At 69.7% G+C, this 55633-nt stretch carries 50 protein-coding genes and 1 pseudogene (1 of these 51 cut by a window edge); 25 read left to right on the forward strand and 26 right to left on the reverse strand.

The window, feature by feature from the left end:
- A pseudogene (locus GTZ93_RS43110) lies at positions 1 to 657 on the forward strand (FadR/GntR family transcriptional regulator); the annotation flags it as partial.
- A 69-nt stretch (positions 658 to 726) separates the two neighbouring features.
- Here GTZ93_RS43110 and GTZ93_RS38085 read toward each other — a convergent pair.
- From GTZ93_RS38085 to GTZ93_RS38110, 6 genes are all read right to left on the reverse strand, one after another.
- Positions 727 to 1887 (reverse strand): spore photoproduct lyase family protein, encoded by a 1161-nt coding sequence (locus tag GTZ93_RS38085; RefSeq protein ID WP_161663306.1) that lies wholly within the window; start codon positions 1885 to 1887, stop codon positions 727 to 729.
- 55 nt (positions 1888 to 1942) lie between these two features.
- Positions 1943 to 3709: a glycoside hydrolase family 88 protein gene (locus GTZ93_RS38090; protein ID WP_139923352.1), complete on the reverse strand. Its 1767-nt coding sequence runs from the start codon at positions 3707 to 3709 to the stop codon at positions 1943 to 1945.
- A gap of 115 nt (positions 3710 to 3824) precedes the next feature.
- Positions 3825 to 4943 carry an aldo/keto reductase gene (locus GTZ93_RS38095; protein WP_139923350.1) on the reverse strand — a complete coding sequence of 373 codons (1119 nt, stop codon included), beginning with the start codon at positions 4941 to 4943 and terminating at the stop codon, positions 3825 to 3827.
- Positions 4944 to 5045: 102 nt separating this feature from the next.
- Positions 5046 to 5630: a TetR/AcrR family transcriptional regulator gene (locus GTZ93_RS38100; protein ID WP_120578810.1), complete on the reverse strand. Its 585-nt coding sequence runs from the start codon at positions 5628 to 5630 to the stop codon at positions 5046 to 5048.
- A gap of 62 nt (positions 5631 to 5692) precedes the next feature.
- A complete protein-coding gene (locus GTZ93_RS38105) occupies positions 5693 to 7489 on the reverse strand; it encodes an amidase (RefSeq protein WP_139923348.1) in 1797 nt (598 codons plus the stop codon).
- Between the two features lie 47 nt (positions 7490 to 7536).
- Entirely contained in the window at positions 7537 to 8256 is a 720-nt protein-coding gene (locus GTZ93_RS38110) for a sterol desaturase family protein (protein WP_121755484.1), read from the reverse strand.
- A 130-nt stretch (positions 8257 to 8386) separates the two neighbouring features.
- Between GTZ93_RS38110 and GTZ93_RS38115 the strand changes: the two genes are divergently transcribed.
- On the forward strand, positions 8387 to 9238 hold the full coding sequence (locus GTZ93_RS38115; RefSeq protein ID WP_120578807.1) for a hypothetical protein: 852 nt from the start codon (positions 8387 to 8389) through the stop codon (positions 9236 to 9238).
- Between the two features lie 15 nt (positions 9239 to 9253).
- Here the strand turns inward: GTZ93_RS38115 and GTZ93_RS38120 are convergent, their stop codons facing one another.
- The 5 genes from GTZ93_RS38120 to GTZ93_RS38140 all read right to left on the reverse strand — a co-directional run bounded on the left by GTZ93_RS38120 (position 9254) and on the right by GTZ93_RS38140 (position 12405).
- Positions 9254 to 9733 (reverse strand): DUF4126 family protein, encoded by a 480-nt coding sequence (locus tag GTZ93_RS38120; RefSeq protein ID WP_139915846.1) that lies wholly within the window; start codon positions 9731 to 9733, stop codon positions 9254 to 9256.
- Positions 9734 to 9816: 83 nt separating this feature from the next.
- Positions 9817 to 10614: a hypothetical protein gene (locus GTZ93_RS38125; protein WP_139915845.1), complete on the reverse strand. Its 798-nt coding sequence runs from the start codon at positions 10612 to 10614 to the stop codon at positions 9817 to 9819.
- Positions 10615 to 10623: 9 nt separating this feature from the next.
- Positions 10624 to 11076 (reverse strand): type II toxin-antitoxin system RatA family toxin, encoded by a 453-nt coding sequence (locus tag GTZ93_RS38130; RefSeq protein ID WP_139915844.1) that lies wholly within the window; start codon positions 11074 to 11076, stop codon positions 10624 to 10626.
- Positions 11073 to 11513 (reverse strand): group II truncated hemoglobin, encoded by a 441-nt coding sequence (locus tag GTZ93_RS38135; RefSeq protein WP_120578803.1) that lies wholly within the window; start codon positions 11511 to 11513, stop codon positions 11073 to 11075. Before GTZ93_RS38135 ends, GTZ93_RS38130 begins: the two co-directional genes overlap by 4 nt.
- Positions 11514 to 11520: 7 nt before the next feature.
- Positions 11521 to 12405 (reverse strand): 5'-3' exonuclease, encoded by an 885-nt coding sequence (locus GTZ93_RS38140; protein ID WP_120595459.1) that lies wholly within the window; start codon positions 12403 to 12405, stop codon positions 11521 to 11523.
- Between the two features lie 221 nt (positions 12406 to 12626).
- Here GTZ93_RS38140 and GTZ93_RS38145 point away from each other — a divergent pair, with 221 nt between their 5' ends.
- From GTZ93_RS38145 to GTZ93_RS38165, 5 genes are all read left to right on the forward strand, one after another.
- Positions 12627 to 12989: a DUF4398 domain-containing protein gene (locus tag GTZ93_RS38145; RefSeq protein WP_120578801.1), complete on the forward strand. Its 363-nt coding sequence runs from the start codon at positions 12627 to 12629 to the stop codon at positions 12987 to 12989.
- A 33-nt stretch (positions 12990 to 13022) separates the two neighbouring features.
- Positions 13023 to 14252, forward strand: a complete 1230-nt coding sequence (locus GTZ93_RS38150; RefSeq protein WP_139915843.1) for an OmpA family protein — start codon at positions 13023 to 13025, stop codon at positions 14250 to 14252.
- A gap of 124 nt (positions 14253 to 14376) precedes the next feature.
- The gene (locus GTZ93_RS38155) at positions 14377 to 14970 is read left to right on the forward strand and encodes a GNAT family N-acetyltransferase (RefSeq protein WP_139915848.1); all 594 of its coding nucleotides are present in this window, start codon (positions 14377 to 14379) and stop codon (positions 14968 to 14970) included.
- Positions 14971 to 15131: 161 nt separating this feature from the next.
- On the forward strand, positions 15132 to 16214 hold the full coding sequence (locus GTZ93_RS38160) for a hypothetical protein (RefSeq protein ID WP_257978994.1): 1083 nt from the start codon (positions 15132 to 15134) through the stop codon (positions 16212 to 16214).
- Entirely contained in the window at positions 16177 to 16944 is a 768-nt protein-coding gene (locus tag GTZ93_RS38165; protein ID WP_139915841.1) for a hypothetical protein, read from the forward strand. The genes GTZ93_RS38160 and GTZ93_RS38165 overlap by 38 nt, the downstream gene beginning before the upstream one ends.
- Positions 16945 to 16958: 14 nt before the next feature.
- Here the strand turns inward: GTZ93_RS38165 and GTZ93_RS38170 are convergent, their stop codons facing one another.
- Together GTZ93_RS38170 and GTZ93_RS38175 are read right to left on the reverse strand one after the other, a co-directional pair.
- Positions 16959 to 19025, reverse strand: a complete 2067-nt coding sequence (locus GTZ93_RS38170; protein ID WP_139915840.1) for a S9 family peptidase — start codon at positions 19023 to 19025, stop codon at positions 16959 to 16961.
- Positions 19026 to 19075: 50 nt separating this feature from the next.
- Positions 19076 to 19597, reverse strand: a complete 522-nt coding sequence (locus tag GTZ93_RS38175; RefSeq protein WP_120578796.1) for a hypothetical protein — start codon at positions 19595 to 19597, stop codon at positions 19076 to 19078.
- 356 nt (positions 19598 to 19953) lie between these two features.
- Between GTZ93_RS38175 and GTZ93_RS38180 the strand changes: the two genes are divergently transcribed.
- The 3 genes from GTZ93_RS38180 to GTZ93_RS38190 all read left to right on the forward strand — a co-directional run bounded on the left by GTZ93_RS38180 (position 19954) and on the right by GTZ93_RS38190 (position 25288).
- Positions 19954 to 21096: an AI-2E family transporter gene (locus tag GTZ93_RS38180; protein WP_257978992.1), complete on the forward strand. Its 1143-nt coding sequence runs from the start codon at positions 19954 to 19956 to the stop codon at positions 21094 to 21096.
- A gap of 14 nt (positions 21097 to 21110) precedes the next feature.
- Positions 21111 to 21707 (forward strand): DedA family protein, encoded by a 597-nt coding sequence (locus GTZ93_RS38185; protein ID WP_139915839.1) that lies wholly within the window; start codon positions 21111 to 21113, stop codon positions 21705 to 21707.
- Positions 21708 to 21922: 215 nt separating this feature from the next.
- Positions 21923 to 25288 carry an ATP-binding response regulator gene (locus GTZ93_RS38190; protein WP_257978991.1) on the forward strand — a complete coding sequence of 1122 codons (3366 nt, stop codon included), beginning with the start codon at positions 21923 to 21925 and terminating at the stop codon, positions 25286 to 25288.
- Positions 25289 to 25297: 9 nt separating this feature from the next.
- Here GTZ93_RS38190 and GTZ93_RS38195 read toward each other — a convergent pair whose 3' ends face one another.
- Both GTZ93_RS38195 and bioA read right to left on the reverse strand, forming a co-directional pair.
- A complete protein-coding gene (locus GTZ93_RS38195; RefSeq protein WP_139915837.1) occupies positions 25298 to 26746 on the reverse strand; it encodes an FAD-binding oxidoreductase in 1449 nt (482 codons plus the stop codon).
- Between the two features lie 126 nt (positions 26747 to 26872).
- Positions 26873 to 28204, reverse strand: a complete 1332-nt coding sequence (gene bioA / locus GTZ93_RS38200; protein WP_139915836.1) for an adenosylmethionine--8-amino-7-oxononanoate transaminase — start codon at positions 28202 to 28204, stop codon at positions 26873 to 26875.
- A gap of 289 nt (positions 28205 to 28493) precedes the next feature.
- Here bioA and GTZ93_RS38205 point away from each other — a divergent pair, with 289 nt between their 5' ends.
- Entirely contained in the window at positions 28494 to 29291 is a 798-nt protein-coding gene (locus GTZ93_RS38205; RefSeq protein WP_139915835.1) for an acyl-CoA desaturase, read from the forward strand.
- A gap of 67 nt (positions 29292 to 29358) precedes the next feature.
- On the opposite strand, the gene GTZ93_RS38210 is transcribed toward GTZ93_RS38205, so the two are convergent.
- From GTZ93_RS38210 to GTZ93_RS38220, 3 genes are all read right to left on the reverse strand, one after another.
- Positions 29359 to 30204, reverse strand: a complete 846-nt coding sequence (locus GTZ93_RS38210; protein WP_139915834.1) for an SDR family oxidoreductase — start codon at positions 30202 to 30204, stop codon at positions 29359 to 29361.
- A gap of 78 nt (positions 30205 to 30282) precedes the next feature.
- Entirely contained in the window at positions 30283 to 30783 is a 501-nt protein-coding gene (locus tag GTZ93_RS38215) for a serine/threonine protein kinase (protein ID WP_139915833.1), read from the reverse strand.
- Positions 30784 to 30793: 10 nt separating this feature from the next.
- Entirely contained in the window at positions 30794 to 31717 is a 924-nt protein-coding gene (locus GTZ93_RS38220) for a DUF2381 family protein (protein ID WP_139915832.1), read from the reverse strand.
- Between the two features lie 248 nt (positions 31718 to 31965).
- Between GTZ93_RS38220 and GTZ93_RS38230 the strand changes: the two genes are divergently transcribed.
- Both GTZ93_RS38230 and GTZ93_RS38235 read left to right on the forward strand, forming a co-directional pair.
- Positions 31966 to 33405, forward strand: a complete 1440-nt coding sequence (locus tag GTZ93_RS38230; RefSeq protein ID WP_139915831.1) for a DUF2380 domain-containing protein — start codon at positions 31966 to 31968, stop codon at positions 33403 to 33405.
- Positions 33402 to 33872 (forward strand): NUDIX hydrolase, encoded by a 471-nt coding sequence (locus GTZ93_RS38235; RefSeq protein WP_139915830.1) that lies wholly within the window; start codon positions 33402 to 33404, stop codon positions 33870 to 33872. Before GTZ93_RS38230 ends, GTZ93_RS38235 begins: the two co-directional genes overlap by 4 nt.
- Before the next feature lie 46 nt (positions 33873 to 33918).
- On the opposite strand, the gene GTZ93_RS38240 is transcribed toward GTZ93_RS38235, so the two are convergent.
- Positions 33919 to 34776 carry an SDR family oxidoreductase gene (locus GTZ93_RS38240; RefSeq protein ID WP_139915829.1) on the reverse strand — a complete coding sequence of 286 codons (858 nt, stop codon included), beginning with the start codon at positions 34774 to 34776 and terminating at the stop codon, positions 33919 to 33921.
- Positions 34777 to 34884: 108 nt separating this feature from the next.
- On the opposite strand from GTZ93_RS38240, the gene GTZ93_RS38245 reads away from it, so the two are divergent.
- The 3 genes from GTZ93_RS38245 to GTZ93_RS38255 all read left to right on the forward strand — a co-directional run bounded on the left by GTZ93_RS38245 (position 34885) and on the right by GTZ93_RS38255 (position 37369).
- Complete coding sequence (locus GTZ93_RS38245) at positions 34885 to 35295, forward strand: winged helix-turn-helix transcriptional regulator (RefSeq protein WP_139915828.1); 411 nt, start codon at positions 34885 to 34887, stop codon at positions 35293 to 35295.
- An 83-nt stretch (positions 35296 to 35378) separates the two neighbouring features.
- Positions 35379 to 36578, forward strand: a complete 1200-nt coding sequence (locus GTZ93_RS38250; protein ID WP_139915827.1) for a GNAT family N-acetyltransferase — start codon at positions 35379 to 35381, stop codon at positions 36576 to 36578.
- A gap of 95 nt (positions 36579 to 36673) precedes the next feature.
- The gene (locus tag GTZ93_RS38255; protein ID WP_120579164.1) at positions 36674 to 37369 is read left to right on the forward strand and encodes a suppressor of fused domain protein; all 696 of its coding nucleotides are present in this window, start codon (positions 36674 to 36676) and stop codon (positions 37367 to 37369) included.
- Here GTZ93_RS38255 and GTZ93_RS38260 read toward each other — a convergent pair.
- Entirely contained in the window at positions 37335 to 39380 is a 2046-nt protein-coding gene (locus GTZ93_RS38260) for a PAS domain-containing protein (RefSeq protein WP_257978990.1), read from the reverse strand. The two genes, GTZ93_RS38255 and GTZ93_RS38260, sit on opposite strands and share 35 nt — an antisense overlap.
- A 197-nt stretch (positions 39381 to 39577) precedes the next feature.
- Here GTZ93_RS38260 and GTZ93_RS38265 point away from each other — a divergent pair, with 197 nt between their 5' ends.
- Positions 39578 to 40648 (forward strand): dipeptide epimerase, encoded by a 1071-nt coding sequence (locus tag GTZ93_RS38265; RefSeq protein ID WP_139915826.1) that lies wholly within the window; start codon positions 39578 to 39580, stop codon positions 40646 to 40648.
- A 4-nt stretch (positions 40649 to 40652) separates the two neighbouring features.
- Here GTZ93_RS38265 and GTZ93_RS38270 read toward each other — a convergent pair whose 3' ends face one another.
- Positions 40653 to 41837 (reverse strand): S41 family peptidase, encoded by a 1185-nt coding sequence (locus tag GTZ93_RS38270; RefSeq protein WP_139915825.1) that lies wholly within the window; start codon positions 41835 to 41837, stop codon positions 40653 to 40655.
- 122 nt (positions 41838 to 41959) lie between these two features.
- Between GTZ93_RS38270 and GTZ93_RS38275 the strand changes: the two genes are divergently transcribed.
- Positions 41960 to 42589 (forward strand): response regulator transcription factor, encoded by a 630-nt coding sequence (locus GTZ93_RS38275; protein WP_139915824.1) that lies wholly within the window; start codon positions 41960 to 41962, stop codon positions 42587 to 42589.
- 4 nt (positions 42590 to 42593) lie between these two features.
- On the opposite strand, the gene GTZ93_RS38280 is transcribed toward GTZ93_RS38275, so the two are convergent.
- The 5 genes from GTZ93_RS38280 to GTZ93_RS38300 all read right to left on the reverse strand — a co-directional run bounded on the left by GTZ93_RS38280 (position 42594) and on the right by GTZ93_RS38300 (position 47264).
- A complete protein-coding gene (locus GTZ93_RS38280; protein ID WP_139915823.1) occupies positions 42594 to 43880 on the reverse strand; it encodes a tetratricopeptide repeat protein in 1287 nt (428 codons plus the stop codon).
- A 71-nt stretch (positions 43881 to 43951) separates the two neighbouring features.
- Positions 43952 to 45226 carry a tetratricopeptide repeat protein gene (locus tag GTZ93_RS38285; protein ID WP_139915822.1) on the reverse strand — a complete coding sequence of 425 codons (1275 nt, stop codon included), beginning with the start codon at positions 45224 to 45226 and terminating at the stop codon, positions 43952 to 43954.
- A gap of 11 nt (positions 45227 to 45237) precedes the next feature.
- Positions 45238 to 46515: a hypothetical protein gene (locus tag GTZ93_RS38290; RefSeq protein ID WP_139915821.1), complete on the reverse strand. Its 1278-nt coding sequence runs from the start codon at positions 46513 to 46515 to the stop codon at positions 45238 to 45240.
- A gap of 21 nt (positions 46516 to 46536) precedes the next feature.
- Positions 46537 to 46962: a type II toxin-antitoxin system death-on-curing family toxin gene (locus tag GTZ93_RS38295; RefSeq protein WP_139915820.1), complete on the reverse strand. Its 426-nt coding sequence runs from the start codon at positions 46960 to 46962 to the stop codon at positions 46537 to 46539.
- Positions 46959 to 47264, reverse strand: a complete 306-nt coding sequence (locus GTZ93_RS38300; protein ID WP_139915819.1) for a hypothetical protein — start codon at positions 47262 to 47264, stop codon at positions 46959 to 46961. The genes GTZ93_RS38295 and GTZ93_RS38300 overlap by 4 nt, the downstream gene beginning before the upstream one ends.
- 137 nt (positions 47265 to 47401) lie before the next feature.
- Between GTZ93_RS38300 and GTZ93_RS38305 the strand changes: the two genes are divergently transcribed.
- The 7 genes from GTZ93_RS38305 to GTZ93_RS38335 form a co-directional block, all read left to right on the forward strand.
- Positions 47402 to 48946, forward strand: coding sequence for a MoxR family ATPase (locus GTZ93_RS38305; RefSeq protein WP_120579157.1), 1545 nt, complete (start codon positions 47402 to 47404; stop codon positions 48944 to 48946).
- Positions 48943 to 49770 (forward strand): hypothetical protein, encoded by an 828-nt coding sequence (locus GTZ93_RS38310; protein WP_121755128.1) that lies wholly within the window; start codon positions 48943 to 48945, stop codon positions 49768 to 49770. The genes GTZ93_RS38305 and GTZ93_RS38310 overlap by 4 nt, the downstream gene beginning before the upstream one ends.
- Complete coding sequence (locus tag GTZ93_RS38315; protein ID WP_139915818.1) at positions 49767 to 51470, forward strand: M48 family metalloprotease; 1704 nt, start codon at positions 49767 to 49769, stop codon at positions 51468 to 51470. Before GTZ93_RS38310 ends, GTZ93_RS38315 begins: the two co-directional genes overlap by 4 nt.
- Positions 51467 to 52033 (forward strand): hypothetical protein, encoded by a 567-nt coding sequence (locus tag GTZ93_RS38320; protein WP_233597252.1) that lies wholly within the window; start codon positions 51467 to 51469, stop codon positions 52031 to 52033. Before GTZ93_RS38315 ends, GTZ93_RS38320 begins: the two co-directional genes overlap by 4 nt.
- On the forward strand, positions 52030 to 53328 hold the full coding sequence (locus GTZ93_RS38325) for an AMP-binding protein (protein ID WP_139915817.1): 1299 nt from the start codon (positions 52030 to 52032) through the stop codon (positions 53326 to 53328). Before GTZ93_RS38320 ends, GTZ93_RS38325 begins: the two co-directional genes overlap by 4 nt.
- Positions 53329 to 53415: 87 nt before the next feature.
- Positions 53416 to 54426, forward strand: a complete 1011-nt coding sequence (locus GTZ93_RS38330; RefSeq protein WP_139915816.1) for an aldo/keto reductase — start codon at positions 53416 to 53418, stop codon at positions 54424 to 54426.
- A gap of 34 nt (positions 54427 to 54460) precedes the next feature.
- On the forward strand, positions 54461 to 55633 hold the 5' portion of the coding sequence (locus GTZ93_RS38335; protein WP_161663308.1) for a sensor histidine kinase. The gene runs 984 nt beyond the window's last position; only the first 1173 of its 2157 coding nucleotides appear in the window; its start codon is at positions 54461 to 54463; the stop codon falls past the right edge of the window.

Consider the following 55633-nt stretch of genomic DNA (forward strand, 5'->3'; position numbering starts at 1 on the left):
GCGCTGCGCGAGTGGGCCTTCCGCGCGATGGCAATCCTGCACGAGCGCGACGTGCAGGCACTTCAGCATGAGCTGCCAGCGCTGCTAAAGGCGCGCGATGAGCGCGTGCTGAATGCCTTCGCTCCGGTCCCCATGACGCCTGCGTCCCCCGAGGCCCCGCGCGCCCAGGAGGAGCCCCTCGGCGCCACCGTGCAGGACAAGGCACCCGCGGCGCATCCCTGCGTGGAGGAGCATGGCATTGGCCGCAGCGAATCAGCCGCCGAGCAGGATGAGTCGCTGGAGGTCCCCCCGCCCTACTTGGGCGCCCCTGAGCACCTTGAACAAGACGGCAAGGACACCGAGGCGCTCGCGGTTCCAGCCGGCCCCCAGGTGGCGGCTCTTGCCGTGAAGCCGGACAACAGGTCGCCGCCGTCTCCTACCCCCTTGATGTTCGCCCCGTGCGAGCTCGACTTGGCGTGCGCCGACGAGGACATGACGGACGCTTCGTCACCGGAAGAGGGCATCCAGTCCGAGCCTCCACACTCCGACCGTTGTGAGCAGACACGCGTGACGGCGCATACGGTGAGCGGACCACTTCATGCCATCCAGGGTCTCCTGATCCGGTGGGCTGCGCGCCTCTGGCGCTTGCCCATTCCAGGATCTTCACCTGGTTCGTGACTGGCGACAGCCCGGCGTGTCCGCACACCCTCCGCTGACGGGTAGCGACCGCGCTTCTGGGCAACCTGCCTAGAAGGCGTACCGCACGCGGCAGTACGGCAGGTGCTTCGCGAGCAGCGCTTCGAACTCCGCCACGTGGCGCCCCTTGAAGCCGGTGCGATAGCGCACGTTGACGCCGCCGCCCTGGGACACCTTCGTCTCCTGGATTTCGGGCCGCCACAGCAGCTCCTCCGCCTTCGGGTGCCAGCGCAGGTTCACCTCGTGCAGGCCCGCGTTGTGCGTGAGGAAGATGATTTCACACGCGAGCTGCTGCTTCGCCCGTTCCCCAATGCCGGCGTCCACCTGCTGGAACAGCTCCACGTATGCGTCCTGCCAACCCTCGTGGAGGACGACGGGGGAGAAGTTGAGGTGCACCTCGTAGCCAGCGGCCACGAAGTCGTCGATGGCGGCGATGCGCTCCGCGATGGGACTGGTGCGCACGTCCAACAGCTTCGCCGGCGCGTGCGGCATCAGGCTGAAGCGGATGCGCGTCCTGCCCTTCGGCGCGTAGGTGAGCAGCTCGCGGTTGACCAGCTTGGTGGCGAAGCTGGCCTTGGCGTTGGGCAGCGTGGTGAACAGCCGCACCAGGTCCCGCACATTGTCGCTGATGGCAGCGTCCGCAGAGCAGTCGCTGTTGCACCCGATGTCGTAGACCCACGCGTGCGGATCCACCGGGTTGGGCTCCAGCTTGGGCCCGCGCTTGTGCGCGTGCTTGCGGATGGCCTCCTGGATGCGGTCGATGTTCACGAACACCGTCACCGGGTTCGCGTAGCCCTTGTTGCGCGGCACGTAGCAGTACGCGCACGCCATCACGCAGCCGTTCGCAGTGGAGGGCGCGATGAAGTCCGAGCTGCGGTCGTTGGCGATGAAGGACAGCGTCTTCTTCACGCCCAGCACCAGGGTGCTGCCCTTGATGCGATTCCAGGCCTCCACGTTGCCTTCGTTGCCGAAGAGGCCGGGGATGTGCTGGTGCGAGGCCACCTCCACCCGCTCCGCGTCCGGGTAGTGCTCGAGAATCTCCCGGCCGCGCGCATGCTCCCGCACAGCGGGTTCCAGGTAGATGCGCGACACCTTCAGCAGCCGGTCGAGCGGGCCGGGGCCCTTCAGGACGGCGGCCGGGCGCGGGGCGGGTTCGGGAGGAAGAGGTCCAGGTTCGTCACCCGGCGGATGTAACCGTGTTTCGTCTCCCATGCACCCGCGGTGGCCCACCCTGACGTCGGGCGGGCCACCAAGCAGGGGCCTGCTGTCAGCGCTCGGACGGAACCGCGCGGCCCGTGGAGGCGGGGGCCGGCGCGTCCAGTTGCTTCCATAGGGCTTCAGGCAGCGGGGGCCGTTTCTCCATCGCCGCCGCGACGCTCGCGGTGGGCGCGTAGACGCGGTGGTTGTTCACGCGGAAGTCGCTGTCTGTCACGGTCGAGATGACCGCGACGCGGCCCAAGTCGTCGATGGGCGGCCCGTCCGCCCGGAACGCGGCCCGGTCCACGAGCAGCACCTCCGCGGCACCGGGCGGCGTCACCCAGACGGTGTAGCGCTTCGCGAGCAGGTCCACGTTCATGCGGAAGTGGTACGTCTGGTTGCGCACGTACGGCACCCGGCGGATCCACGAGTAGCCCGCGCCGTTGCGCACCTGGAAGATGCCGTCCTCACTCATGCGCAGCGCCATGTTCAGCCGGCTGAAGGCTGTCACCTCCGTGGAGCTGTCCGTCCAGCCCACCACGCCGCCGCCCAGATTGTCCGCCAGCGGGGTGAGGTCGAACTCCACGATGCGCGTGCCCGTGTTGGTGGTGCCCAGCAGGTGCTGGCTCCGCGGCAGGTCCAGCTTCGAGTACCAGGGGTAGTTGGGGCGCGGGTTGAAGCGCAGCAGCGCCTCCAGGAAGTAGTAGTCGCCGTAGATGAGGCTGACGTTGATCTCCTGCCCCGCCGGGTAGTTACCCACGCCGTGCAGCAGCAGGCCCGGGCTGTTGGTGCCCTGCGCCAGGTACGCGGGCGACGCCAGCGAGTCGAGCATGGCCAGCGCGGCGTTGCGGTAGGTGGTGCGCCGCGTGGCGTCCGTCTCCAGGGTGCTCAGCTCCAGCAGGGCGGACGCGACGGCGGCCGCGGCGGAGGAGTCCTTGGACTGGCTGGGCGCGTTGAAGTCCCAGTTGGGCACGCGGTCCGCGGGCAGGTTCGCCAGGTAGTAGTCCGTCACCCTGCGGGCCGCCGTGAGGAAGCGAGCGTCCTGCGTGTAGCGGTACACCATCGTGTAGCCGTAGATGAGCCACGCCTGCCCGCGCGCCCAGGTGGAGCTGGCGGAGTAGCCCTGGAAGGTGCCTCGCGAACGGATGGTGCCGTTGTTGTTGTAGTCCACGTAGTGGAACGAGCTGCCATTGGGGCGCACCGCGTCCTGGAGCGTCCGGAGCGCGTGGTTCACCGCCATGGTGCGCCAGATGGCGGGACCGCCGTTCTGGGCGCCCCAGAGCAGCAGCTCGATGTCCATCATCGTGTCGGTGACGAGCGGGATGTTCCAGGCCGAGTTCCAATCACAACAATCGATGATGCCGACGGTGCTGTTGTAGCGCGTGGCCAGCGACGCGGCGGAGGTAAGCAGCACGTCGCGATAGTAGGGATTGCCAGTGAGCCGCCACGCATTGCCATAGCTGTTGTACATCTTGAAGCCCAGGTCGTGCGTCTCCGTGTTGGTCTTCTGGACCTCCAGGGGGCGCGTCCACATGTCCGCGCGGTCACGCCAGTAGGGCTCGTTGGCGACCTGGAACATGAACCACATGCTCCCGGGGAAGAAGCCCTGCGTCCACGCGACCTTGTCCGTGTTGGCCACCGTGGTCCACGTCCCGTTGGACAGGGATGCCTTGGGTGAGCGGTTCACGCTGGGCATCTCCAGCACGGTGTCCGCGAGCTGCGAGCGGGCGAACGTGAACACGCGCACCGCGTCCGCGTCCGTGAAGGCATTCGCCACCGGCGCCACCAGCAACGCCAACATCCACCACGGCTTCACTCCCGGCTTTGGCAATCCCATACACCCTCCCCTGTCTGACCGGCGCGGAAGGTGTCGGTGTGCCACCCCGGGGACCAGCGGCCCCGGGGTCTCAAGCGGCCGCTCCCCCCGCCCTGACGGAGGGATGGGGTGTGCCCTACCCGACCCGGGGCGCGGCTCCGGTGAACACGGGCGGCGAGTAGCCCGCGGGCTTGTCCCCTACCGCGGCGTTGCCGTGCAGGTTCAGCTGGTAGGGATTGGAGAACATGCCGTGGGGGAACGGCACGGGCGGCGCGCTGGCCTCGTCCAGCTGGCGGCGCAGCTCGGCGGGGATGCTGAAGTCGAGCGCGGCGAGGTTGCCGTCCAGCTGCTTCGGGTTCGTGGCGCCGATGATGACCGAGCCCACCCCGGGCTGCGTGGCCACCCAGTTCAGCGCCACCTGGGACATGTCCCGGCCCAGCGCCTTGGACACCTGCTCCAGCGCGGAGACGATGCGCCAGTTGCGTTCCGTGAACAGGCCCAGCTGGTTGCCGCCCACCGCGGAGTTGAGGCGGCCCTCGCCATGGGCGCCGGCCTCGCTCGGCCGGTATTTGCCGGAGAGCAGGCCCGCACCCAGCGGGCTCCAGGTGGTGATGCCCATGCCCAGCGTCTGGGCCAGCGGCACGTATTCGTGCTCCAGGCTGCGCTCCACCAGCGAGTACTGGAGTTGCAGGTTGATGAGCGGCGTGAGCGCGTGCGCCTCCGCCCAGGTCTGCGCGCGCGCCGCGTACCAGGACGGCACGTCGGACAGGCCCGCGTAGCGGATCTTCCCCGCGCGCACGAGGTCATCGAACGTGCGGACCACCTCCTCCGCCGGGGTGAGGCGGTCCCAGGTGTGCAGCAGGAACAGGTCGATGTAGTCCGTGCGCAGCCGCTTCAGTGAAGCCTCCACCGCGCGCAGCATGTTCTTGCGGCTGTTACCGCCCGCGTTCGGGTCGCCCGGGCGGGTGGCGTTGTACGTGTACTTGGTGGCGACGACGACGCGGTCCCGGTCGCCACGCTCCTCCAGGAACTTCCCGATGAGCGTCTCACTGCTGCCGTGCGTGTAGAGGTCGGCGGTGTCCACGAAGTTGCCGCCCGCATCCAGGTAGCGGTTGAACAGCGTCCGGGACACGTCCTCCGTGGAGCCCCAGGGACCGCCATAGGTCCCCTCCTTCCCGAACGTCATCGTGCCCAGCGACAGCGGGCTGACGCGCAGCCCCGAACGGCCCAGCAGGTAGTAGCGATCCATCGACATGGTGTGACTCCCTTCCAGCGGCTTATTTGGACTGATCAATCCAGATACAGACATGCGAAGACGGCGCGGGGGCTTCCCGCGACGGAAGAACAGCGGGGTGGGCTACTGGGCCCTGAGGCCCGCCATCGCGAAGTCCACGACGTCGCGCAGGGCGTCTGGCGGGGTGCCAGCCTTGGCGCTCAGGCGCAGACCGCCGATGGTGGCCAGGAGGAAGCTGGCGGCGACGCCCGGGTCCACCCTGGGATTGAGCTCCCCCTTGCGCTGGGCATCCTTCACGACGCGCTCCAGCGCGCCCTGGCCCAGGGCTCCGCCAGTCTTCAGCAGCGTGGCGACCTCCGCGTCCACGTGCGCGAGCTCCGCGGTGGCGTTCACGAAGAGGCAGCCCCGGGCGCGCACCTTCTGGGTGCCATTGGGGATGGAGAGGAGGTACTCGCGGATGGCGCCCAGGGGCGACGGATGGGAGCGCAGGCACTCCACCAGGTTGGCGCTGTACTCCGCCTGGTAGGCGCGCAGGGCCTCCAGGTAGAGGCCGTGCTTGTCCCCGAAGGTGTCGTACATGCTCTGCCGGCCAATGCCCATGGCGCGCAGCAGGTCGTCCGTGGAGGTGGCCTCATAGCCCTGCTCCCAGAAGACCTGCATCGCCCGGCGCACCGCCTCGTCCCGGTCGAACTCCTTCGTGCGTGCCATGCCCCCTACGTAATGATTCTGGACTGACCTGTCAAAAGAATCGGACCGGGGCTTTCTGCTGGCTAGAAGCCGGGCGGGCGCTCGGCGGCGACGCCGGAGGCCCGCTCCAAGGCGATGCCCACGCGGCCCAGGGTGCCCTCGTCGAAGAGCTGACCGATGAGCGTCACGCCGTGGGGGACGCGGCGCGGGGTGGCGAAGGTGGGCATGGGGCGCTTGGGGTCCGGTGCCCAGTCGCTGCGGGCCTTGGACACCTCCACGAAGCCGGTGCGCAGCGTGAGGGATGGGTGGCCCGTATGGTTGGTGATGGTGAGGGCTTCGTCGCGCAGCGAAGGCACGAGCAGCACGTCCACCTGAGACATGATGCGCGCCATCTCCTGGGCCACCTTGCGGCGCAGCCGGTCCGCCTGGACGAAGTCCACCGCGGACAGGAAGCGGGACTGGCGGAAGAGGTTGGGCCACGCGTCGGGCGTCTGCATCTTCAGCGCGTCCACGCCGTGGGTGAGCGTGAGCTCTTCGAAGGCGGCGGCGGCCTCCGCGAAGAGGATGACGTTGAGCGAGGAGTACGGCCAGTCGGGGAACTGCACCTCCACCGGCGTCAGGCCCAGCCCCTTGAGCGTCTCCAGCGCCGCGCGGTCCACGTCCGTGGCGGGGTTCTCCTTCATCCACGCGGGCACGTAGCCCACGCGCAGGCCCTTCACGGGCGCGTTCGCGTCGAAGTCCAGCTTCGCGGATACGCTCGCCACGTCGCCCGCGTCCGCGCCGTTGAGCGCGGCGAGCACCAGCAGCGAGTCCTCCACCCCGCGCGTCATGGGCCCCAGCTTGTCCAGCGACCAGCACAGCGTCATCGCGCCCGTGCGCGGCACGCGGCCGTAGGTGGGACGCAGACCGGTGATGCCGCAGCGCATGGACGGCGACACGATGCTGCCGCCCGTCTCACTGCCCAGGGAGAAGCCCACGAGCCCGGCCGCCGTCGCCGCGCCCGGCCCCGCGCTGCTTCCCGAGGAGCCCTCTTCCGGCAGCCACGGGTTCTTCGTCTCGCCGCCGAACCAGATGTCATTGAGCGCGAGCGCGCCCAGGCTGAGCTTCGCCACCAGCACGGCGCCCGCGCGGTGCAGCCGCTCCACCGCTGCGGCATCCGTGGTGGGGACGCGGTCTCGGAACGGCTCGGCGCCGTAGGTGGTGCGGATGCCCGCGGTGTCCACCAGGTCCTTCGCTCCCCAGGGGATGCCGTGCAGCGGGCCCTTGTAGCGGCCCGCCGCGATGTCCTTGTCCGCCTGCCGGGCCTGCTGGAGCGCCAGGTCCTCCGTCAGCGTGATGACGCACTGGAGCTTCGGGTCATGGCGCTTCAGTCGCGCCAAGTAGAGCTGCGTGAGCCGCTCCGACGTGATGGCTCGTGACTGCACCCAGCGCGACAGCTGCGTGAGCGGCGCGAAGGCGATGTCCTCTTCCTTCGCGGGCAGCGGCACCTTCGCGTCGCGGCTGCGCACGAAGCGCTCCTTCGCGGGCGCGGTGGGCTTGAGCCCCGGCAGCGACGGGTTCCACTGCGAGGCGGGCGACAGCGTGGGCTCCAGCTCCAACTTGCGCGGGCCGGTGCGGCGCTCGTGCAGCGGGGCCAGGGACACGCGCCAGTTGCCGGCGGCCTGGGTGCGCTCGGCGGGCGTGAGCTGCACCTGCATCAGCTTTTCGGCCTCCGCGAAGGTGGTGGGGCTCACCTCCGGCCCCACCGTGGGGCCCGCGCCGAAGGTGGGCGGCGCACCGGCCGGCGGGGCGGACGTGCCCGCATCCGGCGCCGCGGAGACAGCGGTGCTCGCGAGTCCAATCACGGTGTGGGTCAGGAACTGCCGACGCGAGCTGCTCATGGCGCGACCTCACGGATGAAGCGAAGGGGGCGCCAGTGTGCCACCGCCTACGAGCGATGCACGTCGCGGAAGGCGAGCATGGCGCTCAGTTGCTGTTCCTTCGCGTCATCGAACCCGCACGTGGCGTCCCACGTGGCCGGGTTCTCGTAGGTGCCGAACAACATGTCCCAGATGGGGAGGTCGCCGTAGTTGTTCTTGTGCTTGCCGTACTCGTGATGGATGCGGTGCATCTCCGGCCGCTGGAAGAACCAGCCCACCCAGCGCGGGGTGCGGATGTTGGTGTGGTAGAAGTATTCGCCCAGCGCGCAGCAGGCCGTGTAGATGGCGCCCGCCGCCGGGCTCAACCCCAGCACCGTGTAGACGAGCAGCCCGCCAATGAGGCTGTTCACCGTCATCTCCAGCGGGTGCTTGTAGAAGCTGGTGATGACCTCCAGCCGCTGCGGGCTGTGGTGGATTTGATGGAAGAACCGCCAGAGCACGTCGCTCTCGTGCCGGGCGCGGTGCCACCAGTAGAAGACGAACGTGGCGATGAGGTAGGCCAGCACGCCGCCCACCACCGGGTTCACATGCCGGGACAGGTGGAAGACCGAGTGCGCGGAGAACCACCGGTCCCAGGTGTAGCCGCCCAGCACCACCACGCCCACCTGCGCCAGGTTGATGAGCACCACCCGCAGGTGCCAGCCGCGCACGCGGGGCAACTTCCACCCCAGGGACAGCTGTTCAATGAGAAAGCAGAAACCGGCGATGAGGACGAGCCAGGGCAGCATGGAAATCCTTCCGTGACGACAGGCTGGCCCTGTCTACGAACGACGTGCCCGAATATGTCTTTCGACCTGGCGGACACTGTCACCTGGGAGGAATGGGACGGGAGGGACGGGGGCTGGCATCCTGCTGGCCATGGCTCGGAACAGCACCCTGACGGCGCGGTTGGGTTACATCGACACGCAGGCCACCTTCGTGCAGGCGGCGCTGCTGGCGGCGCACGGGGCGGGGGCTCGCGCGGGCGGCTTCCGCGTGTCGGACGTGCGCTTCTACTTCCTGCTGTTCACCAATTGGGTCGAGCACGACGTGACCCGGCCCTCGCAGGACATCGACCTGACGCAGGTGAGGCGGACGCTGGAGCGGCTGGTGCGCGGCGGCCACGCGGAGGCGAGCACCAGCGCGCCCGTGAAGGGGCTGCCCCGGGGCCGCCGGTACGTGCTCACCGGCGAAGGGCTGTGCTCGCTGGCGGAAGGGCTGGCCGGGAGGGAGCGCGCGCCGCTGGAGGAGGCGCTGTTCGTGGTCTGCTTCGCGGCGAGCTACCGCGACGCGGTGCTGTCGCGCGTGGAGGGTCGCGCCCGGGCGCTGTCCCCTGCTGTTCGAAGGCGAGTGGAGCGGGCGTTGGATCCGCTGCGGCTGGTGAAGGAGGCGCAGCGCACATCGGCGGCGGTGCTCGCGGACCTGGAGGAGCGGGTGGAGGCGGGCTTGCGTTACGAGGAGCAGTCACGCAAGGCCATGGCCCGCGCGGAGCCCGTGGCGGACGTGGTGCGCGCGCTGGAGGCGGCGGGTTCGTACCAACTGCACCGGGTGCGGCCGTTGGGCGAGGTGCTGCTCGCGCTGCCGGAGGACCTGCGCCAGTTCGAATTGACGGAGGGCATGGGCCTGCGCTCGCGGCTGCTCTTCGCGCCCCTGGCGGAGCGGGCGCGGGCGGAGCACGCGGTGCTGGCGCGGCTGGAGGCGCGGCTCACCCCCGGCAAGTCGCCGGGGTGAGCCACGGAGCGAGGCCTAACGCAGCGCCCGGGTGAGGCGCGAGCCCAGGGCCAGCGCGAGGCCATCCTCGACCAGGCCCGCGGCCACGTTCGGCACGCGCAGCTTCTGCGTCAGGAGACGGCGGAAGCCATAGAAGACATAGCTGGAGGCGATGGCGGCTGCGGCGCCGACGAGTGCGAAGCCAAGCTTCGCTCCCTTGCGCTTGCGTGACACCGCGGCGCCGGTGATGGCCCCGGAGAGGATGCGGCCTGTCAGGACCGGCAAGGCGGTGCGCGCTGGCGTCTTGGGGCTCTTGTCCCCCACCAGCTCGCCGAGCGCCAGGAGGCCCAGGCGCTGCGACACCTTCCTGGACGTGAGGCCCGGAAGGGCACGCTTCAACGCGCGCGTCGGCTTGCGCGACAGCTCACGCGCGAGGAACGCGGGCGCCGTCATGCTGCGCATCCCGGCGAGGACGCCGAAGCCCGCCGCCGTCCAGAGTTCGTTGTTCGTTCGCATGGGTCCCAACCCCCAATCCGGGTGGTGAAAACTGGAGGATGGGGGCGCATCGCCCGTCCGGCCACCGCCGGGCGAGCGGGCACTCAAGCGGACGGCGGCGCGGACGGCTTGGGCACGCGCAACATCCAACCCGCGAGCAGCGCGCCCAGCGCGGCCACCAGCGTTCCGCAGTTCTCATACACATGCCTGGGGAGCACGCCCACCATGAGGCCCAACACGCCCAGCCCCAGGAAACCGCGCCGGGCCAGGGTGCGTTCCCATGCCTTCGTCGCGAAGGCGGTGGAGAAGAAATAGAGGACCGCGGAGCCAACGACCTGCACCCAGGGCACCAGGGAGCGCACGGGCCGCCACGCCACCATCTCCAGCCTGTCGAAGAAGCCGACCCCGCCTCCTGGGAGCGCCAGGCCGGATTCTCCCGCCAGTTGCTCAGCGGTGGCCCCGAACATGTGCCGCATGTCATCCGCCAGGAAGAAGTAGACGGCTTGAATCAGGGTCGCCACGACCAGCACCGTGAGGATCCAGCCCTTGGGCGCGGGCGGCACGGACGGCTCGGTGTGCTTGCGGAGCGCCTCCAGGTGCTCCGGGGCGACCTCCAGCGGGTGCGGATAGGACATGGCCAGCAATGCCTGCGTCGCGGCGGCGCTGACGGGCGTGCCCTGTTCGTCCACCAGCTGTTTCACGCCCTCCTTCGCCAACAGCGCGTGCAACGCGGGCGCGAGCGTCGACGGGTCCTCTGTCTGGACCCACCGGGCGATGATGGCGTTGAGGTACCCGGCCTTCAGGGCGCGCGATGAGCCCGAGGCCCTCGCCGCCTCCTCGAACAGCGGCTCCAGCTCATGGACAGCTGGGGTGGCGTGGGACGGCTGTAGCTGCGTGCTCATCCCGCGAGTCTATGCCGTGCCGGGGACACCTGCGTCCAACCGTCGCTTCAGGTCGCGCAGCCGTCCCCGGACCTCACGGGTCAGGGTCCACTTCAGGAGCGGCGTGAGCCAGCCGAAGGGGCGCCGCAATTCAAAGGCATACGTGAAGGTGACGCGCGTGACGCCGGGAGCCTCTTCATCGAAGCGCCACGAGCCCGCGAAGCTTTCGAACAGGCGCGGGCCCCGCGTCATCTTCACCGCCGTGACGGCGGGCGGCTGGAAGGACACGTACTGCGTCTCCATCCCCAGCCCGTGCCACGACACGCACCAGGCCTTCACGCCCGGCCCGGCTTCCGTCGCGCCGTCCATCAGCACCGCCTCGCGCAGGAACGTGTCCCAGACGAGCCGCTGCCCGTAGTCCTGCGTGTACGCGAAGACGCGCTCGCGCGGACAGGTGATGCGGATGGACTCGGTGAACCTCATCCTTCCGTGTTGCGGAGGAAGTCCGCCACCTGGGCGAAGCGGTCATCCAGGAAGCTTCGCAAGCCGCCGGTGATGCCCTGTTTGTCCATGGCCTTCTGCATGCAGCGCAGCCACGCGTCCCGCATCGCCGTGTCCACCGGCAGGTGTCCGTGGCGCATGCGCAGCCGGGGGTGGCCGTGCGTCGCGCTGTAGTGCTGCGGCCCGCCCAGCCAGCCCACCAGGAACATGCCGAAGCGCTGACGCGTGCCGCGGTTCACCTTGCCCTCGGCGTCCAGCTCGTGGATGGCAGCGAGCGCGGGCTCCTCCGCGTCCATCACGTCGTAGAAGGCCTCCGCCAGCGCGTGGACGGGCGCCTCGCCGCCCATGCGGGTGAAGGGGGTGTCGTCCAGCGTGGGGACCCAGCCGTCCGACGGCGGGGGCTTCAATTCCATGCTCATGGCTTCCTCATGCCGCCCAGCGCTTCGGCCGGCGCTGGAGGCTCTTCAATCCCAATCCTTCACAGAACGCCTTGAAGCGCGCTTCCGGAACGCCCTTCCACTCCATGTCCGCGAGCGACTTCGTGCCCGGCAGCGGCGCGTCCTCCACCAGCGTGGCCAGCGTGCGGTACAGCCGCGCGTCCTCGCGGTGCGCCTTCAGCGTCGCCGCCAGCTTGTCCGCGCCCCGCACCTTCACCGTCCACTCCGCCGCGTTGTCCGGGATGGACTCCAGATGTCCATACGCCTGGAGCACCGCCGCCGCGCCCTTCGCCCCGAAGCCCGCCAGCCCCGGGATGCCGTCCGCGTCGTCGCCCATCAACGCCAGCAGGTCCGGGACGCTCTCCGGCGCCACGCCCAGCTTCGCCTTCACCCCGTCCGCGTCCACCACCTTCTGCTGCCGCCGGTCCACCTGCACCACGCGCTGGCCGCGCACGCACTGGCCCAGGTCCTTGTCCGGCGTGAGCAGCCGCACCTGTTCCACCTCGCCCGCCCAGCGCGCCGCCCCGGTGGCCAGCGCGTCGTCCGCCTCCTGGTCCTTCATGGACCAGACGCGCACGCCCAGCGCCGCCACGGCTTCCTCCACCAGATCGAACTGCGCGCGCAGCTCCGGCGGCACGCCCTCGTCACCCTTGTAACCGTCGAACAGCGCGTTGCGGAACGAGCGGATGGGGTTGTCGAACGCGACCGCGACGTGCGTCACGGCCTCCTGCTCGTCGTGCAGGAGGGCGAGCAGGGAGTCCATCACACCGGCCGTGGCCTTCACGTCACGCCCGTCCGGCGCGGTGGTGCCCGGCCGGGGCGAGAAGTGGGCCCGGTACAGCTCATACGTGCCGTCCACGAGGTGCAGGCGCATGTTCCCCCTCTAGCGTCCCTCCCGCCGCACGGCCAGCAGCCCGTGCATGCCGTGGCCTGTGCGCCTCGTTCCCTACACGACGCCTGTCAACCCCCTTGGCCAGCGTGCCTGGTGGGAACAGGTCGCCGATGCCGACTGGCCGGGCACCCCCCATTTTCCAAACCAACTCCCTCTGGGCCGCGCCGGAGCGTCCCAGCATTTCCACCGGCATGAGGTGATCCATGCGCCCGAAGCTGTTCGCCGCCGCCCTGCTCTCCATCGCGGCCCTTGGCTGTGCAGGCAAGCAGGTGATTGCGACATCCACCCATCAGCAGCGCGTGCAGGCGGAAGCCGCGCTCCGCTCGGCGGAGAACTCCCAGGCGCCGAACGTGCCCGAGGCCGCCCGGCATCTGGAGTTCGCGCGTCAGCAGATCGCCGACGGTGAGCGGCTGATTCAGGAGGGTGAGCAGGATGCCGCGGAGCTGCGGTTCCGTCAGGCGGCCGCGGACGCGGATCTGGCGTCAGCGCTGGCCCGCGCGGTGCCGCTGAAGAACGAGGCGCGGCGGGCTTCCGAGCAGGCCGAGTCCCTGCGCAGCGGTCAGTGAGTCCCCTACCTCTAGCCTTGTGAGGAGCGAGTCATGCAGCGTTGGAAATTTGGTTGGTTGGCGGTCGCGGGAGTCACAGCGCTCTCGGTGGGGTGTGCGCACGGTCCTCCGCCCAGTGAATTGACCGCGGCGCGCCAGGCGTACCGCGACGTGTCCACGAGCCCCGAGGGCCGCGAGCGCCCCGCGGACGTGGCGGCGGCGCGGGCGGCCCTGCAGGAGGCGGAGAACGAGTACGCGGAGAGCAAGGGCTCGGTGAAGACGCGCTCGCTGGCGTACGTGGCCCTGCGCAAGGCGGAGATCGCCGATGCGCGCGGCGAGGCGGACCTGGCCGCGCAGCAGCGGGCCCAGGCGGAACAGTCCCTGCGTGAGCAGCAGGAAGCGCGCGCGAAGAACCTCACGCGTCAGCAGGAGGAGGACCGCGCGAGGTACGAAGCCCAGCGTCAGCAGTATGAGCAGCAGCGCCAGCAGTACGATGCACAGCGCGCGCAGGAGGCCGAGCGGCTGCGCACGGCGGACGCGCAGCAGCGTCAGCAACTGGAAGCGGAGATGCAGCGGCGCACGGAGCAGCAGCAAGCCGAAGCGCAGCGACTGGCCGAGCTGAACCAGCAGCTCCAGCAGCGCACGCAGGAGTTGGAGCAGGAACGACAGGCTCGGCTCCAGGCGGAGCAGCGCGCGTCGCAGGCGCTGACGCGGCTGCAGGATGAGAACGTGAAGGTGCGGGAAGAGGCGCGCGGCACGGTGGTGACGTTGTCGGGCAGCGTGCTGTTCGCGACGAACGCGACGGAGCTGTTGCCAGCGGCGCGCGACCGGCTGTCGGAGGTGGCGACGGCGCTGAAGGAGGCGAAGAATCCGTTGCTCATCGAAGGCCACACGGACTCGCGAGGCGCGGAGGACTACAACGACCAGCTGTCGGAGCGCCGTGCGGAGAGCGTGAGGAACTTCCTGGTGAACCAGGGCGTCCCGCAGGATCGCATCCAGGTCCGAGGCATGGGTGAGAACCGGCCGGTGGCGTCGAACAGCACGGCGGAGGGCCGCGCCAACAACCGCCGCGTGGAGATCGTGGTGGAGCGCAACGTGGCCGGTGCGCAGCCATCGCGCAGTGGAGGCGTGGGCGGCAGTGGAGCGCAGCAGCCTGAGCAGGGCCCGGATGCGAAGCCGCACGGCGCGGGCGTTGACCACCAGAGCCCGCAGCCCGAGCAGGGCACGGGAGGCGGCGGGGCGCAGCAGCAGGTGCCCCAGCAGCCCCTGGACCACGGCGAGTAACGCACGCCAGTGCTCCCTGAGCATGAAGGTCCTCACTCCATGCGGGTGGGGACCTTTTTCTTCATCCGCGCTTCATGCGCGCACGTCCCGTAGGAGCGCGTTACCCTTGAAGTCCGGCACCGCCATGATCGACAAGTCGCCAGTCCTGCTCACCACCGAGCGCCTGCACCTGATGCTGCTGCCGCCAGACTCGGCGGAGCGGGTGCTCGCGTACCACGTGGCCAACAAGGACCACCTGGGCCCGGTGTCCCCGGCGCGCCCGGGGACATTCTTCTCTGGGGCTTACTGGCGGACGCGGCTGGCTCAGGACCGCGAGGACTTCCGCCACGACCTGTCCCTGCGCGTCTTCATCCTCCCCAAGGGCCAGCCCCTCGCGCTCGCACCCGTCATCGGCAACGCCACGCTCGCCCACATCCGCCGGGGACCGCTCCAGGCCGCGGACCTGGGCTACGGCCTGGATCACCGCCACGAGGGCAAGGGCCTCATGACCGAAGCCCTCCGCGCCTTCTGCGATTTCGCCTTCAGCGCCATGGGCCTGCACCGGCTCCAGGCCAACCACCTGCCGGAGAACCTGCGCAGCGCCGCCGTCCTCCGCCGCCTCGGCTTCATCCCCGAGGGCTACGCCCGCGACTTCCTCCTCATCAACGGCAAGTGGCGAGACCACGTGCTCAATTCTCTCGTGGCCCCCGCCGAGCCCGGCCTCCGCGGCGGTCCCTGATCTTCCACCAATTTTGTCGATATTGACGATATGGAGCCTTAAAAGGCTCCTATTTGGGGTTTAAACGCCAATATCGACAAAATTGAATGAGACCCGGGCCTTCCCATCTCCGTGACGAGTTCTGGCGGAATCCGCCGCCGCTGCCTCGTGGAGTCAAGCTGGTGCAGCAGGAAGCAGTCGTGGTGCCCCGAGTGGGCCCACGGGGGGAATCCCTCTACGACCTCGTGGAAATCCAGCTCCCGGAGAGCCGTGTTCCCGTGTTGTTGGGGTATCGCGCCCCTCTCTTCCCGGCGGATGTGCTGAGCCAACGCGAGAAGCTGTTCGCCCTGCGCGATCAGCTTCAACGCAGGGACGCGGATCCGCGCTCGCTGCCCGCCTTCCGACTCCCGATGCTCGTCACGGACTCGGCCTCCGCCAACGTCATCGACCTCTGCGAGCGCGAGGAACTGGGCTTGATCGACATGCGCGGAACGTTCTTCCTGCGCACGGGCAGCACCTTCATCCGGGTGCAGGGACATCGGCCCCTGGAGCGCACGCCTCGCGAGCCCTTGTTCCATGGAAAGGGGTGCCGGCTCGTGCGCGTCCTGCTCCAGTCCCCCGACCAGCGCTGGACCATTCGTGCGCTCTCCGAGCAGACCCAGACGAGCTACTCCTATGCGCACGGGGTCACGACGAGACTCTTGAAGGAAGGCTTCGTCGAAGGAGGCCGCAGCACCGGCTTCCGGCTTCGGGATCCGGCGTCCCTGCTGAGGGCATGGCTGACGAGCGACAAGCCGACAGCCGTCACCCGGGAAGGATTCAACGCGCCATCCACGACCCCGGACCTGCTCAACAAGGCGCATGCCTTGCTGACCTCCCAGGGCATCCGCTCGACCTTCACGCTGGCGAGCGCCCTGCGCCCCGACGAACGGTCCGTCTCCGGCATCCCCCACGGCATCTATCTTTCGGGATCCCTTGAGCCAGCCGTCTCAGCCTTCGGACTGCGCAGGATGACCCCGCACAACTTCTTCGTGCTTCGCCCGGAGCCAGCCGCCGAAACCGACGCGGGCGGCATCTACCATGCACAGCGACTGCTACCGCACGGTCCAGCAGTCGCGCTGCCCCAGCTGGCTGTGGACTTCCACCAAAGCGGCGGCAGGGGAACCGAACAGGCGGAGGAGTTGGTGCGGCGCTTCGCACGGACCCTCCCTCTTTCGGATGAGCCTCATGACGGACGAAGAGCAGTTCGACGAGGTCCTCGGTGAGTTGAGCGAGCTGATGCTCGACCTGGGGGACCTCTCCAGCCGCATCATGCTCATTGGCGGGCAGGTCCTCGCGTTGGAGTCCAGGCAGCGCGGTGGAACCGGGGTCATCTCCATCGAGACCGATACCGGCATCGTGGTCGAGCGAGGCTTCTCCTACGAGCCGGATCTGCTGTTCGACCTGGACGGCGCGGACTTCATGGCCGAGCGCCTTCCCGAAGTCCTCAGGCAGAGGGGATACGCAAGAACCCGGGAGTTCCGCTGGTCGAAGACCTTGCCCGGTGGGCAGATGGACGTGGACCTCTTCGCGCCCAAGGACGTCGACCCCAACGAGCTGCCCACCGGAATGACGCCCTTGCCGGACGCACGGCTGGCACTCCGCCGCGGTCACGCCGTGGTCCTGGTCACAGGAAGGCCGCTGCGGATCCTGCTGCCGGATGCCACGGGGTTCCTGACGATGAAAGAACGCGCCAAGCGTGAGCTGCGACCTGACAAGACCAAGGACAGCTTCGACATGTTCGCCTACGTCAAGCTGGTGGGCCCTCAGTCCGTGCGTGCTTCCCTGCTGCAGGCAGGTGAAGCAGGGCGGGCGCTCCGAGACAGGTTGCTCACGCTCTTCTGGAACACGGAAGCACCAGGCCCGCGCGACGTCATCCGCTACGCCGCGAGCCTCGATGCAGACGAGCAGGCCCTGCTGGCCCAGGCGGCGGTCGACCTGTTCGCGGAACTCTGAGCCCCGGCACCGGCTCAGCGCGCCGGCGCCCGCACCTTCGGCTTCGACTCCGTCACCGCCGGCAGGTTCGCGTCGAACCAGTCCAGCGTGCGCAAGAGCCGGTCCTTCTGGTGCTCGGGCTTGCGCAGGCTGTGGCCCTCATCCGCGTAGATGACCAACTGGGTCTTCACGCCCAGCGTCTTCAGCGCCTTGTGGAACTCGTAGCCCTGCGACGCGGGCACCTCCAGGTCCCGCTCGCCGTGCAGCACCAGCGTGGGCGCCTTCACCTGCTTCACTCCGTTGATGGGCGAGGAGCGCGTGTACACCTCCGGCTCGTCGTACACCGTCGCTCCGAAGTACGGCAGCATCCATGAGTCGATGTGATTCGTGCCGTAGTAGCTCTGCCAGTTCGCGATGCCCGCGCCCGCCACCGCCGCCTGGAAGCGCTGCGTCCGCGTCACCGCCCACATCGTCAGGAAGCCGCCGTAGCTCCACCCCGTGATGCCCTGCCGCGCCGGATCCACCGGCGCTGACGCCAGCACCGCGTCCAGCCCCGCCAGCACGTCGTTGAAATCCCCGAAGCCGAAGTCGCGGCGGTTCGCCTGCACGAACGCTTCACCCTGGCCGTAGCTGCCTCGCGGGTTGGGCATGAACACCGCGTAGCCCCTCGCCGTGAACAACGCCGTCTGCGGATTGAAACCCGGCAGCACTCCCGCCGCCGGTCCTCCGTGCACCACCGTCACCATGGGCGCCTTGCGTCCGGACGCGTCCGGCACCGGCAACACCAGCCAGCCCTGCACCGGCTGACCGTCGCTCGTCCACGTCACGCTGCGCACGTCGCCCACCGTCACGCGCACGTCCGCGTTGAGGCGCGTCACCTGCTTCCACGCTCCCACCGGCCCCGTCCACAGCTCCGGCGCCTGGATGATGGCGTCGCGCACCACCGCGCTCGTCACGCCGTCCTTCCCCAGCGACACCTTCACGTGCTCCGGGCCCTTCCACAACGTCTTCACTTCTCCGCCGCCCGGAGCCACCGCCATCAGCGCGGCCTCTCCCTGCGCCTGCGCCACGAACACCAGCCGCTCCGCCGTGGGCCAGAAGAGGTCCGTGGCCGTCGCCTTCAGCCCCTCCGTCACGTTCCGCGCGGGCGGCACCTTCGTGGGCAGCTCCGCCTTCTCCCCGAACCGCACCTTCGCCGCCAGCCGCTCCGGCACCGACACCACGAGCACATCCCCGCCCGTGTTGCCCTCGTCGCTCATCAGCCCCTCGATGAACGCGAGCTGCCGTCCGTCCGGGCTCCACGCGGGCTCAGCCACCTGCCACCTGGGCGTGTGCAGCAGCGACGTCTCTCCCGTCCCCGCCTCCACCGCGTACACCCGCGCGCTCCACCAGTTCGCATCCCCGGGTGGCTTCGAGGCCGTCACCGCCACCCGGGCGCCGTCCGGACTCCACGCGTACTCGTGGATGAACAAACCCGCGGGTGACACCCACCGCAGCCGCGTGTCCTCCACCGTCACCACCGCGAAGCGCCTCACCGGCGGAGACGCCTGCACCACGCCCGTCTCTCGCGCCGCCGGCCCCCGGGGCCCCAGCGCGTCTTCCGCGCCCTCGATGACGAGCAGCCCCACGGACTTACCGTCGGGCGACCACTTCGGCGCCGCCAGCACGCCCTTCACCGTGGTGAGCCGCCTCGCGGGCCCGCCCGTCCCGGATGCGTCCACCACGTAGAGCTGTTTCGCCCGGCCCTCCCCCGCAGTGGAGAGGAACGCGAGCTGCCGGCCGTCCGGGCTCCATGACAGCGAACCCTCCGCGCACGGCGCGCCATCCTTCGACGCGGTGACGCGCACCGGCGCCCGCTCCGGATGCGCCAGCTCCCGCACCTGGAGCCTCGCAGCCTCCGCGGTCCCCGGCACCGACTCCACCCAGGCCACCCGCGTGCCGTCCGGCGACAGCGACACCTCGCGGATCCGCACCATCCGCTGGAGCGCGTCGTACGTCGCGCTGGCCTCCACCCGCGCGGGCGCGGGCGCGGGCGCCGCCCCGAACGCCAGCGCGCCCCACACCCAACACCCCACCGCCACAGCCAGGCTTGCCGCTCGCATCCGCCGCCTTCCGAAAAGCACAGGAGGGCGGAGTCTAGCGGACCTCCCGCTCAGTGCAGCTGCGTGGGCAACATGGGCAGCCCGTGGAAGAAGCGCCGCCCGCTCTCGAAGCGGTGGTGGAACGTCACGCGCTGATCCAGGTACAGCCGCGCCATCTCCTCCTCGCCGTACGCGCGGAAGAACGCGGCGCGTGCTTCATCACAGGCCCGCTCGTACTCCACGCACAGCGCCTCCCAGTCTTCCGGTGGAAGCTCCCCTTCCGGCCAGCCCTCGCTGGTGAGGCCGTAGTCGCGCTCCATCGCGTCCAGCTCGCGCGCCCGCATCCTCACGCGCGGATCCTCCGCGATGGCCTCGTCCGCCATCGCCGTGAGGATGTGCGCCACCAGGAAGAAGCCCGCGTCCGGCGGCACCGCTCCCGCGTCCCGCGCGCCCCGGAACGTCACCAGCAGCTGCGCGTCCATCTCCTCGCCGCCCAGCTCCGCCAGCTTCGCCGCCAGCCCGCGCCACCGGGCCTCGGTCTCGAGGGCCTCCCGCCGCACCCCTTCCAGCTCCTGCTCACCCATCTTTTTCATGGTGTCCTCTCCCGGCCCGCGAAAGTCCCTTCCCACGAAGGTTCCCATCCACGTCTGACGCTCGGGCCCGGCAAACCGTGCTGTCCCCTTTTTCCACGACGTCCCGGCGCGTCAGGTGCACGACGCCCGAGCGCGGCGCCGTCACGTTGCGGACGCGCAACCGTGCTCGGGGGGACGGACGGCCTGGCGGCCAACCCGGGCGTTTCGGGGCTGCCGGGGTGACGAACCACCAAGCCGGTGATTGCGTCCGGTGGAGCCCCTTCGCGAACGCCGGGTGTCACCCGCAGGACGCTTGAGCGAGGCCCGGACCCCGCGCGCACACTTGGAAGCCGACAGTGGTTGCCGCCGGGCGCGGGATGACGCATCCGCAGGACATGGGGCCCGAAGCCGGTGGCCTGTCCTGGGGAGCCTCGCCGGTGTCCGAGCCCGTCGTCCCGCCGCAGCTGAAGTCCCAGGTGTCGCCCCGCACGGTGTTCACCGTGTGCCTCGTGGTGCTGGGGGTGATGGTCCTGGTGGTGCTCGTCGCCAAGACGCGCGTGGCGCTCACGCTCACCGGCATCGCGGCGCTCATCGCGCTGTCGCTGGAGCACGGCGTGTCGCGGCTGGAGAAGCGCGGCTTCAAGCGGTGGCTGGCCATCGCCGTGGTGCTGTTCGGGCTGTTCGTGGCCACCGTGGCGCTGGGCCTGCTGGTGATTCCGGACCTGGTGACCCAGGTGGACGCGCTGGTGACGCAGTGGCCTCACCTGTGGAAGCAGATGCGCGGCACCGGAATCTTGCGCGCGCTCAACCAGCGGCTTCAGAGCCTGGGCTGGAACGAACGGCTGGAGGAGGCCACGCCCGCGATCGCGGGCCCCTTGCCCGCGCTCCTGATGAGCGCCATTGGCGGCGTGGTGGGCCTGCTCGGCGGCATCATCACCGTCTTCTTCCTGGTGGTGTTCATGCTGGTGTTCGGCGGCGGCGTGCTCAAGCGCCTGCTGGAGCTGGCCCGCCCCGACCACCGGCTGCGCTACGTGCGCGTGCTGCGCAACGTGTACACCGCGACGGGCGGCTACCTGTCCGGCATCACCCTCATCTGCGCCATCAACGCCACGCTCACCACCACCATGCTGGCGGTGCTGGGCATGCCCTTCTACCTGCCCCTGGGCGTGGCCAGCGGCTTCTCCAGCCTGGTGCCCTACGCGGGGCCCATCATCGCGGGCGGCATCATCACGCTGCTCACGCTGGCCACCGGCGGCCTGTGGAAGGCGCTCGCGGTGTTCATCTACTTCCTCCTCTACGGCCAGTTGGAGGGCAACGTGATGGCGCCGCTCGTGTTCAAGCGCACCGTGCACGTCAACCCGCTCGTCACCCTGCTCGCGGTCCTCTTCTGCGTGGAGCTGGCGGGCATCGTGGGCGCGGTGGTGGCCGTGCCCGTGGCGGCCACCCTGCAGATCATCGTCCGCGAGGTCCTCCTCTTCCGCCAGGAGCGCCGCGCCGCGGCCGTGCTCCCAGAGCCCTGACGGGCCGAGCCCCGATGACCGACTCGCCCCTCCAGTTCCTCGTGACACACGGCTCCGGCCCGCTGCTCTTCCTCGTGCTCGTGGCGGGCGGGTTGGGGCTGCCGTTCCCGGAGGACCCGGTGCAGCTGGCGGCGGGCGTGCTCTCGCACCGGGGCGCGATGCCGCTTCCGGCCGCCATCGCGCTGTGCTTCGCGGGCGTGCTGTGCGGGGACACTGTCCTCTTCTTCACGGCGCGCCGGCTGGGGCAGGCGCTCTACACGCACCGGCGCACCCGCCGCCTGTTCCCGCCCGAGCGCCGCGAGCGCATCCAGGGCCTGTACGCGAAGCACGGCTCGCGCGTCGTCTTCGTGGGCCGGTTCATGTCCGTGCTGCGCGTGCCGGTGTTCGCCATGGCCGCCGCGGAGGGCATGCCTTTTCGCCGCTTCCTTCTCTGGGACGGGCTGGCGCTGTGCCTGAGCTCGCCCCTGGTGGTGACGCTGGGCTACCTGGGCTCCGCGAGCGTGGACCGCGTGGCGAAGGGCGTGGGCCGCGTGGAGCACTTCGTCGCGCTGGCGGGCGTGGCCGCGCTGCTCGTCGTGCTCGCCGTGCGGCATGCCCGCGAGAAGCGATAGCCCCGCCCGGCCCCCTGAAATCCGCGAGCGGCGGTCCCTGCCACCCCACCCGGGGCCGAAGCAAGCAAGCTCACACTTGCTCTTGATGCCACGGCACGCGCCGCGTGAATCCGCTATCAAACCAACGGTTTCCCTGGACGAACATCCGAGGCCTCATGACTCACCCCAGTCCCTCCCAGGCCGGTTCCACGGCGGTGTCGCCCCCGGAAGGGGGAATGGACTGGCTGTCCGGCGGCGGTGAGATGGGGCGGTTGATCCGCTCCATGGACTGGTCGGGGACGCCGCTCGGGCCGGTGGAGACCTGGCCGCAGAGCCTGCGCACGACGGTCAGCCTGTGCCTGTCCTCCACCTTCCCCATACTCATCGCGTGGGGACCGGAGCGCGTGCAGCTCTACAACGACAGCTACCGGCCCATCTGCGGCGCGAAGCACCCGAAGTCCATGGGCCAGCCCTTCCGCGACTGCTGGGCCACGGCACTGCCGGTGGTGGGCAGCGTGTTCGAGAAGGCGGGCACGGGCGTGGGTTCCTACATCGAGAACCAGCGCATGTTCCTGGACCGGTACGGCTACCTGGAGGAGGCCTTCATGACCTTCTCCTTCAGCCCCATCCGCGACGAGTCCGGACGCGTGGGCGGCCTCTTCCACCCCATCACGGAGGTGACGGAGAAGATGCTCAGCGCGCGGCGCACGCAGACGCTGCGCGAGCTGTCCGCCCTGCTGGGCAAGGTGAAGACGGTGGAGGACATTGGCGCCGCGCTGCCGCAGTTGCAGCAGGACGCCGCGCTCGACGTGCCCTTCCTCCTCTTCTACCGCCGCGACGAGTCCGCTCCTCGCGTCCAGTGGGCGGGCGGCATGGGCCTGCCCCCGGGCACCGCGTGGAGCCCGGTCGAGGCGGGGCTGGACGGGCCGTGGCCCTTCGCCACCGCGGGCGTGGACCCGGTGGACGTGCCGCGCGCGCCGCTGGACGCGGGCCTGACGCTGGGGCCGTACGAGGAGCCGCCGGCGCACGCGCGCGTGCTGCCCCTCCACCCGGCCGGCATGGCGGAGCCGTTCGGCTACCTGGTGGCCGGCGTGAGCCCCCGCCGCGCCATGGATGACTCCTACCGTGGCTTCTACGAGCAGCTCCAGGCCACGGTCACCAACGCCGTCGCCAGCGTCCGCGCCTACGAGGCGGAGGCCCAGCGCGCGGAGGCACTGGCGGCCATCGACCGGGCGAAGACGGCGTTCTTCTCCAACGTGTCGCACGAGTTCCGCACGCCGCTCACGCTCATCCTGGGTCCGCTGGAGGAGTCGCTCGCGGACGCGTCCGCGCCCCTGCCGCCATCGCAGCGCGCGCGCCAGGAGCTCACCCATCGCAATGCCCTGCGGTTGTTGAAGCTGGTCAACTCGCTCCTGGACTTCTCGCGCATCGAGGCGGGCCGGGTGAAGGCGAGCTTCCACCCCACGGACCTGACGCGGCTCACCGAGGACCTGGCCAGCGTCTTCCGCTCCGCCATGGAGAAGGCGGGGCTCCAGTACACCGTGGAGACGCAGGACGTGGGCGAGCCCGTCTACGTGGACCGGGACATGTGGGAGAAGGTTGTCCTCAACCTGCTCTCCAACGCGTTCAAGTTCACGCTCCACGGCGGCGTCACCATGCGGCTCGTGCGTGAGGGGACGCGGGTGCGGCTCACCGTGCGGGACACCGGCACCGGCATCCCGGAGGCGGAGCTGCCGCGCGTGTTCGAGCGCTTCCACCGCGTGGAGTCCTCGCGCGGGCGCACGCATGAAGGCACCGGCATCGGGCTGGCGCTCATCCAGGAGCTGGTGAAGCTGCACGGCGGCACGTTGGGCGTCCACAGCGTGGAGGGCGAGGGCAGCACCTTCTTCGTGGAGCTGCCGCTGGGCCGCGCGCACCTGCCCGCTGAACAGGTCCAGGAGGACGAAGGGACCCCGCACGCGGGCAAGCTGGGGTCCGCCTTCAGCGAGGAGGCCCTGCGCTGGCTGCCAGATGCGCCGGAGTCCCTCCCGCCGCCGGGTGCCGAGCCGGAGCCAGTGAGGGCTTTCAGCAGCTCCTCCGTGCTGGGAAACACAGGCGCGGGGTTCGCGCTGCCCGTGGGGCGTGGGCACGTCCTCGTCGCGGACGACAACGCGGACATGCGCGGGTACGTGAGCAGCCTGCTGTCGGCCCACTGGAACGTGCGCGCGGTGGCGGACGGCGAGGCGGCCTTCGAGGCGGCGCTCGAGCTGACGCCGGACCTCATCCTCAGCGACGTGATGATGCCCCGGCTGGACGGCTTCGGGCTGCTCCACAAGCTGCGCGGCGACGCGCGCACGCGCGGCATCCCCTTCATCATGCTGTCGGCGCGCGCGGGCGAGGAGGCCCGCATCGAGGGGCTCCAGGCCGGCGCGGACGACTACCTGGTGAAGCCCTTCTCCGCGCGCGAGCTGCTGGCGCGCGTGGACAGCCAGCTCCAGTTGGGGCAGGCCCGGCAGCAGCTGTCCGACTTCTTCATGCAGGCCCCCGCGGCCATGTGCGTGATGATGGGCCCGGACCTCGTCTTCTCGGTCATCAACCCCATGTTCGCGAACCTGATGGGCCGGGACATGCTGGGCAGGCCCGCGCGCGACGCGCAGCCGGTCGGAGGCCACGGCGTGCTGCTCCAGCACCTGGAGCGCGTCTACCGCACCGGCGAACCCTTCGTGGGCCGCGAGGTCCCGGCGCGCCAGCCGGACAGCCAGGGCGGCCTCAAGGAGCTGCTGCTGGACGTGGACATCCACGCCCAGCGCGACGGAAAGGGCCGCATCCAGGGCCTGCTCGTCGCCGTGCAGGAGGTCAGCGAGCGCACCCACGCGCGCCAGCAACTGGAGGCCCTCACGCATGACCTCCAGCACGCGGTCGCCGCGCGCGACACCTTCCTGGGCGTGGCGTCGCACGAGCTGAAGACTCCCGTCACCGCGCTGCTCCTGCACCTGGAGATGATGCGCCGGCGACTGTCTCCCAAGCGCGGCGAGCCGCCCTCCGCGGAGAAGCTCACGTCGGCGATGGACTCCGCGCGGCGGCAGGTGGAGCGGATGTCGCGGCTGGTGGACGAGCTGCTGGACGTCTCACGCATCCGCGCGGGCAAGCTGGACTTCCACATGGAGGAGAGCGACCCGATGGAGATGATCCACGAGGTCCTCGACACCTTCCGCGAACAGATGGAGCAGGCCCACTGCGTCCTGGAGCTGCGGGCGGAGCTGAACCTGCGCGTGTGGTGGGACCGCTCGCGCATGCAGCAGGTGATGACGAACCTGGTGTCCAACGCCATCAAGTACGCGCCGGGCACGCCGCTGCGCATCGGGTTCACCAGGCGCGGCGACCGGCTCATCCTCTATGTGTCGGACGGCGGCCCGGGCATCCCGCCCGAGCACCAGGCCCGCGTCTTCGAGCGCTTCGAGCGCGGCGGCCCGCCCCAGACCGTCCACGGCCTGGGGCTGGGCCTCTTCATCGCCCATCAAATCGTGCAGGGCCACCACGGCAAGCTGGTCCTGCAAAGCCCCCCCGGCCAGGGCGCCACCTTCTTCATCGACCTGCCGCTCCCTCCGCGGGCCCAGGCCTGAGCGCGCGCCTCAGTGCGCGACGCTCGGGGGCTTCACCGGACCGGGCAGGATGTTCTGGTTCACGTGGAAGAGGTTCTCCGGGTCGTAGCTCCGCTTCACCTCCACCAGCCGCGGGTAGTTGTCGCCGTAGGTGGCCTGCACGCGCTCCTGGCCCTCCTCCATCATGAAGTTCACGTAGGCGCCGCCCGCCGAGTACGGGTGCAGCGCGCTCCAGTACTCCTTCGCCCAGGTGGAGATGTCCGCCGCCCGCTCCGGTGACGGATCCACCCCGACGATGACCTCCGACCAGCGCGCGTCGCGGAAGCGGAAGGCCGTGTCATGCGGGCCCACGCGGTGCGCCGCCCCGTCGATGGGGTACAGGTGCATGGTGGACTGCATGGACGGCAGGCGCTCGGCGAAGGACACGTGTCGCTCGATGGCCGCGTCCGGAATCTCGCGCACGAAGTCCGCGCGCCAGTACCACTGGTGTCCCGGCGGATAGAGCGCGTCGAAGGCGGTCTGCAGCATCGGGAAGGGCATGGGCATCACGCCGTGCAGCGCGGGCTTGAGCGCCAGCACGGGCGCGAACAGTTCGTCCGCGCGCGCGGGGTCGCCCGTGTAGCACCACACCACGCCGCACATCTTCTGGAGGTGGAGCTCCTCCGGGAAGGGCGGCGCGGGCGGCACGGTGATGAAGGCGAAGAAGCCGCTGAGGTCCTCCGGCGCGGCCGGAAGGAACTCGCGGTACCAGCGCATCACCTCCGCCGCGCGGTCCAGGGGCCAGAGCGTGGGGCCACCGATGACGATGTCCACGGGGTTGGCCCGGAAGAGGAACGACGTCACCACGCCGAAGTTGCCGCCCCCGCCGCGCACCGCCCAGAACAGGTCCGGGAACTTCTCCTCGTTCGCGGTGACGAAGCGACCGTCCGCGAGCACCATGTCCACGGCGAGCAGGTTGTCGATGGTGAGCCCGAAGCGGCGCGTGAGGTATCCCAGGCCGCCGCCCAGCGTGAGCCCGGCCACGCCCGTGGTGGAGATGATGCCGGAGGGCACCGCGAGCCCGAAGGCATGGGTGGCGTGGTCCACGTCCCCCCAGACGGCGCCGCCCGCGACGCGCACCGTGCGGGCCTCGGGATCCACGCGCACGCCGCGCATGCGCGACAGGTCGATGACCAGTCCGTCATCCACCAGCGCCAGTCCGCCGCCGTTGTGGCCGCCGCCGCGCACGGCCAGGGGCAGCTTGCGCTCGCGGGCCAGGGCCACCGCGGCGATGACGTCCGCCACGTCCGCGCACCGGGCCACCATGGCCGGGCGCTTGTGGATCATCGCGTTGTACAGCTGGCACGCCTCCGCGTAGTCGGCGTCTCCTGGCTGGATGAGCGTGCCGCGCAGCTGCGCCCGGAACAGCTCCACGCTGTCCGGCGTCAGCCCGGCGGGCAGGCCGGGGCCTGTCTGCGGACGGTGGGTTTCGAGTGTCACGGCGGTTCCCTCCTCAAGAGCCGGCACCGGCACGGCGCCTGACTCAACGGATGCGCACGGTGACGGCCTCGCAGCACCAGAAGGCAGGAGGGGGCTGCCCGGCACGCGCCGGTGGCGAGGGACGACTCAGCCCGCCGCCACCTCGCGCAGGCTGTCCTCCACGCCCGCGAGCAGCAGGTCCAGGTCCGCGTCCGGGATGTTGAGCGCGGGCGCGATGTAGACGGTGTTGCCCATGGGGCGCAGGTAGAGGCCGCGGCGGCGAGCGGCCTCGTAGACGCGCCAGCCGCTGTCCGCGAAGTAGCCTCCGCCACCCAGGTCCACCGCGCCCACCATGCCCACCGCGCGCGGGCGCACCAGTCCGGGGAGGGTGGCGGCCATGCGCTCGAAGGCGGCCTTCACGCGAGGTGCCTTGCGCTGCACCTGCCCCAGCACGTCCTCGTCGCGGTACACGGCCAGCACCTCGCGCGCCACGGCCGCGCCCAGCGGGTTGCCGCAGTAGGAGTGCCCGTAATAGAGCGCCCGATCCTTCGCCCCCAGGAAGCCCTGGAAGATGCGCTCGGACGCGAGCGTGGCGGCGAAGGGCAGCATGCCCCCACTGAGCGCCTTGGCCAGGCACAGGAGGTCCGGCATCACGCCGGCCAGGTCCACCGCGAAGCGAGCACCGGTGCGGCCCATGCCGGTGAAGACCTCGTCGGCGATGAGGAAGGTGTCCACCGCGCGGGTGGCCTCGCGCACCTCGCGCACGAAGTCCGGCGACGACATCCACATGCCCGCCGCACCCTGGAGCACGGGCTCCAGGATGACGCCTGCGATGCCGTCCGGATCCGCCGCGAGCGCGGCCTTCACCTCGGCCAGGGCGCGCGCGTGGCCATCGGGTTCAGCGGGGGACGGCACGTGCACCACGTCGAAGAGGAGCGGGCCGAACACGTCTCGGAACTCGTGCACGCCGCCCACGCTGGTGGCGCCAATCGTCTCGCCGTGGAAGGCGCCGGTCAGGGTGATGAAGCGGGTGCGGCGGGGGCGGCCGTTCTGGGCCCAGTACTGAGCGGCCATCTTGATGGCCACCTCCACCGCGGTGCTGCCGTTGTCCGAATAGAAGACGCGCGACAGCTTCTGCTCCGAGGGCACGCCCGCCCGGTCCGCGCCCGGAGCCAGCGCGGTCAGCTCCGCGCCCAGTCGGGCCGCGGGGCCGTGCGTGATGCCCGCGAGCGAGACGTGGGCCAGGCTGCCCAGTTGCTCGGTGAGCGCGTGCACGAGGCGCGGGTGGCGGTGTCCCAGGGTGGACACCCACCACGAGCCGTTGGCGTCCAGGTAGCGCCGTCCGTCCGCGTCATGGAGCCAGACCCCCTCCGCGCGGACGATGACGAGCGGGTCCGTCTTCGCGATGTACTGCTCCATCGCGGTGTAGGGGTGCCAGACGTGCTGCTTGTCCAGTCCGACGAGGGTTGCCCGATCCACGGTGGAGGCTCCTGGGCGCAAGGGGAGTGAAGCCCGGGGTGACGCGCCGCGTGCCCTTCTGCCCTCCCCGGGGACGGCCCGCAACGTCGCGGTGCGACACGAGGGACGGAGGCGAATGGATGACCGCACCGGGCCTTATCCACCAGCGGACAGGCGGAGGAATGGGACGCTCAGTGGCGTGCGTCCGGAGCGGGACGGTGGGGCCGGTCCGCTGCCGGTGACATGGGGAGCGCTGACATTGCCATGACAGGGGGGGTGTTAGCCCTGTGTCTGTCATCACGGGAGAGTCATGGCCATCGTCATCTTCTTCATCAGTCACTGGCTGCTCTGCGTCTTCTTCCAGAGCTTCTTCCAGCACCGTTACGCGGCGCACCGCATGTACAGCATGGGTCCGCGCACGGAGAAGGTGATGCACCTGCTCACCTACCTGGTGCAGGGCTCGTCGTACCTGTCACCGCGCGCCTACGCCATCCTGCACCGCGAGCACCACGCGTACTCGGACACGGAGAACGACCCGCACTCGCCGCACTACTTCAAGGACGTGATGCGGATGATGTGGCACACGAAGGAGCGCTACACGGGCATCCTGACGCGGAAGATCCAGCCGGAGCCGCGCTTCGAGGGTGGCTATCCGGAGTGGAAGCTCGTGGACGAGACGCTGGGCCAGTCCTGGTTCGCGGTGCTGGGCTGGGTGGCGCTGTACACGGCGGTCTACGCGACGTTCGCGACGTCGCCCTGGATGTTCCTGCTGCTGCCGGTGCACTTCGTGATGGGGCCGGTGCACGGCGCCATCGTGAACTGGTGCGGGCACAAGTACGGCTACCGGAACTTCAAGGGCGCCGACAAGTCGCGCAACACGCTGCCGGTGGACGTGCTGTGCATGGGTGAGCTGTTCCAGAACAACCACCACAAGTACGGCAGCAGCCCGAACTTCGCGGCGCGCGCCTTCGAAATCGACCCCACGTGGCAGGTGATGCGCGCGCTGTCCAAGCTGGGCGTCATCCGCATCACCACGCCCCAGCGCGCCGTGTACCCGGAGCCGCGTGAAGTGGCCCGCCAGAGCGGCGCCGGAGCGCAGGTCGCCTGACGCGAGGTCCAGACTTGAAGCAACGCGGGGGAGCCGTCCGTCAGGGACTGCTCCCCCGTGGTGTTTCTCAGCCCTGCTGGAGCGCCGCGGCCAGCGTCGTCGTGGGCCGGCCGATGAGGCGGCTCAGCGTGCGGCTGGTGTCATTCAGGTCGCCCCGGGCGATGCCCTCGTCCGAGTTCGCCAGCACGTCGGCGTAGCCCTTGGGCAGCCCCGCCTGCATGAGCGCGGCGGCGAAGTCGGCCGGTGGCAGGTCCTCGTACGTCACCGTCTTGCCGGACTGGCGTGACAGCTCCGCTGCGTACTCCGTCAGCGTGAAGCCGGTGTCGCTCGCGAGCTCGTACACCTGGTGCTCATGGCCCGTGCCGGTGAGCACGGCCACGGCGGCGTCCGCGTAGTCCTGGCGGGTGGCGGGAGCGACACGGCCGTCCTTCGCGCAGCCCCGGAGCACGCCCTGCTCCAGCGTCCGCTTCGCGGCCTCCGTGTAGTTCTCCAGGTACCAGCTGTGCCGCAGGAACACGAACGGAAGCCCTGACGCGCGGATGGCCTCCTCCGTGTACAGGTGCTCTGGCGCCAGCACCATGCGCGACGTGTCCGCGTGCAGGATGCTCGTATAGGCCAGCAGCTTCACGCCGGCCTTCTTCGCCGCGTCCACCACGGTCTGGTGCTGCTTGCGGCGCTGGCCGACTTCGCTGGAGGAGATGAGCAGCACCATGTCCCCGCTGGAGAACACGCCGTCCCATGTCTCCGGGCGGCTGTAGTCCGCCTTGCGAACCTGAACGCCACGCGCGGCCCACTCCGCGGCCTTGTCTGGATTGCGCACCGCGACCGCGACCTGATTCGCGGGGACCTTCTTCAGCAGTCCCTCAATGACGAAACGGCCCAACCGGCCCGTGGCTCCCGTGATGACGATCATGGCTGCCTCCGTGTTACGCGTAGCAAGAAGTGTCCCAACCGCCCGACATGGATGCGGACCACCTCCTGCCCCAGTGGCCTAGAGGAACTCGTCCACGATGAAGACGCCCCCGAACGAGAACTCGAGGACCGCAGTTCCAGGCAAAGACTCAGGACGCTTCCGGAGCTGGTTTTTCCCCGTCCGCGCCACCGCGCAGATGGGCACCCGCTGTGCGGCACCCGGCGGAAGTGCCTCGTAATAGCGGATGACCGCCTGAGGCCCACTCGTCCAGATATACCCGTAGAGACGCGTCGGCGACTCCAGCGTCCCCAGGTCGTCGAGCAGCACACTCTCAACGCGCCCCTCGTACAGGGTGATCGGCCGGGCATCCATCTGGTTCGCATCAAGCTCGGCTGTTGCGCCGTCGCCCACGCCCAATCGCAGATAGCGCATCGCCTTGAGCGCTTCGTCCGGGCACCTCTCGGGCCCAGGCGTTCCGTCGGGCCTCAGTCGCACCCTTCCTGTCGCGGAACCGGCACACCCCGTGAGCAGGACGACGAGAATGAGACCGCACGCGAACTCAAGCGTCCTGGGAACCATCCTGCGGCTCTTACTCACGCACAAGGCGAGGGTCCAGGACCACATAGCCCTGGCGGAGGCCGTCATGCCGGTAGAACTCAAGCATCAGGGTCTCCAGCTGCCCCTCGGCATCAAGGAAGGCGCTCCGGTCCACGACGAAAGCGAAGGTGCCCGACTGTCCCGGTGAGAGCGAAGCATGCTCGGAACGAACAGCAACAGTTCGCGGCTCATGGCTCTTGAGGGAGAACAGCTTTGCACGGACCATTCGCCACGGGCGGTCCTCGCTCTGATTCCTCACGGCGATAGTGACCGCGGCCTTGCCCTTGCCCGAGTAGAGCCGCATCGACAGCTCGGAGTCCGCCTCCACTGCTCCCCAGGACTTGATCACCCGGAACGGCGTCTGTGCCCTGGCTCCAGATACCAGCAGCGCGGCCAGTGCATGGTCCGCAGAGGTCTCCTCCTGACGCAGTCGCTCGTTCTCCTCTTCCAGCGCGTTCTTCGCCCTGAGCGCGCGCGACAGCGCGGACACCACCGCCTGATAGCTCTCCCGGTCCTTGAAGACGTCCACCTGTTGATCCGTCCACCCCCACTCCTCTACCGGCGGCCTCAGCAAGAACGAAAGTTCCGTCCCATCCGCTAGCGTCACGAGCAGTGGCACACTCTCATCCGGAGCCAGGGCACGGAGGGGTTCAATCACCACCCGCTTCCCCGCGACCACCAGCGGCTCGAAGCGTCCCTCCCACCCGAGCAGCTTCGTCTTCATCGGGTCGCAGGCTTGCTCGAACCGGAGCACCGTGACGATCTGCCCCGCCACGTGGATGCGATGGGCCGCGTCGTCCGGGTGCTCAGACAGCACCAGGGTCCGGACCTGAGCCCTCTCACGCGGCCCCGCCAGGGCAGGTGTGGCCACGAGGAAGAACAGGGCAAAGAACCAGCCAGGTAGGGCGTTCGGCATCGAACCTGGACCCTACCCAAGCCGCTCGTTCCACGCCAATCTTCCAGACCGGGCACATATGCACCGGACGACGTCCACGAACATGCAGCGGCGGTTGACCGAACTCTCCGCTCGCCAATTTCCCAACCTTCTCCCTGCTGTCTACACACCCGCGCTCACGGATCACGATGGCCGCACGCTGATGTTCCCCACGCCGGAACGGACGGCGCGGCCAGGGGCGTTCGCATCAATGGGCCTGGGTGTGAACCATGCGCGCTGACGCTCTGTTGCTGGCCATGGTGCTGCTGGCTACGGGATGTGCCTCCGCGCCGCATGCGCGGAGCCTGAGCTATACGCCGGGTGGGACGTCCGTCCTCTCCGGTCCGGAGCAACGGCTGCCGCGTCGCCAGGGCTCACGTGACGATGAGACCACGCCAGGCGCTGCTGGAGGCAGGGAGCGGAGCGATGCACTGACGCGTGATGCAGTCCTCGCGAGCATTGCCGAAGTGAAACGCTCATTGGGCGGCGTTGAAGCCGCGCGCTCCAAGCTGGCGGGCCGTCCTCCGCCCCTCGTGGGATGGAGCCTCAACGGCGTCTTCACCCGCTACCTCGACCATGGCTCCAATCAGGTGAAGTGGATGCAGGGGGCGCTCGGGAGCGCCACCGCGCTGACACGCGTGGCTTCGGAGGTGGGGGATGCGAACATGGAGCAGGGCATGCTGCGCATGACGGGACCGAAGCTCCAGGCGGCCCTGTTCGGGACCCTGTTGATGGCCACCTGGGTGGACTTCCTCCACCTCACGGATGCCGTGCTCCGGAACTGTCCAACGTGCAGCGTCGAGAAGCTCTTCGTCGACCTGCATCGCGTGCAGGAGTTGATGGAGCCCGCGCTGGAGGACCTCGCCTCCCAGGACCCCGAGCGGGTAGAGGCGGCGGCGGTCGCGATGCCCGAGTTGATGGGGAAGCTGACCCGTGAATTCGACTCAATCCAACGGGAGACTCGCGCGAGCATGAAGCTTGGTGGGCAGGTCCTCGCGGCCGTGCGGGCGGTGGAGTTGGTCGCCATGATTTCCACGCTGAAGGTGTCGCTGCCACGGCTGCCTCCCTCGGCGCCCGCGACGCTCGGCGTGGGCTTCGTGATGAACTCTGGCGGCGTCATGACGGGCTCGCGGCTGGTGGTCTCCGCCGAGTGGGTGGAGATGATGCGAAGGCTCGTGCAAGCGGGCGTCATCTCCGTTCCAGCCGTCAGCGCGGCCGTCCTCATTCAGAGCGGACAGGTCATGATGGCCCAGTCGCATCAGGACCTGCCCAAGGGCGTGCGCGACGCCCTGGGGGACAGCCCCGAGGTGCGCGGCATGCAGGTGACGGGCAGAGCGGGAGCGGGCATGTCGGACGGCCCGAGGCACCATGTGCTGCCGCAAGAGCACCGCAAGTGGTTCGAACAGCGCGGCTTCAAAGGCGACATGGACATCGACCAGTTTTGCGTCCGGTTGGAGCAGGCCCACCATGAGGCGATTCACGGTGGGGGAAACTGGAAGCTGGGGCGCACCTGGCCCGGCGAATGGAACCGGCTGATCATGGATGCGCTGTTCAAGGCTGAGGTGAAGTCTGGCCGGGTGTTGACGCGGAATGAGGTCCTGGACATCGTTGCGGATCGAATGAAGGACTACCGGATCCCGCTGAACTTCACGCCTGGGAGAAGACGATGAGCGGCGGAGATGCCTGGCGGGGCAACATCAAGGCACGCCTGTACGAACGCGTCCGCGCGCTCGGCTTCGACTCACTCACTGCCTTTGCCGATGCACGTCCCGCTGTCCCGCTGTACGCGCTGGCCGACGAGCTTGGCGACGATGACGTTGCCGCGGTGCAGGTGTTGAGCGGGTTGCTCGGAGAGGCGGAACGGCGCAAGCAGGTCACTCGCTTTGTCCGAGATGTTCTCGTGCGCCTCTTGTCTCAGAGCCTTACCAACGGTTGGCCGGCCGTGCTGGATGACGCGAACCGATTCAAGGTAGCCAAGGCACTCGGGACGTGGTTCGCCTACACCCCAGAAACCCACAAGGAGCGCGTGGACCGGGCTGGTGATGCACTCCTCGCCCATCCGCCGCCGCCCGGCTGGCAACCGCTCGGACCCGACGACGAGTTACTCCGCACGCTCCTACCCGACGACGAAGTCTGACCCGCGAGGCACCCCCAAGGGCCGCTGAAGGGGGCGCCCCCGGACCTCAGCCCTGCTTCAACGCCGCGCCAATGGCATTCCCGAACGGCACCGTGGGCCGGCCGATCAGTCGGCTCAGCGTGCGGCTCGAATCATTCAGCTCCCCGCGCGACAAGCCCGCGTCCGCGTCCGCCAGCGTGTCCGCGAAGGGCTTGGGCACGCCCACCCCCTGGAGCGCCGCGGAGAACTCCGCCACCGGCAGGTCCACGTACTTCACCGGCTTGCCCGACTGGCGCGACAGCTCCGCCACGTACTCCGGCAGGCTGAAGCTCGCGTCACCCGCCAGCTCGTACACCTGGTTCTCGTGGCCCGTGCCCGTCAGCACCGCCACCGCCGCGTCCGCGTACTCCTCACGCGTCGCCGCGGCCACCCGGCCCCCCTTCGCGCTGCCCTGCACCACGCCGTACTGCAGCGCCGGCGCGAGGTGCTCCGTGTAGTTCTCCACGTACCAGCCGTTGCGCAGGAACACGTACGGGATGCCCGACGCGCGGATGGCCTCCTCCGTCGCCTTGTGCTCCCCCGCCAGCGACAGGCCGCTCTTGTCCGCGAACAGGATGCTCGTGTAGGCCAGCAGCTTCACGCCCGCCTTCTTCGCCGCTTCAATCACCGCCGAGTGCTGCGGGAAGCGCTTCCCCACCTCGTTCGCGGAGATGAGCAGCACCGTGTCTCCCTTGGAGAACACCCCGTTCAGCGTCTCCGGGTGGTCGTAGTCCACCTTGCGCACCTGCACGCCGCGCGCGGCCCAGGCCTTCGCCTTGTCCGGATTGCGCACCGCCACCGCCACCTGGTCCGCCGGCACCTTCTTCAGCAACCCCTCGACGACGAACTGGCCCAGCTTCCCCGAGGCTCCCGTGACAACGAACATGGCTCCGCCCTTTCCTTGCTCGCGCTCCAGGCGCGAAGTCGAACTGGGCTTACCGTAACGGGGGTACTCACTTTTCGTAAGTACGCACCTCATGGTAAGTGTCACGTCATGAAGGCAAGCAAGGGCAGTCCATTGCTGGAGAAGGTGAAGCAGCGCGGGGACCTGCACGCGGCGGGGTGTCCCTCGCGCGGTGTTTTGGAGCACGTCACCAGCCAGTGGGGCGTGCTGGTGCTCGTCGCGCTCAAGGAGGATGGCACCCACCGCTTCAGCGAGCTGCGCCGCAAGGTGGGCGGGGTGAGCGAGAAGATGCTCGCCCAGACGCTCCAGGCCCTGGAGCAGGACGGCTTCGTGCACCGGGAGGCCCACCCCGTGATTCCTCCCCACGTGGACTACAGCCTCACGCCCCTGGGTGAAGAAGTGGCCGTCCACGTGGAGGCGCTGACCTCCTGGATTGAAGACAACGTGCACCGGGTGATGACCGCCCGAACCCAGGCGCTGCCCCGCAAGAAGGCCTCCTGAGAGGCCCCGGGCTCCCTCGCCCGGATGCTCTCCAGCGGGACGAACGGGAGCGAAGGGGACAGGCCCGCGTTAAGACTGCTCCCGTGCCCGCTGACACCCCGCTCAAGGTCCGCATTCTCGATGCCATCCGCGATGTCCCGGCCGCCCAATGGGATGCCCTGGTCGCCGACGGCGCGCCCCCCTTCGTGCGCCACGCGTGGCTGTCCGCCATGGAGGAGAGCGGCAGCGCCACCGAGGACACCGGCTGGGCCCCGCACCACCTGACGCTGTGGCGGGGCAAGAAGCTGGTCGCCGCCGCGCCCGCCTATCTCAAGTTCCACAGCATGGGCGAGTACATCTACGACTTCGGCTGGGCCAACGCCGCCGCCCAGCTGGGCGTGGAGTACTACCCGAAGCTGCTCGTGGGCGGCCCCCTGTCCCCCGCCACCGTGCCGCGCTTCCTCACCGCCCCCGGAGAAGACGCCGCGCTCTTGCGCCGCGCGCTCCTCCAGGCCGCCGTGGAGACCGCCCAGGCGAAGGACTGCTCCGGCGTCCACGTGCTCTATCCCACGGATGAAGAGGCGGACTTCCTGGAGGAGGCGGGGCTCGCGCGCCGCATCACGCTCCAGTTCCATTGGAAGAACCCGGGCTACCAGAGCTACGACGACTACCTGGCCCGCTTCGACTCCAAGCGCCGCAACCAGCTCAAGCGCGAGCGCGCCGCCGCGGCCACGCAGGGCATCCAGCTGCGCACCGTGCGCGGCGCGGACCTGACACCGGAGCACGCCCAGCGCGCGTACACCTTCTACACGTCCACCTGCGAGCGCCACGCCTGGGGCCAGGTGCAGCTCACCCCGGGCTTCTTCGAGCGCGTCTTCCGTGACCTGCCCGACACCGTGGAGATGGTGGAGGCGGTGAAGGACGGGCAGGTCATCGCCGGGGCCTTCAACCTGGCCACGCCGGAGCGGCTCTACGGCCGCTATTGGGGCTGCACGGAAGAGCACCCCTTCCTGCACTTCAACGTCTGCCTGTATCAGTCCGTGGACGACTGCATCCGTTCGGGCCGCAAGGTCTTCGAGCCCGGCGCGGGCGGCGAACACAAGGTGACTCGCGGCTTCGAGCCCACCGCCGTACACAGCGCCCACCTGATTTTCGACAAGCGCCTGGACAAGGCCGTGCGGAGCTTCCTGCGCATGGAGCACATGCGGCTGGCACCCGCCGTGGAAGAGGCGGAGCGCATCTGCGGCCTCAAGCCGTGGGCCGGCTCCGGCGTCGGCGGGGCCCCCGGGTCCACCGGTACCTGAAAAACCTGAACGTCTGTCCGCCAGCCCACCGGCCGGTGGGCATCCGCGCTCGGTTCAAGTTGTGAAATCGGGGTGAAGCTCTAGAGTCCGCCCCCATGAAAGTCCCGGAGACAGAGGAAGACTTCATCCAGTGGTACGAAGACTGCTGGGCGGACCGCGACGAGGTGGAGTATCCGAAGCTGTTCGGAGCCATCCGAGAGGAGGTGGACCTCCTGGAGGGCACCGGCGTGCTGGAGGGGTGGCTGGAGAGCGAGCTGGCCCAGGGCACGGAGATGGATCCGAACTGGCTGCCCATGGGCGTGCGCGTGGCGCCTCCCAGTCCAGAGCACCCGTACTGGACCTACGTCACGAGCGGCCTGTCCAACCCCTTCACGGTGGCCCCCGGCGAGGACCTGGCGGACGACGCCCGCAGCGGCCTGGGCTACGAGATGGTCATCCACACGCCCGAGGAGGAGCGCTGGCCGGTGCTGCGCCTCCTGGACATGATGGCCTACAACCTCGTGTGCGCGCGGCTGTTCGCCATGGGCCACCGCTACCCGGTGGACGGCACTCTCACCGGCAGTGAGACGAAGCTCGCCGGCTTCGTGTTCGTGAAGGACGCCAACCGCCCCAGCCACTTCACCTTGCCCAGCGGCCAGGTGGAGCTGCTCACGCTGGTGGGCGTGACGAAGAACGAGATGGCCTTCGCGCGCTCCAACGGCATGGACAGCCTGCTGAAGCGGCTGGCCGACCCCGCGAACCCGAGCACCGCGTTCATCACGCGCCCGGAGCGCGACGAGGCGAAGCTGTAGCTCCCCCACCCTCGCCGCCGCCGCGCTGACCGGCGCGCGGCGGCGAGGACTCCACCAGCGAGTGCAGGAGGCCCGGCTCGAAGGGCTTCTCGATGCGCGGCAGCGGCACGGCCTGGAGGAAGGCGCGGGCGCGCTCCGTGAAGCTGCCGCCCGTCATGAACACGAAGCGCGACAGGAGCTCCGGCCGGCGCCGCGACAGCTCCGCGTGCACGTCCATGCCGGTGAGGTCCGCCATCATCAGGTCGCAGAAGACGCGGTCGAAGGCGTCGTCCTGCTCCAGCAGCGCCAGCGCCTCCCGGCCGCTGTGCGCCACCACCACGTCGTGCTGCCGGCCGAGGATGCGCCGGAGCACCGAGGTGAGCTGAGGCTCGTCGTCCACCACCAGCACGCGCTTGCGCGAGGGTCCGTCGTCCGCGCGCACCGCGGGGACGCCCGGGTGGACGATGGGCTCCGAGACGGGCAGCCGCACCTGGAAGGTGCTGCCCATGCCGGGGATGCTGGTGGCCGTCAGCTCACCGTGCATGCTGCGCACGAGCCCCAGGCAGATGGACAGCCCCAGGCCGCTGCCCTCCCCCACGGGCCGCGTGGTGAAGAACGGCTCGAAGGCGCGCTGGAGCACCTCCGGCGTCATGCCCAGGCCGGTGTCGGACACCTCCGCCAGCACCCACGCGCCCTCGCGGCGGGTGGTGAGCGTCACGCGGTGCCTTTCGAAGGCGCCGGCGGGGATGGCGTGCGCGGCGTTGATGAGCAGGTGGAGGAACACCTGCCCCAGGCGCGCCTCGTGCGCCAGCGCGGGCGGCACCTGGCCGAAGTGGCGCTCCACCTGGGCGCGGCTGCGCAGGTGGGTCATGGCCATGGAGATGCCGAACTCCAGCGACGCGTGCACGTCCACCGGCCCCAGGCGCAGCTCGTCCGCGCGGGCGAAGGTCTGCAGGTCGCGCACGATGACGCGGATCCGCTCCGCGCCCTCCTTCGCCTCGCGCAGCGCCTCCAGCGCCTCGCCCAACACGTCCTGGAGCCCCGGACGGCGGGCGAGCGGCGTGAGCTGCTCCACCGCGAACTGGAGGTTGCCGGCGACGTAGGACAGGGGGTTGTTGATTTCGTGGCCCACGCCCGCGGCCAGCTGGCCCGCCATGGCCAGCTTCTCCGACTGCACCAGCCGCTCGCGCGCGGCCATCAGCTCGTGCGTGCGGCGCTGGGCCAGGGCCTCCGCCTCCAGGCGGCCGGAGTGCTCGCGGGCGAGCAGCGCGTCGCGCTCCGCCTGCACGCGCTTCTTGTCGGTGATGTCGCGCGCGTAGGTGGAGATGTTGCGGCCGCTGGACCAGGCGTGCACCTCGTGCCAGCGGTCCCTGCCGGTGCGCAGCTCGAAGAGGCGGTAGCTCTCCTCGGCGGCCACCTCACGCATCGTGCGCTCGAACGGGGTGCCGCACAGCTCCGGGCACGACTCCCACAGCACGCGGCGGAAGAGCTCTTCCTGGGAGCGGCCAGTGAGCGCGGCCGCGTTGCGGTTCACGTAGGTGAGGCGCCAGTCCGTGTCCACGGTGAAGAAGGCGTCCGGCATGCTCTCCAGCACGTCGCGCACCCAGTCCAGCGTCTCGCGCAGCCCCTCCTCCACCCGCTGGGCGCTGGTGATGTCACGAAGGCGCAACAGCACCCCGTCCCGCAGCGGCACCGCCGTGCCCTGCAGCAGCACCTCCCCTTCGGTGAAGTGGTCCGCGTGCGGCCGGCCGGACTCCACCACCTGGCGCAATAGGTCCATGCGTCCGGCGATGCCGCCCTTCGAGGACACCTCGCCCAGGCGCCGGCCACGCAGGTACTCCGGCCCCCGGCCCAGCGCGCGCGCCGCGGCGGGGTTCGCCCAGAGCCACTCGAAGTCCTGGATGACTCCGCCCGGCGAGCGCACGGCGCGCAGCACCATGCACGCCTCCGGGTGTTCGCGCTCGGCCTCCTCCAACGCGGCCAGGAGCGCATCCGGGAGCGGGAGGGCCACGGTCGTATCGGTCGCGGACATCCGCCTCCTCGCGGCCCAGGCAGCGCCCAACCCCCGGGAAGCCCGCATGTCGCCACGAATCGCACTGCGGCTCAAGCCAGCCCCAGTCTTCGTATCTTTCTTAACCTTCTCGAATTACAGACACGTGAGAGTAAAAACCGGAAGGAATGGAAAGACTCCCCTCTGGACCGGAACGTCGGCCAGACTCATGCCTGCCCATGCGCCCTACCCTCATCACGCACGTCTCGTTCGAAGCCCTGCACCTGTCCCTGACGGAGCCGTTCGCCATCGCCACCGGCGCGCAGCTGGCGGCGGAGAATGTTCTTGTGCGCGTGACGCTCGCGGACGGCACCGTGGGGTTGGGCGAGGCGGCGCCCTTCACTGCGGTGAGCGGGGAGACGCAAGCCAGCACGCTCGCTTCGTTGGAGCCGGTGCGCGAGCTGCTCGTGGGCCGCGACGCCCAGGAGTGGCGGCCGGCGTCGGAGGCGCTGGGGGATGCGCTGACGCTGGCGCCGGCAGCGCGGTGTGGCGTGGAGATCGCGCTCCTGGACGCGCTCACGCGGCACCACCGCATCCCGATGTACGCCTTCTTCGGCGGGGCGGGGACGTCGCTGGACATCGACATGACGGTCACCGCCGGAGACGTGGCGCACGCGGTGGCGTCGACGCGGGCCATCCTGGGGCGCGGCATCGACACGGTGAAGGTGAAGGTCGGCGCGTTGGACCCGGACACGGACGCGGCGCGGCTCGTCGCCATCCACCAGGAGGCCCCGAAGGCGCGGCTCATCGCGGACGCCAACGGGGGCTACGACGTGGCGGAGGCGCTGGCGTTCCTCAAGGAGCTGGAGCGCGCGGAGGTGCCGCTGTCGCTGTTCGAGCAGCCGGTGGCCGACGTCGCGGGGCTCGCGGAGGTGACGCACCGCTCGAAGGTGTCGATATGCGCGGACGAGTCGGCGCGCTCGGTGAAGGACGTGCTGCGGCTCATCCGTGAGAACGCGTGCCACGGCATCAACATCAAGACGATGAAGTGCGGGATGGTGGATGCGGTGACGATGTGGAGCCTCGCCCGCGCGGCGGGGTTGGAGCTGATGGTGGGCGGCATGGTGGAGAGCGTGCTCGCGATGACCGCGTCCGCGCACCTGGCGGCGGGGCTGGGCGGCTTCAGCTACGCGGACCTGGACACGCCGCTCTTCATCGCGAACCACCCGTTCCAGGGCGGCGGTACGTACTCGGGCTCGCGGCTGACGTTGGACCCGAACGCGCTGGGGCACGGCGTCACGCTGCGCTGAGGCCTCAGCCCTTCACCAGGGAGGAGGCCACGTCCAGCGCCTTCTCCTTCTGCGGATCCGCGCCGGCCGCGTACGGCAGCGCGTCCGGGACCTCCACGTCCACCGGGACGCCCACGCCCTCCAGCCGCTCACCGTCCACCGTCACGTCCATCACGGCGAGGTAGAGCAGGTCCCCGTTGGACAGCTTCTGCGGTCCGCCGCCCAGCACCGCGCCCGCGGTGCGCTGGCCCACGAGCGTCGCCAGCCGGTGGCGCTTCATCGTGAAGGCCACCAGCTCCTTGCCGCTGCGTGAATTGCCGTTGACGAGCAGCACCACCGGCTTGCGCCAGGACGGCGCGAAGGGGCGTGTCTTGCCATCGCGGCCGGTGCTGACGAGCCGGGGGACCTGCGGGTTGAAGAGGTTGACGAAGGCGGGATTGCAGCCGCCCCAGCCATCGCGGAAGTCGACGACGAGCGCGTCCGCGTCCGCGAAGGTGTCCTGGAGCGCCTCCTCCAGGGCCTGCTGGTACTCCTCGCCCGTGCACGCGTAGACGTGCTGGTAGGCGACGCGGCGACCCTGGCGCTCCACGACCTGCCCGCTGGCCTTCTGGAACGCGAGCCACTCCTGGCGCGGGTTTACTCTGTGCGGCGTGACGGTGAGCGACAGGGGTTCAGCGCCCTTCGCACGCTCCACGGTGAGGCGCGTGGGCTTGCCCGCGCGGTTCGTGAAGGCGTGCCAGGGATGGAAGGGCTTGCCCTCCACGGTGACGAGCCGGTCTCCGCGCAGGAGGCCTGCCTTCGCGCCGGGGCCGTCCGTGAAGACGTGGCGGACGAAGAAGCCGTCCGGGGTCTCCACCACGTCCACGCCGATGCCGGTGGCCTCCACCTTCTTCTGCTTGAGGAAGGCCTGGAAGATGGCGGACACCTCCGCGTGGCCGGGGCTCTGCTTCGGGTAGTAGGCCGTGTGCGAGGCCTTCAGCGCCGCGAGCGCCGCGTTGGTGCGACGGGTGAAGTCCTCCACGTCCTTCGCGTCGGCGGCGTAGCCCTGGTGCGCGTCAGCCCAGGCGGTGCCCTTCGCCGCGTCGAGGAAGCGGGTGCGCACGAGGGTGACGATTTCGTCGCCCTGCTTCGCATAGGGGGCCGTCGCCGCCTGGACGCTGCCCGCGAGGAACAGCCCTACCACCCACCACCGCGCTGTCCGGACCGCCATGCGTGCCCCTCCCGGAAAGGACTTCACGATTCTTCACAGGGCCGTGGCCAGAGGGAAGGAAAGGCGTTCTGGCGCCGCGCGGCGTGGCGAACGCGGCGGGCGCGGTTAGGGATGAGGGGCTCATGTTGGATGCGCCCTCGTCATCGCCCAGGCTCGCGCTCGTGTCGGAGGACCCCCTGGCCCGGGGTGCGCTCGCACGGGCGCTGAGCGACCAGGCGGAGACCTGGACGGTGGTGGCGGCGGGCACGCAGGTGGAGCTGGAGGCGACACGGGGCGAGCCGCCTGACGTGGTGCTCTGGGACACGGGCCTGCGGCTGGAGGAAGGCGCGGCGCCGGACCTGGGCGCGCCCGTGCTGGCGCTGGTGGCGGACGAGGCGGCGGGGGAGCTGGCGCTGGGCGCGGGCGCGAGGGGCCTGCTGTTCCGCGACGTGGCCCCGGGGATGCTGGGCGCCGCGCTGCACGCGGTCGCGCGAGGCCTCACGGTGTTCGAGCCGGGCCTGTCCCAGGTGCGCGCCGCGCCCAGGAGCACGGCGCCGTCGGGAGCTCCGGGGCCGGACACCCTGACGCCGCGCGAGCGCGAGGTGCTGGGATTGTTGGCGGAGGGCCTGTCGAACAAGGCCATCGCGGACCGGCTGGACATCAGTGAGCACACCGCCAAGTTCCACGTGAACGCGGTGCTGGCCAAGCTGGGCGTGCAGCGCCGCACGGAGGCGGTGGTGCGCGCGGCGCGGATGGGGCTGGTGACGCTCTAATCGCTCAGCGCACGACGAAGGTCTCCATGAGGCGCACTTCATCGTCCAGGTGCGCTTCCAGCCACTCGCGATGGAACGAGGGAAGCGGCCACAAGTCGGGCCGTAAATTGGAGGACACCCTGCTCACCTCCAGGATTCGCTGGGCCGCTGCCGCCGCCAACGCGCGCCCGGCTTCGTCTCCCTTCCGCAGGGCGCCCTGCTCCATCAACTTGGAGCCCATCAGGACCTCAAAGCTGGTGTTCCCTTCCGCGATGCGCCCGCCCAGCTTCCACACCGCGACTCCCAGCCGGAGACGCTCTTCGGGCGTCAGCCCCTCCTTCGCCATCTCCAGTCGCAGCAGCAACTCCAGGGGAGCGCGCAGCAGCCGCGTCCCCATGGCCGCCCAGTAGAAACTCCAATCCGGATAGCGGACGCCCCGGGACTCCAGCCGCCACTGCGCCTCATCGCTCAGCCGAGCCATGTCGGTCTCCCGGTAGCGGGGAAGCTCCGCGATCCGCTCCAGCTCCGGCAGCTCCTCCCGCGTGAACGGTGTATTGCCGGAGGTCTCGCCCAGCAGCAACAACAACGGCAGGTCGGAATGCAGCGACTCCGCGGCCAGCGACGCCATCTCCGGCCGCAGCAGGTCCCGCCCCCGCTTGCGCGCCGCCACCACCGCATGCGGGCCGACGGCCCGGTGGAAGAACTCGAACGCGGCGAGCCTCATGACCGGATCCCTCAATCCGGAGACATGGTCCATCAACCACTGTTCCTGCTCTGCGGAGTGCCCTCCCGTCATCGCGGCGGTGAATCGGTCCTCCACGTCCTCGGTCCGCGCCCAGACGATGGCGACGGTGTCCTGCATCGGGTAGAGGAGCTCCATCCTGGCATTGTGATCAAGGTTGGGACGCCCTGCTTCGAACCACGCCCGTCGCATGGCATCGAGCCAGCGGCCCTGGGGCCTCAAGCGGCGCTGGTCGATGAGTGCCGCGAGCATGCGCGGCTCCGGGTCCTCAGGCGCCAGCTCACGCAGGTGCGCCGCCACCCGGGCCGCCGCGTCCAGCTTTCCCTCCTCCAGGAACAGACACGCCCGGAGGATCCACGCCGACCGGTACAGGGGAGCCTCTTCCAGCACCCTGTCGACTTCCGCGTGCGCCAGGTCCGTCTTCTTCGCGAAGGAATGGGTCACCGCCCGCTGGAGCCGCACGTCGACGGGCTCGCGCGGCGTGGCGGAGGATTTCGGTACGGACGCGCAGGCGCAGAGAAGCCCGCCCAGGAACAGCGACGCCAGGAATCGCCAGGGAGTCCGCTTCATCCCGTCATCCTAGCGGGTCTCCAGTCAGGCTCCGGCGGATGATTGCCCTGTGACGTCCATCGTTCAGGTGCTCAAGGCGTGACGAGGGCGCTCAGGCTCTTCCATTCATCGTCCAGGGAGGCCTGAAGCCAGGCGCGGTGAAGTGACGGCAACGGCCACGAGTCCACCTGGAGCGCGGAGGAGGCATGAGCCACGGCCCGGCCATGTTCGAGTTCTCGCTTCACCTCGGCGAGCTTCTCCACGTCCCCCATCCACTCCGCCCCCTGCTCCATCTGGCGAAGTCCCACCATGCGCTCCAACAGGGTGGAGCCCTCGGCGATGCGCGCCCCAAGAGTGAACACCGTCTGTCCCAGCCGGACCCGATCCTCCGCGGAGAGGCGATCCTTCGTCGCCTCGACTCGCCTCCATAGAATCAGCGCGGCATCCGTGACCATCGAAGCCACCGCCGCCTGGAGGAGACGAAGTGGGGGTGCTGTGACCGCCGCGAGCTCCAGACGCTGTTTCGCATCCGCGTACGCCTGGGCCAGCGAAGTGCGTCGGAAACGCGGGAGGGCCGCGATCCGCTCCAGCGCAGGGATGTCCTCCTGCGTGAGGGGGGCCTCCTTCGCGGACTCTCCCAGCAGCAGGAGCAGCGGTCCCTCGGATTCACTCATCCGCGAGGTGAGCGGTTCGAGCTTGCGCCGCAGCGTCTCTCGAGCCTGACGCCGCACGTCGGCGAGCGCGTCCTCTCCGGAACGAGGAAGGAAATACTCATAGGCGGTGAGCAGCAGCTCAGGGTCCTCCAATTCGGCAACGTGGGCCGCGAGCCACTGCTGCCGCGCGTCCGAAGCGCCATCCGCCAGCATCGCGGTGAAGCGGACCTCCGGAGACTGCGTTCGTTCCCACACCTGCTCGACGAAGGCAGTCGTGCCCGGGAGGGGCGCCGGGAACGGCTCTGCCTCCGTGAGGTCCGGTCGCCCCACGCGGTTCCACGCCTGGAGCAAGGCCTCACGCCAGCCTGGCGCGGGCGTCTGGCTGCGCTGTTCGACGAGGGCGGCGAGCACAGCGATCTCCGGCTGTCCGGGCGTCAGTGATTGAAGCCGGGCCACGGCCTGGGCTGCTTCCTCCAGTGCACCCTGTTCCAGCAGCACACAGGTCTGGACCTTCAGCGCGCCCGGATGCCCAGGGGCCTCCTCCAGCACCTTGGAAAGCTCCAGGCGGGCCCTTGCCAGGTCCCCCGACCCGACATGGGTCACGGCCTGCGAGACCTGTGCGTCGATGCGTCTCCGGAGCGCCTCGGGATTCGAGGCCGCGCCAGTGAAGAGCCGCCCCAGGGACAACAGGAATCGGTATCCACGCTGGAACATGCGCTCAGCCCTCAGGGCTCGACGAGGGTGCTCAAGAAGGCCCACTCGTTTTGAACCAGGGTCTTGACCCACTCGCGCTGGAGCGTGGGCAGGGGCCAGCTTCCAATCTGCACCTGCCGGGAGGATTGAATGACCGGACGAGTCAACTCAAAGGCCTCGGCCAACTGGGCACGCAGCATCTCGTTCCCCACCAGGACCGCGCCCTGCTCCATCATGCGCAATCCCACGCTGCGCTCCACCAACGTGTCTCCCGCCCGGATGCGTGCGCCCAACGTGAGCAACGCCTTCCCCAGCCGGTCCTGGTCCTCCGGGGCGAGCCGGTCCTTTGTCGCCGCGGCCCGTTGGGTGAGCACCGAGGCGGGGTCCAGGACCAGGCTCGCGATCGTCAGTTGGAAGGCCTTGTCGAATCGCGAGGAAGCGCCCGCGGCCTCCAGGCGCCGCTCCGCATCCGCATACATCTGGGACAGGGGGGCGTTGCGGTAGCGCTTCAAACTGGCGATCCGATCCAGCGCCACGACGTCTTCGTGGGTGAGCGGCGTCTCTTTCGACGCATCCGCCATCAACAGGAGCAGCGGGATGCGGGACTCGCTCGCCCCAGCACCGTGCGCCTCGAGCTTGAGTCGCACCGTCTTCCGCACTTGCCGCCGCAGGTCCTCGGACACTCCGTCGGCATAACTGAAATAATCGTGGGCGGAGAGCAGCAGCTCCAGGTCCTCCACCTCGGAGAGATGCTCCACCAGCCATCGCTGCTGGGCCTCCGAGGCCTTGTTGTCCGCCAGGACGGCGACGAGGCGCGGCTCCCCGGACCCGGTCCGCGCCCACACGGCGGAGACGGCATCCTTCGCGTCCATGGCGACCTCCGGATACCGGCGGCCGTCCTCGATGGAGGGGCGTCCCGCGATCTTCCACGCTTTGATCGACGCCTCGGCCCACCCGGCCTTGGGCGTCTGGCGCCGCTGCTCGACGAGCGCCGCGAGCATGATGGCGTCCGGTTTGTCGGGGCCCAGTTCGAGGAGGCGACTGGCGGTCCGGGCCGCTTCATCCTCGGCGCCCTGTTCCAACTGCAGACAGGTCTGGACCATCAGCGCCCCGGGATGCTCGGGCGCCTCCTTCAGGATGGCGGAGAGCTGCGTCTGGGCCTGGGGCAGCTGTCCCTCCCAGATCTGGTTCGCCGCCACATGGACCCGCTTGCGGAGGGCCTCCTGCTCCTCCGCTGAACGCCGGCAGGACACGCTGGTGAGAAGCAGGCCCAGGGCCAGCAGGGAACAACAGCCACGGAGGGATGCCATGCCCCACAGCCTATGCCGACCTCAAGAGCCAACGCGAAGCTCGCGCAGATGTTCGACGACCCAGAGGAACACCGGCTCGACGTCCTTGATGCGGTTGTCGGAGATGGCCATCACCAGCGCCTCCGCTTCATCCACCGTGGCGTCCACCTCCAGGCCCATGCATGCCAGGGCCTCACACATGGCGAGCCAGGAGATGCGCTTGTTCCCGTCCACGAAGACCTGCTTCGTCGCGATGTAGAAGAGCAGGTAGACGGCGAACAGCAGCCCCGGGACCGCTTCCGGCGGGGCGCCGTACTCCTCCGCGGTCCAGGCCGCTCCCAGGGTCGCGCCAGGGCCCAGCGCATCTCGGACCCCCACCCTCCCACCATGCGCGGCGATGCCCTTGGCCTGCAATTCCTGGAGCCGGGTCAGGCCGCAGAACCGGTCATACGGCTGCGCGTCGCTCATTGGGCCAGCCTCCGCAGCAGTTCACTCCACTTGCGCAGGGTGTGCGCGTCACGCTCCTCGGCGGGAGGAACTGGCACCTCCACGCTCTGCTCGCGGATCCAGACGAGTCGCGGGGTGGGCCCCATGACGACCATCGCGGAGACCTCTCGCAGGTGAGAGGCCTGATCCACCTGCTCCGCCGTGGCGGTCACCGTGAGCACCTTGCCCTCCCGGAGCGCGAGCTGGATCTCCGGCGCCTTCGACACGCCGGGATCGATTGCCTCGATGAGGCCGTGAACGACTTCCAGATGCGGCAACACCATGAGTCCCCCCCTTCAACGGCATCGGCTCGACCTCGAACGCGTAGCATGTCCCCTGGAGCCTGGTCACCCCCCAGGGAGGGAGCCTGCGTCTCCGAGCACCGCGGCGGCCAGCCGCGCTGCTACACTCCCGCTCCTCCATGGCCAACCAGGATTGGGTCTCGCGCCTGCTCACCGGGCGTGCGTCGGCGGACAAGGGCCTCAGCGTCCATCTCTCCGAGCGCGACGGCGGCAGCCTCCACGACAAGATGCGGCAGGCGTATTGGTGGATCACCAACAACGCCGTCATCTGCCCCTACTACGACATCGAGTTCGGCGGCACCGCCGCCCTCAAGAACACCGCCGGGGACGAGGTCCACCTGCCGGAGGACATGAGCTACAGCTCCTTCGTCCTCATCCCGCTGCTCACCCTCTTCACCTGCCGCCGCGCCCTGCTCGTGGGCGGCCCGGGCCGAGGCAAGACGACGTCCGCCATCCTCATGGCCCTGCTCTCCGGAATGGGCCGCGAGGACGTCCACCGGGGCATCCAGCGCGGCCACCCGCAGCTGTCCATCGCGGACCTGCTCGGCGCACCCCTGCCCTCCGACATGCTCAAGGCGGAGGACCTGTCCGCCGTGAAGGTCAGCTGGCGCAAGTGGATTGGCCAGCGCGTGAAGATCATCGACGAGTACAACCGCATCCCCACGAAGACCCAGTCCGCCCTGCTGTCGCTGCTGGGCGAGGGCTACGCGGAGATGATGGACCAGTACGTCTACACCGGCCGCTCGTCCTGGTTCCTCACCGCCAACGACGACCAGGGCGGCGGCACCTTCCAGGTCATCGAAGCGCTCAAGGACCGCCTGGACGTCGTCGTGCGCGCCGTGCCCTTCAACTCCGGCTTCGTGGACACGCTGCTCCAGCGCATCGAGTCCGACAAGTCCCCGGAGGAGATGCTCCCCAAGGACATCGTCTTCACGCCCGGCGAGCTGGAGAATGCCTACAACTCCATCCTCGCCGTGGAGGTCCCCAAGGGCGTGCTGGAGCGCGTGGCCTTCTTCCTGGGCCAGCTGGACTTCTGCCGCATGGCGTCCCCGCGCTTCGAGTTCAAGCACAAGGACACGCTGAAGCTCGCCGGACAGACCGTGTCCGCCGTGTGCAACGAGCAGTGCCCCTTGGACAAGAAGGTGCACCTCTGCACGCAGACGGAGAACGGCACCAGCGTGCGCGCGTACCAGACCATCCTCCACTTCGCGAAGGCGCTCGCGTTCTTCCGGGGCCACCGCGTGACGGAGCTGGAGGACTTCCGGCAGATCATCCCCTGGGTGCTGCACGAGAAGCTCACCCCCAACGCGCGCAGCCCCTTCTTCGAGGCGAAGGGCAACAAGCTGCTGCTCCAGGACCGCGTGGCGTGGATCCGCAACATGTTCGACATGGCCATGGCCCGCTACGGCACGCACGCGCCCGTGCGCCAGAAGGTCGTCGCCCTGCGCGCGGAGCTGGACCTGGGCCTGTCCGGCGTGGACCTGCGCACCACGGAGAAGCGCCTGTCCGCAGTCACCGTGCTGATGAACGACCTGATGACCCGCCAGGAGTTGTCCGGTCCGGTGTACGAGGACCTCATCCACTTGAAATCCCTCTACAGCCGCTACCGCAACTACGCGACGTGGCTGAAGGAGAACCCGGGCGGTCAGGGGAAACAGCCATGAGCGAGTTCGTCGACAACCTGGAGAAGGAAGCCCGCGGCCGGTTCGTGCGCTGGGACCCAGCGCTGTGGAGCGCGTTCCTCAACGGCCCGGTGGTCCGTCTGGGCCGGGCGCTCAAGGACGGCGACGCCGCGTCTGGAGAGGAGCTCCTGCGCGATTACATGCGCCTGGGCGCGGAGGGCATCGGGCTGGGCTACATGTATCCGGGGTCCGCCGGGCGGGAGAACTTCTTCACGCTCGCGTGGCGGGAACTGCTGCCTCGCCTGTTGCCGGACCTACGACAGGAGGAGCAGGCCCCGGCGCTCGCGCGCGTGTGGAACCTCAGCGAGAACCTGGAGTCCGCGCCGCCCTGGGTGCAGCGGCTGTTCTGCCGCCTGGGCTCGAACCTGTCCTCGCTGGAGGACCTGGAGGGCCACCTGCACACCATCGCCAACGAGGCGATGGAGCCGCCGACCCAGGCGCTGGGCGACACGTCCACCGCGCAGTGGGTGGACCTGTCCCAGGAGGACTCGCGCTTCATGCCCGGGGAGATGCACTTCCTGGCGCCCGCCGTCGTCTGCGTGCACGACCGTCACCGCGCCACCGCCGCCGGCGGACGCGACGCCGCCACGCAAGGTGTGTGGCTGGTGAAGAAGCCCATGCTGCTGGGGCCCATGGGCTGCAACGAGCGGCTGGAGCCCGCGACGGGCAAGCCCTCCAAGGCGCTCACCTCGCTGGCGCAGCGCGACCCTCGCGCGGGGGATTGGTACAGCACCCAGCACAACGAATGGCGCGCGGTGGCCACGATGCACACGTCCCAGTGGCTGGCGGTCATCCTGCCGGCATGAGCGCGGGCGCGGCCTTCCCCCCGGAGGAGGTGGAGCGGTGCTGGCGCGACGCGCTGGCGCTGTGGGACGTGCACGTGCAGTTGAGCCCGCCCGAACCGCACCAGCCCTTCCACCCCGGCGAGGCCACGCCGAACGAACCGCTCGCGTACATCGACCTGGTGCGCCGGCAGGTGTTCGTCCACTTCGAGCTGCTGGCCCGCATGGGCGCGCGCGACAGCCTCACCGCCGTGCTGGCCCATGAAATCGGCCACCACGTGCGCTTCCCGCACACGCTGGGATGGGACGCGGAGCTGCGCGTGCTGGAGCAGCGCCTCATCCCGGGCCTGGGCCAGTCGCTCACCAACCTGTTCTTCGACCTCCAGGTGAACGAGTTCGTGGGGCGCACCCACGCGGAAGCGCTGTGCCAGGTGTACCGGGGCTTCCTGCGCACTCCCGACGGGCGCAAGAAGAACAAGAAGAAGAAGGAGGACGGCGACACGGGCGGGCCGTCCCCGCTGTTCTGCTTCTACCTGGCCATCTACGAGGAACTGTGGCGCAGGGAGCCCGGACACCTGGTGCCCGAGGCCCTGCTGCCGAAGCTGGAGGAGGCCTACCCGGGCTTCCGCGCGCAGGCGCGCATGTTCGTGCAGACGTTCTACGCGCTGCCCGACCCGCGCCTGCAATTCCTCTACTTCTGCGCCGCGTTCATCCGCTTCATCGACCTGCCCTCGGAGGTGGGCTTCTGCATCCCGCTGGCCGGCGACCTCGGCACTCCGGACGAAGGCGACCTGGACGCGGCGGTGCAGTCCGGAGGCCGGTGGGAGGACGCGCTGAACGAGGCCCGCGCGAACGGCTGGCTGGACGACTCTCACGATACGAAGGAGTCGGATCCGCTGGAGACCATCCGCCGCGCGACCGCGCACCTGCCCGGCAATGACGGCGGCAGGCTGCGGCGCGCGCTGGTGGCCCGGTACTACCGGCGGCTCGTGGACCAGTACATCCTCAAGCTCCCCGCTTCGCCCTCGAAGCCGGAGCCCTACCTGCGCACGATTCCAGAGGCGTGGGAGTACGGCGACGACCCGACCACCATCGACTGGACGCTCACGGTGATTTCGCAGGGGCATCTGGCCGCCGTGGCCCCGCTGCGCCGCGAGCTGGAGGCGGACCTGCCGCCGCCGTCGGACCTGGGCGTGCCCGCGCTGGAAATCTACCTGGACACCAGCGGCTCCATGCCCAACCCGCAGCAGGACCTCAACGCGATGACGCTGGCCGCACAGGTGCTGTCGGCCTCCGCGCTGCGCAAGGGCGCCACGGTGCGCGGCATCATCTACTCGGCGGACAACCCCATCGTGTCCCCGTGGATGTACGACGAGGAGACAGCGCGCGACTTCTTCTTCCACTACATCGGTGGAGGGACGTGGTTCCCCGTGGAGGTGATGGACGAGCTGTCCGTGGAGCGGCCGGATGCGCTGCGCGTCGTCATCTCCGACAGCGACTTCCTGTACAACATGCGGCAGGAGAACGCGCTGCCGCGGTTTGCCCGCGCGATGAACCGGTCGCGCCGGGTGGTGGCCTTCCTCGCGCTGCCGGACGACGCCCCCGCGCGGCAGGTGATGGCGCCGGTGATGGGGAGCCCACGCTTCCGGCTGGCGACCGTGCAATGGATGTCTGACTTTGGCCGTGCCGCGGCGGCGCTGGCCGATGCCCTGTTGGAGAAATGATGGCGGTCTCGATTCCCCTCATCCGTGAGCAACTGGCGGCCACGCCCATCGTGTCGCCGTATCCGCATGACCTGGCGGTGGCCATCGTCTGCGACACCTTCCGCATGGCGAGCCAGCGTCCTCCGTCGCAGGCCGAGTGGGCGAAGCTGGAGCAGCGCGTGAAGAACCCGCTGTTCCAGGAGCAGGTGGGCATGCTCGCGCACGTGCTGGTGTCGTCCGACCTGCGCAAGAAGACGGTGCTCTACCTCACCGCGGACCGCACCCCGCAGGCGCGCCTCCAGCAGTTCTTCGAGGAGGTGCATCCCCTCACCGCGGAGATGATCCGCTCCAACGCCTTCCGCCAGGAGGAGTTCCTGCGCAAGTGGCTGGCGGCCCTGGGCGCGGACATCGAAGGCGAGACGGAGGCAGAGTCGAAGCGCCACCTCAAGGAACTGGACTACCGGCAGGCCGTGACGGACCTGCGCAAGGTGGAGGAGGCGCGCAAGAAGGAGGCGGACCGGCGCCAGGAGATGCTCCAGGAGGCCCAGCGCAAGGAAGCCGAGGCCCGGGGCTGGCGCGAGTGACGCTCGGGGTCGCGCCCAGGGCCCGCATCCGCCGCGACAGCCACACGCAGCGCCCGCACCTGCCGTGGGCGCTGGACGTGGCGGCGGGCCTGGCGCGCGGCACGGCCACGGTGGACGAAGCCGCCGCCCGCGCGGAGCTGGAAGCGCGCCTGCCGGCCTTCCGTGAAGCGCTCCTGGGTTCGCCCTACTACGTGCGCGTGCTGCGCGAGTCGGGCCTGCACCCGGGCGACCTGCGGCGTCTGGAGGACCTGCGGCACTTCCCCGCGCTGGACCGCGCCACGCTCGCGCGCCACTGGGAGGACGTCCCCACGCTGCCCGCCGCGTCCGACGAGTGCGTGGTGGTGAAGAGCTCCGGCACCACTGGCGACCCGGTGAACGTGCTGCGCGACCGGCGCGACTGCCTGCTCATGTGGGCCGTGCTGCGCTTCTTCACCGAGCGCACCAACACCGTGCCCCCGCAGCGTCCTCGCGTGGTGCTGCTGGATGCGCTGCCGGGCGGGCTGGAGTACTCGGTGCGCCTGCCGCTGTTCCACGACGGCGCCCTGCACCGCGTCTCCGTGCTGCGCGATGACGCGGGGGCGCGCCTGCGACGGGTGAAGGCCTCCGTCGTCTTCTCCGACCCGGAGGGGTTGCGCTGGCTGCTGGCCCATCCGGAGGTGCCGTCTCCCCAGCTGGTGCTCACCTCCGCGCAGCACCTGCCGCACGCGCTGCGCGACGCGTGGAAGCAGGAGCGCGGCGTGCCGATCCTCAACTACTACGCCGCCACGGAGACGGGGCCGCTCGCGTGGGAGTGCCTGGAGGACGCGAACCGGGGACGCTTCCACGTGCTCACGCCGGACGTCTGGCTGGAGCCGGACGGGGACGAGGTGGTGGTGACGCGGCTGCGCCCCAGCGTGCTGCCGCTGTTGCGCTACCGGCCCGGGGACACCGGCTCCGTGCGGCGCGACGCCTGCGCCTGCGGCTTCCACGGCTGGACGCTGACGGGCTTTGGCGGACGCGGAGCCTGCGCATTCCACACGCCTTCCGGCCGCGCGGTGGACGCCTGGTCGCTGGCGTGGGTGTTCAAGCACCACCCGCTGCGCGCGTTCCGGCTGACGCAGGTGACCCGGGAGCGCTTCACGCTGGAGCTTTCAGGCGCGCCCGCGGACAGCGTGGCGGCGTTGTGCGAGCGGCTCACCGCGGCGCTACGCAACCTGGGCTGGACGATGCCGGTGGTGGAGGCGCTGGGGGCGGAAGGGCTGGCACCGGCCGCCAAGCCGCTCCCCTTCCGTTGTGAGCTGACGCTTCCGGAGTAAGCCAGGCCTTCGCCTGGTCGTTTGCCCTGGATTCCCACGCCTCGCGTGAAGATTCTCCCAGGGAGGGTGCACCCGCACGGAGGACACATGGAGACTCGGAAGCTGGGCAGGCAGGGCCTCACCGTTTCCGCGCTGGGCCTGGGCTGCATGGGCATGTCGGAGTTCTACGCGGGCCGTGACGACGCGGAGTCGGAGGCCACGCTGCTCCATGCGCTGGACCGGGGCATCACCTTCTTCGACACGGCGGACGCCTACGGACCCGGCCGCAACGAGGAGCTGGTGGGCCGCGTGCTCGGCCCCCACCGCCAGAAAATCATCCTGGCCACGAAGTTCGGCCTGGTGCGTGACCCCGCGAATCCCCAGTCGCGCGGCGTCAACGGCCGGCCGGACTACGTGAAGCAGGCGTGCGACGCGAGCCTGAAGCGCCTGGGAATGGATGTCATCGACCTCTACTACCTGCACCGCGTGGACCCGAAGACGCCCATCGAGGACACCGTGGGCGCGATGGCTGAGCTGGTGAAGGCCGGCAAGGTGCGCTTCCTGGGGCTGTCGGAGGTGAACTCGGAGACGCTGCGCCGCGCGTGCGCCGTGCATCCCATCACCGCGCTCCAGTCGGAGTACTCGCTGTGGAGCCGGGATCCGGAGGACGGTGTCCTCCAGACATGCCGCGAGCTGGGCGTGGGCTTCCTCCCCTACAGCCCGCTGGGTCGCGGCTTCCTCACCGGCCAGTTCAAGCGCTTCGAGGACCTGCCGGAAGATGACTACCGCCGCCACTCGCCGCGCTTCCAGGGAGAGAACTTCCAGCGCAACCTCAAGCTGGTGGAGCACATCGACCGGCTCGCGAGCCAGAAGCAGTGCACGCCCGCGCAGCTCGCGCTCGCCTGGGTGCTGTCGCGCGGCGAGGACGTGGTCCCCATCCCCGGCACCAAGCGCCGCAAGTACCTGGACGACAACCTGGGCGCCCTGGACGTGAAGCTCACGCAGGAGGACCTGGCGGCCATCGAGTCCATCGCCCCGCCGGGCGTGGCCGCGGGCGAGCGCTACCCCACCGCCATGCAGGGGTTCCTCCAGACCGACGCACGGAAGGAGGCACGCTGACGGTGGGCCCCAGGCCCGTCCGCCCCGCGCATCCATGACCGCGCCCGCTCCGTCCGCCCCGCCGCATCCGCCGGTGCCCCCCTCCTCTCCGTCTCCGCGCGCGCCGGATTCGTTCCAGAAGGAAGAGGGCTCCGCGCTGCTGAGCTACGGGCTGGCGATGGCGAGCGTCGTGGTGGCGTTCCTCGCCCAGCGGCTGCTGTGGCCCTACATGTCCAGCGCCCCGTTCCTGGCCTTCTTCGCCGCCGTCGCGTTCGCGGGCTGGCGGGGAGGCTGGGGGCCGGGGCTGGTGGCGACGGCGCTCTCGCTGGTGACGGTGGACTACTTCTTCCTGTCACCGCTGGGGGACTGGGTCACCCACCCCGGCAACCTCATCGCGCTGGCCTTCTTCCTGGCGCTCTCACTGTTCGTGACGCTGCTCAACGTGCGCCTGCGCCGCGCCAACGCGGAGCGCGCGGACCTGCTGGAGCGAGAGCGCGCCTCCCGTGCCGCCGCCGAGTACGAACGCGCGCGCCTGCACGAGCTGTTCATGCGCGCGCCCGCGCACCTGGTCATCTTCCGCGGGCCCCAACACGTCTTCGAGCTGTCCAACCCCCTCAACTCCGCGATGCTGGGCAACCCGCCACGGCTGTTGGGCCTGCCCGCGCGCGAGGTGGGGCCCCCGGAGGAAGCCGAGCGCGTGGCCCGGATCCTCGACCACGTCTACGCGACGGGTGAAGCCTTCGAGGGCCGGGAGGTGTCCCTCAAGCTGCCACAGCCGGATGGCACCCTCCGGGAGTTCATCTTCGACGTCACGTACACGCCCACGCACGACACGCACGGGCAGGTGGACGGCATCGCGGGCTTCGGCTTCGACGTGACGGACGTGGTGCGCGCCCGCTCCCGGGCGGAGCGGCTGGCGCGCGAGCTGTCACACAACGAGGAGCACCTGCGGCTGCTGGCGGGGGCCAGCTCCTTCCTGGCCACGTCGCTGGACTACAAGGCCACGCTGCGCAACGTGGTGCGCCTGGCGGTCCCCACACTGGCGGACTGGTGCCTCATCGACAGCGCGCTGGAGGACGGCACCTTCCAGCGCATGGAGGTGGAGCACGCGGCCACGGAGCCGGAGTCGCTCGCGGAGCCGCTGCGGTCGCGCACGACGTACGTGTCGGGCCTCCCCAAGCTGGCCGGCACCGAGCCGCGTCATCACGGGCAGCCCTTCTTCATCGAG

It is taken from the genome of Corallococcus exiguus (assembly GCF_009909105.1).
Taxonomy (GTDB): Bacteria; Myxococcota; Myxococcia; order Myxococcales; family Myxococcaceae; genus Corallococcus; species Corallococcus exiguus.

Bases quoted from the DNA above. Each gene is read 5' to 3' on its own strand.
- GTZ93_RS38085 (WP_161663306.1), bottom strand. From the start codon at position 1,887: ATGGGAGACGAAACACGGTTACATCCGCCGGGTGACGAACCTGGACCT.
- GTZ93_RS38090 (WP_139923352.1), bottom strand. From the start codon at position 3,709: ATGGGATTGCCAAAGCCGGGAGTGAAGCCGTGGTGGATGTTGGCGTTG.
- GTZ93_RS38095 (WP_139923350.1), bottom strand. From the start codon at position 4,943: ATGTCGATGGATCGCTACTACCTGCTGGGCCGTTCGGGGCTGCGCGTC.
- GTZ93_RS38100 (WP_120578810.1), bottom strand. From the start codon at position 5,630: ATGGCACGCACGAAGGAGTTCGACCGGGACGAGGCGGTGCGCCGGGCG.
- GTZ93_RS38105 (WP_139923348.1), bottom strand. From the start codon at position 7,489: ATGAGCAGCTCGCGTCGGCAGTTCCTGACCCACACCGTGATTGGACTC.
- GTZ93_RS38110 (WP_121755484.1), bottom strand. From the start codon at position 8,256: ATGCTGCCCTGGCTCGTCCTCATCGCCGGTTTCTGCTTTCTCATTGAA.
- GTZ93_RS38115 (WP_120578807.1), top strand. From the start codon at position 8,387: ATGGCTCGGAACAGCACCCTGACGGCGCGGTTGGGTTACATCGACACG.
- GTZ93_RS38120 (WP_139915846.1), bottom strand. From the start codon at position 9,733: ATGCGAACGAACAACGAACTCTGGACGGCGGCGGGCTTCGGCGTCCTC.
- GTZ93_RS38125 (WP_139915845.1), bottom strand. From the start codon at position 10,614: ATGAGCACGCAGCTACAGCCGTCCCACGCCACCCCAGCTGTCCATGAG.
- GTZ93_RS38130 (WP_139915844.1), bottom strand. From the start codon at position 11,076: ATGAGGTTCACCGAGTCCATCCGCATCACCTGTCCGCGCGAGCGCGTC.
- GTZ93_RS38135 (WP_120578803.1), bottom strand. From the start codon at position 11,513: ATGAGCATGGAATTGAAGCCCCCGCCGTCGGACGGCTGGGTCCCCACG.
- GTZ93_RS38140 (WP_120595459.1), bottom strand. From the start codon at position 12,405: ATGCGCCTGCACCTCGTGGACGGCACGTATGAGCTGTACCGGGCCCAC.
- GTZ93_RS38145 (WP_120578801.1), top strand. From the start codon at position 12,627: ATGCGCCCGAAGCTGTTCGCCGCCGCCCTGCTCTCCATCGCGGCCCTT.
- GTZ93_RS38150 (WP_139915843.1), top strand. From the start codon at position 13,023: ATGCAGCGTTGGAAATTTGGTTGGTTGGCGGTCGCGGGAGTCACAGCG.
- GTZ93_RS38155 (WP_139915848.1), top strand. From the start codon at position 14,377: ATGATCGACAAGTCGCCAGTCCTGCTCACCACCGAGCGCCTGCACCTG.
- GTZ93_RS38165 (WP_139915841.1), top strand. From the start codon at position 16,177: ATGACGGACGAAGAGCAGTTCGACGAGGTCCTCGGTGAGTTGAGCGAG.
- GTZ93_RS38170 (WP_139915840.1), bottom strand. From the start codon at position 19,025: ATGCGAGCGGCAAGCCTGGCTGTGGCGGTGGGGTGTTGGGTGTGGGGC.
- GTZ93_RS38175 (WP_120578796.1), bottom strand. From the start codon at position 19,597: ATGAAAAAGATGGGTGAGCAGGAGCTGGAAGGGGTGCGGCGGGAGGCC.
- GTZ93_RS38180 (WP_257978992.1), top strand. From the start codon at position 19,954: ATGACGCATCCGCAGGACATGGGGCCCGAAGCCGGTGGCCTGTCCTGG.
- GTZ93_RS38185 (WP_139915839.1), top strand. From the start codon at position 21,111: ATGACCGACTCGCCCCTCCAGTTCCTCGTGACACACGGCTCCGGCCCG.
- GTZ93_RS38190 (WP_257978991.1), top strand. From the start codon at position 21,923: ATGGACTGGCTGTCCGGCGGCGGTGAGATGGGGCGGTTGATCCGCTCC.
- GTZ93_RS38205 (WP_139915835.1), top strand. From the start codon at position 28,494: ATGGCCATCGTCATCTTCTTCATCAGTCACTGGCTGCTCTGCGTCTTC.
- GTZ93_RS38210 (WP_139915834.1), bottom strand. From the start codon at position 30,204: ATGATCGTCATCACGGGAGCCACGGGCCGGTTGGGCCGTTTCGTCATT.
- GTZ93_RS38215 (WP_139915833.1), bottom strand. From the start codon at position 30,783: ATGGTTCCCAGGACGCTTGAGTTCGCGTGCGGTCTCATTCTCGTCGTC.
- GTZ93_RS38220 (WP_139915832.1), bottom strand. From the start codon at position 31,717: ATGCCGAACGCCCTACCTGGCTGGTTCTTTGCCCTGTTCTTCCTCGTG.
- GTZ93_RS38230 (WP_139915831.1), top strand. From the start codon at position 31,966: ATGCGCGCTGACGCTCTGTTGCTGGCCATGGTGCTGCTGGCTACGGGA.
- GTZ93_RS38235 (WP_139915830.1), top strand. From the start codon at position 33,402: ATGAGCGGCGGAGATGCCTGGCGGGGCAACATCAAGGCACGCCTGTAC.
- GTZ93_RS38240 (WP_139915829.1), bottom strand. From the start codon at position 34,776: ATGTTCGTTGTCACGGGAGCCTCGGGGAAGCTGGGCCAGTTCGTCGTC.
- GTZ93_RS38245 (WP_139915828.1), top strand. From the start codon at position 34,885: ATGAAGGCAAGCAAGGGCAGTCCATTGCTGGAGAAGGTGAAGCAGCGC.
- GTZ93_RS38255 (WP_120579164.1), top strand. From the start codon at position 36,674: ATGAAAGTCCCGGAGACAGAGGAAGACTTCATCCAGTGGTACGAAGAC.
- GTZ93_RS38260 (WP_257978990.1), bottom strand. From the start codon at position 39,380: ATGTCCGCGACCGATACGACCGTGGCCCTCCCGCTCCCGGATGCGCTC.
- GTZ93_RS38265 (WP_139915826.1), top strand. From the start codon at position 39,578: ATGCGCCCTACCCTCATCACGCACGTCTCGTTCGAAGCCCTGCACCTG.
- GTZ93_RS38270 (WP_139915825.1), bottom strand. From the start codon at position 41,837: ATGGCGGTCCGGACAGCGCGGTGGTGGGTGGTAGGGCTGTTCCTCGCG.
- GTZ93_RS38275 (WP_139915824.1), top strand. From the start codon at position 41,960: ATGTTGGATGCGCCCTCGTCATCGCCCAGGCTCGCGCTCGTGTCGGAG.
- GTZ93_RS38280 (WP_139915823.1), bottom strand. From the start codon at position 43,880: ATGAAGCGGACTCCCTGGCGATTCCTGGCGTCGCTGTTCCTGGGCGGG.
- GTZ93_RS38285 (WP_139915822.1), bottom strand. From the start codon at position 45,226: ATGTTCCAGCGTGGATACCGATTCCTGTTGTCCCTGGGGCGGCTCTTC.
- GTZ93_RS38290 (WP_139915821.1), bottom strand. From the start codon at position 46,515: ATGGCATCCCTCCGTGGCTGTTGTTCCCTGCTGGCCCTGGGCCTGCTT.
- GTZ93_RS38295 (WP_139915820.1), bottom strand. From the start codon at position 46,962: ATGAGCGACGCGCAGCCGTATGACCGGTTCTGCGGCCTGACCCGGCTC.
- GTZ93_RS38300 (WP_139915819.1), bottom strand. From the start codon at position 47,264: ATGGTGTTGCCGCATCTGGAAGTCGTTCACGGCCTCATCGAGGCAATC.
- GTZ93_RS38305 (WP_120579157.1), top strand. From the start codon at position 47,402: ATGGCCAACCAGGATTGGGTCTCGCGCCTGCTCACCGGGCGTGCGTCG.
- GTZ93_RS38310 (WP_121755128.1), top strand. From the start codon at position 48,943: ATGAGCGAGTTCGTCGACAACCTGGAGAAGGAAGCCCGCGGCCGGTTC.
- GTZ93_RS38315 (WP_139915818.1), top strand. From the start codon at position 49,767: ATGAGCGCGGGCGCGGCCTTCCCCCCGGAGGAGGTGGAGCGGTGCTGG.
- GTZ93_RS38320 (WP_233597252.1), top strand. From the start codon at position 51,467: ATGATGGCGGTCTCGATTCCCCTCATCCGTGAGCAACTGGCGGCCACG.
- GTZ93_RS38330 (WP_139915816.1), top strand. From the start codon at position 53,416: ATGGAGACTCGGAAGCTGGGCAGGCAGGGCCTCACCGTTTCCGCGCTG.